This window comes from Kineococcus endophyticus, from assembly GCF_040796495.1.
In the GTDB taxonomy this organism is placed as follows: Bacteria; Actinomycetota; Actinomycetes; order Actinomycetales; family Kineococcaceae; genus Kineococcus; species Kineococcus endophyticus.
Window position 1 is genome coordinate 1 of the sequence record NZ_JBFNQN010000013.1, and the last position, 57,671, is coordinate 57,671.

Genomic DNA, 57,671 nt, shown 5'->3' on the forward strand with positions numbered 1-57,671 from the left:
GTGCGCGTGGCACCCCGGTGGCCATCCGATGATCCTCAGGGTGCACGACGGCAAGGTGGTGTGGACGTGTTCCACGGTGGGCACGGTGGCGTGTTGCCTCGGCGACCTGTGCTCGGGCAGCCCTGCGACATCGTCCTGACTTCGTCACGACTGCGAGGTCGACGGCCGCTCGAGACCGCGCACAACGCGGGATGACCGTGCGCCCGCGCGCACCGCGGGATGACCGTGCGCTCCGCGCGCACCGCGGGATCCGCGCGCACCGCGGGATGACCGTGACGTCGCCCAGAGGGCGCGATGACCGCCTCGCGGTCATCCCGCCCTGCGTAGCACCTGGCGTCGTAGAGGCCCTGACCAGATCCGGGCCATGCGCTCGTTCGCTTCGGCGCACCGTCGCGCGTAGCCAACCGGTGGATCTTCGAAGCCGTCCGGCAGCCCTTCGACCTCCCAGGCCCGCCACTGTGCGGCACCCTCACCCCACAAGTGAGCCATGCGACGGCGGCCCGGAGGTGTCCAACGCCACCACCAACGGGGTACTCCGGGACCACCGATCACCGGCTCACCAGCTCGCGACATCCCGTGATCTTCCCGCCGAAGGCGTCTGATGTCGACGCCTGCCGATCATGCGGCCATCGCCATGACCGTGAAGTCGGGCCGCCCCGGGTGGGCCGCGGCCTGGCTCCAGCCGTGCTGCTCCCGTGGCCGGGGTCCGCCCGTCGACGCGCGTACCCGGTGTGGGCCGCCGGGCGGCGCAGGGATCCACGCCGCGCGGCACCAGCTGGGGCAGCGCGGCGGGCTCCGAAGACCGAAGTGTCACCACCACGAGGTCTGGAAGTGTCACCAACGGCTTGATGCAGAAGTGTCACCGATGTCCTGGGACACGACAGTGCGATGCCGCGGCCTTGACCCGCCCTTCGAACTCGTGTTCGACTGACGACCGTGCGGTGGTCAGGTCAGCAGCTCGACGGGACGGGCGCGTCCACGCCCGCGCTACCGGGCATGGCGTCGGTGCGCGGGTTCCTGCGCACGGTCACCACCCCGGAGTTCGCCGGCGTGCGGTTCCACGAGGTCACCGCGAAGACCGTGCTGAACCGGGTGCCGGCGGACTCCGCGATGCCCTTCCGGTGGACCGTGAACCCGTACCGGGGCTGCACGCACGCATGCGTCTACTGCTACGCCCGCAACACCCACACCTACCTCGACCTGGACACCGGCGAGGGTTTCGACCGCGACGTCGTCGTCAAGGTCAACGCGGGGGAGGCGTTGCGGCGCGACCTGTCCCGGCCGTCCTGGCGCGGTGAGCACGTCGCCCTCGGCACGAACACCGACCCCTACCAGCGCGCCGAGGGCCGGTACCGCCTCATGCCGGAGATCATCGGCGCCCTCGTCGAGACGCGCACGGAGTTCAGCGTCCTGACGAAGGGGACACTGCTGCGCCGCGACCTGCCGCTGCTCGTCGACGCGGCCTCGCGGGTGCGGCTGGGGCTGGGCGTCTCCCTGGCGGTGTACGACGACGAGCTGCAGCAGGCGCTCGAACCCGGAACGCCCAGCGCGGCCGCCCGGCTGGCGCTCGTCCGGGCCGTGCGGGACGCCGACCTGCCGTGCGGGGTGATGCTCGCGCCCGTCCTGCCCTGGCTCACCGACTCCGTGCCCGCGCTCGACGACGCGCTCGCGCGGCTGGCCGCAGCCGGCGCGACCGGTGTCACGGTGCTGCCCCTGCACCTGCGTCCGGGGGCCAAGGACTGGTTCGCGCAGTGGCTGCACCGGCACCGGCCCGACCTCGTCACCCGGTACGCCGATCTCTACGGTCGCGGTGCCTACGTCCCGGCCGCCTACCGGGAGTTCCTCGCCGACCGGGTGGCGCCGCTGCTGCGCCGGCACGGGCTCGCGCCCGCCGGCAGCGGCGCCGTCGTGCGCGGTCAGGAGGGGGAGTTCCCCCTCGGGTCGCTGCCCGTCCCCGCCCCGGTGTCCCCCCTGGTGGAGCAACCCGCGCTGTTCGAGGCTTGACTTCTCCGAGGCGCTGTGGTGCAAGGGGTTCGGGGGGCGAATCACCCGTCTGGCCCGCCCCGGGACCGTTCAGGCCGACGGTGTCCGGGCCGATGCAGTAGGGGACAGCACCGGGCGGCGGATCGACCGCGGTCCGCGCCCTCACAACCGGAAGGAATGACGTGACCAACGTCGACGCCACCCTCAAGGCCTGCCTCGAGATCGACGGCGCCACCGCCGCCGCGCTGGTCGACTACGAGTCGGGCATGTCGCTCGGCCAGGCCGGTGGCGGCGCCATCGACCTCGACGTCGCCGCCGCCGGCAACACCGACGTCGTCCGCGCCAAGCTCCGCACGATGCAGCGCCTCGGCCTCAACGAGCAGATCGAGGACATCCTCATCACGCTCGGCACCCAGATCCACCTGATCCGCCTCATCCAGTCGCAGTCCGGCCAGGGCCTGTTCCTCTACCTGGTCCTCAAGAAGGACTCCTCGAACCTCGCCATGGCCCGTCGCCAGCTGACGATCCTCGAGCGCGACCTGGCCATCTGAGCCTGTCCACCCAGCACGACCCAGCTCGATCCAGCACGACCTGAACAGCACCGCCGGTCCACCCCACCCCCAGGAGTCCCGTGAGCACCCCAGTCCGCAAAGTCGTCGTCACCGGACCCTTCGGGGCGGGCAAGACGACCTTCGCCACGACCGTCACCCAGGGCCTGGGGGGCGGGACGCTGACGACCACCGAGACCGGGGTCAGCGACGAGACCGCCGCGCTGAAGTCGTCCACGACCGTCGCGCTCGACCACACGAGCTTCGTCGTGCCGCCCGGACCCGGCAGCGCCTGGGCGCCCACCCGCGTCAACCTGTTCGGAACCCCCGGGCAGGAGCGCTTCGCCTTCATGTGGGAACTGCTGGCGCAGAACATGCACGGCTACCTCGTGCTCGTCGACGCCAGCCGCTCGGTGAGCATCGCGCAGGCGGCGGACATCGTCTCCGCCTTCGCGCGGATCGCCCCGCACAGCCCGCGCCTGGTCGCGGTCAGCCGCTGGGCCGACCCCGCCGGCACCTGCACCCAGCTCGCCCACCTGCTGGGCACCACGCCCTCGGCCCTGGTCCCGTGCGACCCCCGCGACCTCGCCCAGAGCACCGCCGTCCTGCGCCTCCTGCTCGACGGAGTCCACACGCTCGAGAACCTGGGCGCCCCCGTCGTCCCCGTGGGAGCAGACGCATGATCGTGAAACAGCACGCCCTGCGCGTGAGCGGCGCCCTCAAGCGCGACATCGACGGCCTGCGGCGGGTGCTCATCGCCCGCACCGACGGCCTCGCCTTCCACGACGACGGTCCCGACTCCGACCACGAGTCGGCGGCCGCGATCGTGGCGACCGTGCTCGGGATCGCCCAGCGCGCCGCGGCGTCCAACGCGCTGGGCGCCTTCGTGCAGACCACCGTCAAGGGCACCGACGGCTGCCTCGTCGTCTACGGGATCAACGCCGGCCACGTCCTGGCCGTCGTCACCGACCCCTCCGTCAACCTCGTGCTCCTCGACCGGCTCGCGCTGCGGCTCGTCGCCGACCTCGCGGGCGCCGAGACCGGCGCGCCCGCCCGCATCGGCTGACCCGCGGCCGACCTCCCGCCGGAGCCCGGGGGAGTCCGGTCCGGGAGTCCGTAGGATCGTCCGTGCGCACCACCGCGCACTGACGATCGAGAGGACAACCCCGTGCTCCGCACCCACGAGGCCGGCAGCCTGCGCGCCGGTCACGCCGGACAGACCGTGTCGCTCACCGGATGGGTGGCACGTCGTCGGGACCACGGGGGAGTGGCCTTCCTCGACCTGCGCGACGCCTCGGGCGTCGTGCAGGTCGTCGCCCGCGACGAGATCCTCGACGCCGGCGGCGCGCACGACCTGCGCAACGAGTACTGCGTCCGCATCACCGGCGACGTCCGGCTGCGTCCGGACGGCAACGAGAACGCGGCGATCCCGACCGGCGCCGTCGAGGTCGACACCACGGCCCTCGAGGTCCTGTCCGAGGCCGCGCCGCTGCCCTTCCAGGTCGACGACCACCTCACCGTCGGTGAGGAGGCGCGCCTGAAGTACCGCTACCTCGACCTGCGCCGGAGCGGCCCGGCCCAGGCCATCCGCCTGCGCTCGGCCGCCAACCGCGCCGCGCGCGAGGTCCTCGAGCAGCACGCCTTCACCGAGGTCGAGACCCCGACCCTGACGCGCTCCACCCCCGAGGGCGCCCGCGACTTCCTCGTCCCGGCGCGCCTGGCCCCCGGCTCCTGGTACGCGCTGCCGCAGAGCCCGCAGCTGTTCAAGCAGCTGCTCATGGTCGGCGGTGTCGAGCGCTACTACCAGCTCGCCCGCTGCTACCGCGACGAGGACTTCCGCGCCGACCGCCAGCCGGAGTTCACCCAGCTCGACATCGAGATGAGCTTCGTCGAGCAGGACGACGTCATCGCCCTCGGCGAGCAGATCGTGGCGGCGCTGTGGAAGCTCGTCGGGTACGACGTGCCGCTGCCGCTGCCGCGGATGACGTACGAGGAGGCCATGCGCCGCTACGGGTCCGACAAGCCCGACCTGCGGTTCGGCGTCGAACTCGTGGAGTGCACCGAGTTCTTCGCCGACACGAGCTTCCGCGTGTTCCAGTCGCCCTACGTCGGCGCCGTCGTCATGCCGGGTGGGGCCTCCCAGCCGCGCAAGGTCCTCGACGCGTGGCAGGAGTGGGCCAAGCAGCGCGGTGCGCGGGGCCTGGCCTACATCCTCGTCGGCGAGGACGGGGAACTGTCCGGTCCCGTCGCGAAGAACCTGTCCGACACCGAGAAGGCCGGCATCGCCGCCCACGTCGGGGCGGCCCCCGGCGACTGCATCTTCTTCGCCGCCGGCGCCGTGAACTCCTCCCGCGCGCTGCTGGGCGCGGCGCGCGGTGAGATCGCCCGCCGCACCGGCGCGATCGACGAGGACGCCTGGTCTTTCCTGTGGGTCGTCGACGCGCCCATGTTCAAGTCCGCGGCCGAGGACGACGACGTGTCGATCGGCGGCGGCGCCTGGAACGCCGTGCACCACGCGTTCACGGCGCCCAAGCCGGAGGTCGTCGACACGTTCGACACCGACCCCGGCTCGGCCCTGTCCAACGCCTACGACATCGTCTGCAACGGCAACGAGATCGGCGGCGGTTCCATCCGCATCCACCGCCGGGACGTGCAGGAGCGCGTCTTCGCCGTCATGGGGATCTCGCCGCAGGACGCCCGCGAGAAGTTCGGGTTCCTGCTCGACGCGTTCTCCTTCGGCGCCCCGCCGCACGGCGGGATCGCGTTCGGCTGGGACCGGGTCGTCGCGCTGCTCGCGGGGGCCGACTCCATCCGCGAGGTCATCGCGTTCCCCAAGTCCGGCGGTGGGTACGACCCGCTGACGGCGGCGCCCGCGCCCATCACCGCGCAGCAGCGCAAGGAGGCCGGCGTCGACGCCACGCCCGAGGCGCCGAAGGCCGCCGCGGCCGGGGAGAACCCGCAGGGGTGATCCGCTTCGCGGCCCTGTGCGCCGTCGCCTTCGCGGCCCTCGCGGTGGCGGTGACGACGGGGGCGGTCCCGGGCGACGCGTCCGTGTCCGCCGCCGCCGTGGAGTCCGCGCAGGCGAGTTCGGTGACGACCCGGGTCGCCCAGGTGGTGGAGGCGGTCACCCAGCCCGTGTGGGTGTACCTCGCCGGGCTCGTGGGCGTCGTCCTGGCCCACCGCGCCGGACGGCGGCGGCAGGCGCTCGCGGCCCTCGTCGCCGGGGCCACGGCCTCGGTGGCCTCGCCCGTGCTCAAGGCCCTGCTCGACCGCGGGCGGCCCGCCCTGGAGGCGGGGCTGACGACGGCCGGCGGGGGGTCGTTCCCCTCGGGGCACGCCCTGGCGTCGGCGACGGTCGTCCTCGCGGCCGTCCTGCTGCTCGCCCCGCCCGAGCGGCGGGGCGTCGTCGCGGTGCTCGGGGCGACCGTGCTGGTCGTGGTCTCGATCGACCGCATCTGGCTCGGCGCGCACTGGCCGACCGACGTCCTGGGCTCGTGGCTGCTCGCCGGTGCCCTCGTCGGGGCGGCCGCCGGGTGGGCCCGCCGTTCACAGCAGCAGGCTCACGGTGGTCGTGCGCCGCGCGGAGCCGGTCTCCCACACGGCCGGTAGGGCCGCGGGCGAGACGACGGCCGGGACGACGGCCTGCCGGGCCCCCGTGGGCACCGTCGGCGCCTCGCTGGTCGTGGTCGGGGCTGCGGAGGCCGCGGTCGCTCCGAGCGTGCCGGCGGCGCCCAGGCCGGCGATGAGGCCCGCGGCGAGCAACCGCCCGTGCAGTCCGTGCGAGCTGCGGGGACGGGAAGGTCGTGTCGTCATGACAGCGACTGTGGCTCGGCGGACTGTCCGGTTCCGGTGCGCTCCCTGTGCGGCCGGCAGGAGCACGGGAACGGCCCCCGGCGACGTGCGGCGGGGGCCGTTCGCGGGGGGCGTCCCCTCAGGTGGTGGACGCGGTGGACGCCTCGGTCAGGCCGCCGGTGAGGTCGTACAGCGTCGTGCCGTCCACGGTCGTGGCCGTGAAGTTCTCCTCGACCCAGGCGGCGATCTGCGCGGCTGCGTCGCTGCCCCCGGTGCGTGTGGAGGCCATCGACCGGCTGGCCACGTAGTAGTGGACGTCACCGGCGGCCACGTACGCCTGGAACTGCTCCAGCGTCGGCGCCGGGTCCGTCCCGTTGAAACCCCCGACGGCCATGACGGGTTCCTGCGTGGCGAGCTGGTACCCGGCGGCGTTGTTGGATCCGGTCGTGGCCGCGACCCAGCGGTACCGCCCGGCGTCGGTCGCCAGGAGCGAGGTCAGCGCGGCGCCGGGCGTGGTGGCGCCCAGCAGACCGCCGCCTCCACCCCGACCCCCGGCGGAACCGCCCGCGGACCCGCCGGCGCGACCGGTCCGGGCCCCGCCGGTGCCGAACGGGTTCTGCGGCCCTGACGCGAACCCCGTCCCCGGTGCCGTCCCACCCCCGGGCGTGCGGCCCTGCGTGAACATCGAGGAGAACTGCCCCCCACCGGGGCCACCGCGTCCGCCGCCCATGGCGAAGGCCCCCGAGGCGCTCGGGCCGGCCGAGACGATCGCACCGGTGTGCGGGGTCGCGGCGGTCTGCACGGAGTAGGAGACCGGGCCCGCCAGGACGGCGACGGCCGCGGCGACGGCCCCGGCCCCGCGCAACCGCCGCGCGGTGGTCCCCCCGCGCACGAACGCCGCCGCGGCCAGCGCGGCCGTCCCCACGACGCCGGTGACGAGGACCACCCACCGCAGCCACGGCAGGAACTCCGCGCTGCGGCCGAGCAGGACGAACGCCCACCCCGCGGTGACCGCGACGACCACCGCGAGGACGGGCAACGCCCACCGGGAGGACCGGCGACGCCACAGGTCCGTGGTGCCGAGCGCCACGAGGGCGGCGACGGCCGGGGCCAGCGCGACCGTGTAGTACGGGTGGATGATCCCGGACATGAAGCTGAAGGCGACGAAGGTGACCACGAGCCACCCGCTCCACGCGAGGTAGGCGGCGCGGCGGGTGTCGGTGCGGGCGGACCGGCGGGTGAGGACGAACCCGACCGCGGCGAGCGCGAACGCCGCCGGCAGCAACCACGAGATGTTCCCGCCGAACTCGCTGTCGAACATCCGGGCGATGCCCGTCTCGCCCCAGCCGTTCCCGGCGCCCACGCTGCCGGTCTCGTCCCCCGTGAGCCGGCCGAACCCGTTGTAGCCGAACGTGAGGGACAGGAAGGAGTCGTCCTGCGAACCCCCGACGTAGGGCCGCCACGAGGACGGCACGAGTTCGACGACCGCGACCCACCACCCGGCAGACAGCAGCAGCGCCGCGGCGGCGCGGAGCAGGTGGAGGACCCGGCGGCCCACCGGGTGCGGGGCGGCCCACAGGTAGGTCAGCCCGAGCCCGGGCAGGACGAGGAACACCTGCAACTGCTTGGCGAGGAAACCCAGTCCGACGAACACCCCGGCCCAGACGAGGAACCGCGCCCGGCCGGTGTCGACGGCCTTCAGGACGCCCCAGGTGGCCGCCACCATGAGGAGCACCAGCAGTGCGTCGGGGTTGTTGAAGCGGAACATCAGGGTCGCGACGGGGGTGGTGGCCAGGAGGAACCCCGCGATCAGGCCGGTCGCGGGGGAGGTCCGCCGCCGGACGGTCGCGTGCAGCAGACCCACGGCCGCGACGCCCTCCAGCGCCTGCGGCACGAGGACGGACCAGGACGACAACCCGAACAGCCGGACCGACAACCCGGTGATCCACAGGGCCGCCGGTGGTTTGTCGACGGTGATGGCGTTCGAGGCGTCGGAGGAACCGAAGAACCACGCCTCCCAGGACCGGGAACCCGCCTGCGCGGCGGCCGCGTAGAACGGGTTCGCCCACCCGGAGGCGGACAGCCCGACGAGGTACAGGACGGCGGTCGCCGCGAGCAGACCGAGCAGGGTGGGCCGCACCCACCGGGGGTCCTGCTCCCGCCCGCGCCAGGTGGTGCGGGCCAGGCGCCGGACGCGGTCCGGGGTCGCGCTGCCGGTGCTGCGGGCCCAGCCGAGGGCGTCGGAGGTGGTGCTCACGCCTGCGCCTCCCCGGCGGTCGTGCCGGTGTCACCGGGGCGGTGGTGCCGGCGGGTGCGGAACACCCAGGAACGCAGCAGCAGGAACCGCACGACGGTGGCCACGAGGTTCGCCGCGGTCAGCACGCCGAGTTCGAGGGCCTGGTGGGCGTCGGGCCGGGCGGCGTGCAGGGCCAGCAGGCTCCCGGAGGTGATGCCCCAGCCGAGCAGGAACACCAGCAGACCCTGCGCCTGGTGCCGGGCCGCCCCCTGGGACCCGCGGACGCCGAACGTCAGCCGGCGGTTCAGCGCCGTGTTGCCCACGGCGGTCACGAGGAGGGCCAGGAAGTTCGCGACCTGCGCCCCCACGACGGTCTGGAACGCGAGGTACAGCAGCGCGTACGCGAGCGTGCTGGCCACTCCGACGCCGACGAACCGGGTGAGCTGGCCGGCCAGGGAGGTGGGGACCCCCGCCACCTGCGCCGGCTGCGGGCCGCGGCCCAGGCTCGCCCGGACCTCCTTCAGCGGCAACCGTCCCGAACCGATCGCGGCCGCCAGCCGGCGGATGCCGCGCAGGTCGGCCAGCGCGGTCGCGACGATGTCGACGGTGCTGTCGGGGTCGTCGACCCAGTCGACGGGGATCTCCTGGATCCGCAGGCCCGCGCGCTCGGCCAGGACGAGGACCTCGGTGTCGAAGAACCAGCCGGTGTCCTCCACCAGGGGCAGGAGCTGGGCGGCGACGTCGGCGCGGATGGCCTTGAACCCGCACTGGGCGTCGGTGAACCGGACGCGCAACGTGCCGTGCAGCAGGAGGTTGTAGCAGCGCGAGACGACCTCGCGCTTGGCGCCGCGCACGACGTGCGCACCGCGCGCCAGCCGCGAGCCGATGGCCAGGTCGGAGTGCCCGGACAGCAACCCCGCGACGAGCGGCAGCAGGGCGGCCAGGTCGGTCGACAGGTCGACGTCCATGTAGGCCAGGACCTGGGCGTCCGAGGCGGACCAGACCTGCTTGAGGGCCCGGCCGCGACCCTTCTCCTCCAGCCGCACGTGCCGGACGTCGGGCAGTTCGGCGGCCAGGGCCGCGGCGACCTGCGGGGTGGCGTCGGTGCTGGCGTTGTCGGCGACGGTGATGCGGGTGCGGAACGGGAAACCCGCCACGTGCGCGTGCAACCGGCGCACGCAGGGTTCGAGGTCGACCTGCTCGTTGTAGACCGGGACCACGACGTCCAGGACGGGGGTCGTGGTGGAGGACGTCCAGGCGTCGGCGGCCGGTCGTGGGGCCGGCGGCCGCACCGGGCTGACACCCGTGGAGCCGGAGGTGGTCGCTGTCATGGGACCACCGTCGGTGGCCGACCTCGACCGGGGGTGAGGTGGCGCTGTGGTGGCACTGTGAGACAGGGCGTGTCAGGTCGTCGGCAGGGTGACGCGGAAGGCCGTGCGCCCGGGGCGGCTGTCGACGGTCACCGTGCCGTGGTGCGAGGCCACGACCGCCTGGACGATGGCCAGCCCGAGGCCCGTGCTGCCCGCGGCGCGCGAACGGGAGGAGTCGCCCCGCGCGAAGCGCTCGAAGACGTCGGGCAGCAGGTCGGCGGGGATGCCCGGCCCGTCGTCCACGACGTCGACGTGGGTGCGCCCGCCGTCGGGCACGATCCCGACCGTCACCGTCGTGCCGGGCGGGGTGTGGGCGCGGGCGTTGGCGAGCAGGTTGGTCAGGACCTGGTGCAGCCGACCGGGGTCGCCGACGACCTCGACGGCCTCCTCGGGCAGGTCCAGGCGCCAGGTGTGGTCGCGGCCGGCGACCTGGGCGTCGCTCACGGCGTCCAGGACGGTCATCGTCAGGTCGACGGGTTCGCGGTCCAGGGGCCGGCCGGAGTCGAGACGGGCCAGGAGCAGGAGGTCCTCGACGAGGCCGGTCATGCGCACCGCCTCGGACTCCACGCGGCTCAGGGCGTGCCGGACGTCGGCCGGCACCTCGTCGCCGCTGCGGCGGGTGAGTTCGGCGTAACCCCGGATGGCGGCCAGTGGGGTGCGCAGCTCGTGCGAGGCGTCCGCGACGAACTGGCGGACGCGCTGCTCGGAGGCGTGCCGTGCCTCCAGCGCCGACCCCACGTTGTCGAGCATGCGGTTGAGCGCGGCGCCCACCTTGCCGACCTCGGTGGCCTCGTCGGTGTCCGGCACGCGCAGCGACAGGTCGACCTCGCCGCGGTCCAGCTCGAGCTCGGAGACGCGGCCGGCGGTCGTCGCGACCCGTTGCAGCGGAACGAGGTCACGACGGACGAGGAACGACCCGGCGACCGCGGCGAGGGCGACGCCACCGAGGACCGCCGCGGCCTCGACGCCGACGACCGTGAGCAGCGTGCGGTTCACGTCGGCGAGCGGGACGCCGGAGACCTGGACCTCCCCGGACCCGGTGACGCGCGCCGAGACGAGGTACTGGCCCAGACCCGGCAGGTCCCGACGGTGCGTGCCACCGGGGAACACCGTCGAGAGCTCCGCCGTCTGCGCGGTCGTGAGGGTGACGATGCACGGCGACCCGAGGTCGGACCGGCTCGCGTCGAGCACGCCCGACCGGGCCTGGAGCTGCCCGTCGAGGAAGACGGCGTTCAGCGAACCGTCCACCTGCCCCGGACCGCCGAAGTCCGAGCCGCCGCCGCAGGCGTTCGCCTCCGAACCGGGAGGGGGCCGGTACCCGTCCCCGTCCCGGTCGCCACCGGTGAAGCGTGTGCTCAACCGGCCCGTCTGGTCCAACCGGGCCTCGGCCTGGTTCATGAGCGACAGGTAGAGCGCCACCGTGGTCACGACCCCGATGACGAGGGCGACGGCGACGAGGAGGGCGCTGGTGGTCAGGACCAGCCGGCTGCGCAGCGACCGGCCGCGCAGGCGGGAGGAGGGGACCACCGGTCGTTCAGCTCCTCAGGGGTTCTCAGCTGGCCGCGGCGACGACGCCGTCGGCCGGCTTGAGGACGTAGCCCGCCCCGCGGACGGTGTGGATCATGGGGTTGCGGCCGGCGTCGATCTTGCGGCGCAGGTAGGAGATGTAGAGCTCGACGATGTTGGCCTGGCCGCCGAAGTCGTAGTTCCACACGCGGTCCAGGATCTGGGCCTTGGACAGCACGCGGCGCGGGTTGCGCATGAGGTAGCGCAGGAGTTCGAACTCCGTCGCGGTGAGGCGGATCTCCTCGCCGGCACGCGTCACCTCGTGGCTGTCCTCGTCGAGGACCAGGTCGCCGACGGACAGGACGGGTTCGGCCTTGGCGGCCGCGAGGCCGGAGCGGCGCAGCAGGCTGCGCAGCCGGGCCACGACCTCCTCGAGGCTGAACGGCTTGGTGACGTAGTCGTCCCCGCCGGCGGTCAGCCCGTTCACGCGGTCCTCGACGGCGTCCTTGGCCGTCAGGAAGAGGACGGGGACGTCGGTGGCGTCGGCGCGCAGGCGGCGCAGGACCTCGAGGCCGTCGATGTCCGGCAGCATGATGTCGAGGATCACGGCGTCGGGACGGAAGGAGCGGGCGGCGCGGACCGCGTCCAGGCCGTTGGCGGCCGTCTGCACCTCCCAGCCCTCGTAGCGCAGGGTCATGCTCAGCAGCTCGGACAGCGTCGACTCGTCGTCGACGACGAGCACGCGCAGGGCCGTGCCGTCGGGGCGGGTGAGGTCCGAGCGCCGGTTGGTGGTCGCGGTCATGACTCCATCGTCGGACCTGACCCTGCCAGATGTCCTGGGAAACCCTGAGTTCAACCTGTGTGTCCTCGCTGGAGCGGACCATCGGGCGCCCAGTGGTACCTGGTCCCTCACCAGCGCTCATAGGTGATGATGATGGCCCTGGGTGCCGAAAAGCCGGTGGGGGTCACGACGCAGTCAGCTGACCGTCGGGCAGCGGCCGCACCAGGTCCAGCACCCGCTGCACGGCGGGCCGCGCGGTCGAGGTCGAGCACGGCACCCCCGCCCGGGCGCACAGCGCCCGCAGCTCCTCCACGAAGCGCAGCGCGGTGCTGTCCAGCGCCGTCACCGCCCGCACGTCCAGGTGCGCCCGCCGCGGACCTGCCGCCAGCGTCCTCCGCACGGTCGCCAGGGCGGAGGTGAGGTCGTCGGCCAGCGCCAGGTCGACGTCCCCGGACAGGACGACCTCGAGCCGGTCGTCCCCGAGCCGGACGGTGACGCCGGCCCCGGCGGCGTGACGCTCGACCTCCTCGGGCCACGGGCAGGAGGTCCCGGGGAGCTCGGCGCCGTGCCGCTCGCGGGCCGGGGCGGCGGGGACCCGCGTGACGGTCACGGTGGGGTGCTCGGGGAACGTGGTGCGTGTCGGCTGCGTCGTGTGGTCCACGTGGTCACGGTCGGTGCCGTCCGTGGGTGCGACCGCAGACGCAGCTGTGAGGGGACTGCGGACCCGGCCGCGACACGGTGGGGGTCGTGTCGGCGGGAGCACGTACGGTGCCGTCGTGGCCGACCTGTTCACCTCCGCCGAGTCCACCGCCGACGGGCCCGGCACGGGCGACCGGCGGCCCTCCGTCCTGGCCGGTGCGCCCCTCGCCGTCCGCATGCGGCCGCGCTCGGTCGACGAGGTCGTCGGGCAGCAGCACCTGCTCGGCCCGGGCTCCCCGTTGCGGCGGCTCGCCACCGACGGCGACCTCGGCCGCGCCGGCCCGGCCTCCGTCATCCTGTGGGGCCCGCCGGGCACGGGGAAGACGACGCTGGCCACCGTCATCGCCTCCTCCGGTGGCCGGAAGTTCGCGGAGCTGTCGGCCGTGACGGCGGGGGTCAAGGACGTCCGGACGGTCGTGGAGGCCGCGCGCACCGACCGCGACCTGTACGGCCGGCAGACCGTGCTCTTCCTCGACGAGATCCACCGCTTCACCAAGGCCCAGCAGGACGCCCTCCTGCCGGGGGTGGAGAACCGCTGGGTCGTCCTCGTGGCGGCCACCACCGAGAACCCCAACTTCTCCGTCGTCACCCCGCTGCTGTCCCGCTCGCTGCTGCTGACGCTGCAACCCCTGACGGCCGACGACGTGCGCGGACTCGTGCGCCGGGCCCTGGAGGACCCGAGGGGACTCGCGGGGGAGGTCCGCGTCGAGGACGACGCCCTCGAGCACCTCGTGCGGGTCGCCGACGGGGACGCCCGCCGCGCCCTGACGGCGCTGGAGGCCGCCGCGGGGGCCGCCCTCGACGGTGCCGGTGAGGGTGCCGGCGACGGTGGCGAGGCGGTGGTGACCCTCGCGGACGCCGAACGGGCCCTGGACCGCGCAGCCGTGCGGTACGACCGGCAGGGCGACCAGCACTACGACGTGGCCAGCGCGTTCATCAAGTCCATGCGCGGCTCCGACGTCGACGCCGCCCTGCACTACCTGGCGCGCATGATCGAGGCGGGGGAGGACCCGCGCTTCATCGCGCGCCGCATCGTCATCTCCGCCAGCGAGGACGTGGGGATGGCCGACCCCTCCGCGCTGCAGACCGCCGTGGCCGCGCTGCACGCCGTCGCCCAGATCGGGATGCCGGAGGCCCGGATCGTCCTGGCCCAGGCCGTCGTCCACAACGCGACCGCGCCCAAGTCCAACGCGGCCTACAACGGCGTCAACGCCGCCATCGCCGACGTCCGCGCCGGCCTCGGTGGGCCCGTCCCGCCGCACCTCCGCGACGCCCACTACTCCGGCGCCGGCAAGCTCGGGCACGGCAAGGGGTACGTCTACACGCACGACGTGCCGGCCGGCGTCGCCGAGCAGCAGTACGCACCGGACGCGCTGGTCGGGAAGGACTACTACGTCCCCACCGACCGCGGGTTCGAGGCGGCGGTGCGGGAACGACTGGCGCGACTGCGCCGGATCACCCGAGGGCGAGGGGGGACGGCGTGAACGTCACCGGACTGCTGCGGGCGGGGTTGCGGGTGCTGGTCCGCGAGCTGGAACGTCGGAGCGCGGCCCCGCGCACCGTCCCGCCGACACCGGAGCACGCCACCGACCGTCCCCGGCCCCGCCGCGGACGCGGAGCCCGCGAGGCCCGGCCCGACCGTGTCCGGCTGGAGTACGCACCGCGGGCCGACGGCCGGCCCGACCCCGGCGAGGTCGTGTGGGCGTGGGTGCCGTTCGAGGAGGACGACGGCCGCGGCAAGGACCGTCCCGTCCTCGTCGTCGGCCGCGACGGGGACCAGCTCGTCGGCTTCATGATGACGAGCAAGGACCACGTCCACGGCGGTGGCGGTGGCGGTGGCGCCGACGGGGGGGTGTGGCTCGACGTCGGCACGGGAGCGTGGGACCGGCAGCGACGGCCCAGCGAGGTGCGCCTGGACCGCGTGCTGCGCGTGGCCCCCCGCGACGTGCGTCGCGAGGGTGCCGCCCTGGACCGCGCCCGGTTCGAGGAGGTCGCCGAGAGGGCCCGTCGCCTGCACGGTTGGTGACCCACGTCACCGGCGACGCCGCGGGCCGCGGTGCGCCGGGTGCGCCGGTGCCGGCCGGGCGGCGACGTCCGGGTCCAGGGGTGGCACGGGGAAGGTGGCCGGCTCGTCCCGGGCGAGCGTGAACTCCCGGCCGTGGTGGCGGGCGTGGACGGGACCGCCGTCCACGAGGCGGTAGGTGGCCTGTGCGCCGCGCACGGACACCTCGACGCACGAGCCCCGGTGCCGCGTGCGGAAGCGCAGCCCCCGCAGCCCGTCCGGCAGCCGCGGCGCGAAGGACAGCTCCCCACCGGCGTCGCGCATCCCGCCGTACCCGGCCACGAGCGCCAGCCAGGCCCCGCCCAGGGAGGCGATGTGCAGCCCGTCGGCGGTCTTGCCGCGCAGGTCGTGCAGGTCGACGAAGGCGGCCTCGTGCGCGTACGCGGCGGCCAGGTCCAGGTGCCCGACCTCGGCGGCCACGACGGCCTGCACGGCCGCCGACAGCGAGGAGTCCCGCACGGTGACGCCCTCGGCGTGCTCGAAGGCGTCCCGCTTCTCCTGCCACGTGAACGCCTCGGGCCTCAGGTACAGGGCCAGGACGAGGTCGGCCTGCTTCACGACCTGCCGTCGGTAGAGGCTGAAGTAGGGGAAGGAGTCGGCCAGCGGGTACTGGTCGGGCCGGGTGCCCTCGAAGTCCCACCGCTTGCGCTGGGTCGCCCCCTCGTCCTGGGCCGGCACCCCGGTCACGGGGTCGCGCGGCAGGTGGACGGCGTCGGCGAGCCGGGCGAACTGCGCCAGTTCGGCGTCGTCGACCCCGAGGGCCTCGGCCTGCGCCGGGAACTGCTTCGTCAGCTCCACCGCGGCCCGCAGGTTCGCCTGCGCCATGAGGTTCGTGTAGGCGTTGTCGTCGACCAGGGCGCTGTACTCGTCCGGGCCGGTCACCCCGTCGACGTGGAAGCGGCCCTCGGCGTCCTCGCGCCCCAGCACGACCCACGTCCTCGCCGTCTCGACGACGAGGTCGACGAGGGCCTCGCGGGCCAGCTCCTCGTCGCCGGTGGCGTGCAGGTGGCGCACGGCGGCGTCGGCGATGTCGGCCCCCAGGTGCACGGCGGCGGTCCCCGCCGGCCAGTACCCCGAGCTCTCCCGTCCGCTGATCGTCCGCCAGGGGAAGCTGGCGCCGGCCAGGCCGAGCTCCCGGGCGCGTCCGCGGGCGGCGGGCAGCATCCGGTGGCGCCACCGCAGCGCCTCGGCGGCCGCCTGCGGCCAGACGTGGTTGAGCACCGGGAGCACGAACACCTCGGTGTCCCAGAACGTGTGGCCGTCGTACCCGGTGCCCGTCAGGCCCTTGGCGGGGATGCCCCGGTCGGTGCCCTGGGCGGCCGCCTGGAAGACGTGGAAGAGCGCGAACCGCACGGCCTGCTGCAGGTCCTCGTCACCGTCCACCTCCACGTCGGCGTGGTCCCAGAACTCGTCGAGGACCGCCCGCTGCTCCCGGCACAGGCCGTCCCAGCCCACGCGGACCCCGTCGGCCAGCAGCCCGGCCAGCCGTTCGTCGAGGTCGTCCCGCTCGGACTCCGGCGCCCACCCGAGGGAGACGACCTTGCGCAGCCGCAGCATCTCCCCGGCGTCCAGCCGGGTGCGGACCACCGTCACCACCCGGTCGCTCAGGGCGTGGCTGCGCACGTCGGCCGCGGCGGGGGCCAGCACGTCGTGCTCGACGTGCGCGGCGACGGCCAGCCCGGACCCGTCGGTGCGCTGGCGCAGCCGCCCGCCGCGGTGCCCGGCCGACGCGACCGCCTCGTGCAGGTCCTCGCTGGCCAGGACGGCCGACCGCACCTCCACGTCCACCGGGGACCCGTCGGCGCGCACGCTGTACTCCAGGGCCACCAGCCCCGGACGGTCCAGCGGGACGAGCCGCTGCGAGCCCACCACGACGCCGTGCCCACCCGGGGACGTCCAGCGCAGGTGCCGGTGCAGCGTCCCGCTGCGCAGGTCCAGCACCCGCTCGTGCTCGATCAGCTCACCGGTGCGCACGTCCAGCGGCTCGCCGTCGACTAGCAGCTCGACCCGCGTCGGGTCCAGCACCGGCACGAGACGTTCCTGAACCGTCGGGTACCCGTAGCTGTACTCGGGGTAGGTGAGGGGCCACAGCTCGAAGGCTCCGCTGAGGTACGTCCCGCGGGTCCCGGCCGGGTCGCCCTCCTCGAGCGAGCCCCGCACGCCGCAGCGGCCGTTGGACAGGGCGAACAGCGACTCCACCTGGGCCAGCCGGTCCAGGTCCAGCGGACCCTCGCGGACCGCCCAGGCGTGCGGGGCCGCCAGGCCCGGTCCGGTGTCGTCGGGTCGTTCGTCCGCGGTCGGCACGGGTAGGTCCTCACTGGTCGGGGACGGGCTCCGGGAGGGGCCGGGACGGTCATCGGAACAGCCCTGGCCGGCGACCGCACCTCCGAACCCGCCCGCACGGGCCCGAGGGGCCGGACGGGTAGGGTCGAGGGCTGAACGGCACGGCACCACCCCCCACGCACCACCCAGAGCAGGAGGCATCAGGAGATGCAGACGGCAGAGATCCGTCGCCGGTGGCTCGACTTCTTCGAGCGCAAGGGCCACACCGTCGTCCCGAGCGCCTCGCTGGTCTCGACCGACCCCAGCCTCATGTTCACCGTGGCCGGGATGGTGCCCTTCATCCCCTACCTCACCGCCCAGGTGCCCGCCCCCTACAAGCGGGCCACCAGCGTGCAGAAGTGCCTGCGCACCCTCGACATCGAGGAGGTCGGCAAGACCACGCGCCACGGCACGTTCTTCCAGATGAACGGCAACTTCTCCTTCGGCGACTACTTCAAGCGCGAGGCCATCACCTTCGCCTGGGAGCTGCTGACGACGCCCGAGGCCGACGGCGGCCTCGGGTTCGACCCCGAGCGCCTGTGGACGACCGTCTACCTCGACGACGACGAGGCCTTCCAGCTCTGGCGCGAGATCGGCATGCCCGCCGAGCGCATCCAGCGCCGCGGCAAGAAGGACAACTACTGGAACACCGGTCAGCCCGGACCCGGTGGCCCCTGCTCGGAGATCTACTTCGACCGCGGCCCCGAGTACGGCGCCGAGGGTGGCCCGGAGGCCGACGAGGACCGCTACATCGAGATCTGGAACCTCGTCTTCATGCAGTACCAGCTCTCCGCGGTGCGCTCGAAGACGGACTTCGACGTCGCCGGTGAGCTGCCCGCCAAGAACATCGACACCGGCATGGGTCTGGAGCGCGTCGCGTTCCTCAAGCAGGGCGTCGACAACATGTACGAGATCGACGAGGTCCGGCCCGTGCTGGACTACGCGGCGCTCGCGGCCGAGAAGGACTACGGCGCGAACCACGACGACGACGTCCGCATGCGCGTCGTGGCCGACCACGTCCGCAGCGCGCTCATGCTCATCGGCGACGGCGTCACCCCGGGCAACGAGGGCGCCGGGTACGTCCTGCGCCGCCTCATCCGCCGCGCCGTCCGCGCGATGCGCCTGCTCGGCTTCGAGGACGAGGCGCTGCCGATCCTGCTGCCCGCCTCGATGGAGGTCATGAGCGCCTCCTACCCCGAGCTGCGCACCGACTTCGACCGCATCGCGAAGGTCGCCTACGCCGAGGAGCAGGCGTTCCGCCGCACCCTCGTCTCGGGCACCGCGATCTTCGAGACCGCTGTGGCGCAGACGAAGTCGGCCGGTGGCGCGACCCTGTCGGGTGAGCGCGCGTTCGCGCTGCACGACACGTACGGGTTCCCGATCGACCTCACCCTGGAGATGGCGGCCGAGGCCGGCGTCTCCGTCGACGAGGCCGGGTTCCGCACGCTGATGGCCGAGCAGGTGGGCCGCGCGAAGGCGGACGCGAAGGCCAAGAAGACCGGCGGGATCGACCTGACGGTCTACCGCTCGACGCTGGAGAGCCTGCCCGCGCCCGTCACGTTCACCGGGTACGAGGTGGCCTCCGGCGAGGCGCGCGTCGCCGTCGTCCTGCAGGGCGGGGTGAGCACGCCGTCCGCCCCGGTCGGCACCGACGTCGAGGTCGTCCTGGACCGCACGCCGTTCTACGCCGAGGGCGGTGGGCAGCTCGCCGACCACGGCACCCTGACCACCTCCGGCGGCGCCGTCGTCACGGTGACCGACGTGCAGCAGCCCGTCCGCGGGCTGTACGTGCACAAGGGGTCGGTGACGAGCGGCGAGCTCGTCGCGGGCGACGCCGTGCACGCCGTCGTGGACGCCGCGCGCCGGCGCTCCATCAGCCGCGCCCACACCGCGACGCACCTGGTGCACCAGGTCCTGCGCGAGCACCTCGGCGACACCGCCACCCAGGCCGGGTCGCAGAACGCCCCGGGCCGGCTGCGGTTCGACTACTCCTCGACGACCCAGGTCGCCGGGCAGGTCGTCCGCGACATCGAGGGCGTCGTCAACGAGCGCATCCACGACGACCTGCCCGTGGCGGCCGAGGTCATGGACCGCGAGGCGGCCCTGAACTCCGGCGCGATGGCGCTGTTCGGGGAGAAGTACGGCGACCGCGTGCGCGTCGTCTCCATCGGCGAGGACTGGTCCAAGGAGCTGTGCGGGGGCACGCACACGCTGACGTCCCAGCAGGTCGGGCTCGTCTCGATCCTGTCGGAGAGCTCCATCGGCTCCGGCGCCCGCCGCATCGAGGCGCTCGTGGGCGCGGACGCGTTCGACTTCCTGACGCGCGAGCACCTGCTCGTCAACCAGCTCACCGACGTCGTCAAGGCGCGCCCGGAGGAGCTGCCCGACCGGATCGGCTCCCTCCTGACCCGTCTGTCGGACGCCGAGAAGGAGATCGCCAAGCTGCGCGGGGGGCAGGTCCTCGCCCTCGCACCGACGATCGCCGCGAACCCGACCGACAAGTTCGGCGTCCAGGTCGTGACCCACGACGCCGGCGCCGCGGCGGCCGACGACGTGCGCACGCTCGTGCTCGACGTCCGCTCGCGCCTCGGTGACGAGAAGCCCGTCGTCGTCGCCATCACCGGCGTGGCCAAGGACCGGCCCGTGGTCGTCGTGGCCACCAACGCCGAGGCGCGCCGCTGGGGCGTCAAGGCCGGTGAACTGGTCCGCACGGCGGCCCAGACGCTCGGCGGGGGCGGCGGCGGCAAGGACGACCTCGCCCAGGGCGGCGGCCAGGACGTCTCCAAGGTCGGCGAGGCCCTCGCCGCGATCAGCGACTTCGTCGGCGCCCGGGTCACGGGATCGGTGTGAGGGCTGCCGTCTCGTGTGACCACCGGGTGGTGACCTCGCGGTGAGACCGGGCGTACGACTCGCCGTCGACGTCGGCAGCGTCCGCGTCGGCCTGGCGGCGTGCGACCCTGCAGGCGTGATCGCCTCACCGCTGCGGACGCTCGTCCGCGACGCCGAGCACGACGCCGACGTGGCCGAGGTCGCCGCCGAGGCGCGCGCGCGCGGTGCCGTGGAGGTCGTCGTCGGGTGGCCGCTGTCCCTCGACGGATCCGAGGGCCCGGCAGCCTTGCGCGCGGTGGAGTACGCCGACAAGATCAGGCGGTCCGTCCCCGGCGTCACCGTCCGGCTCGTCGACGAGCGGCTCAGCACCGTCGACGCGCACCGGGCGCTGCACGCGGCCGGGAAGAAGGAGAGGCAGTTCCGGGCGGTCGTCGACCAGGCGGCCGCCGTGGTCCTGCTGCAGGCAGCGCTCGACGCCGAGCGTGCAGGACACACGCCCGGACGGGTGGTGGAGGGACCGAAGGCACGCCGCAAACCGCGGCACCGCGGGCAGGGTGGGGCACGGACGCCGGACCCCGGCGCCACGGAGGACGAGGGCTGATGATGGACCTGATGGATCTTCCCGGCACGCACAACGGGGAGCCGGGCCGGCGGCGCGGTCTGCGCCGTCGTCGTGCGCTCGTCGCCATCGTGGCCGCGCTCGCCGTCATCGGCGGTGGCACGTGGGCGGCCTGGGGCACGCTGGGGCCCGTGGTCGCCCGGTTCACCGAGAGCGACGACTACGAGGGGACCGGGACGGGGGCGGTCGACGTCCGCATCGCCTCCGGCGACAGCGGCCGGACGATCGGGGCCAACCTGGCCGAGGCCGGCGTGGTCAAGTCCAGCAGCGCCTTCGTCGCCGCGTCCAGGGCGCAGCCGAAGATGGCCGGCATCCAGCCCGGCACGTACCGCCTCAAGGAGCACATGTCGGCCGCCGCCGCGGTCTCGCTCCTCCTGGACCCCGCCGCGAAGGTCACCACCCGGCTCACCGTGCCCGAGGGCCTCACCGTCAAGCAGGTCCTCGCGCTCGTGGAGAAGACCGTCGGGCTCCCCGCGGCCGACCTGGAGAAGGCGCTGGCCGACCCGGTCGCCCTCGGGCTGCCCGCCGCGGCGAACGGCAACGCCGAGGGCTACCTCTTCCCGGCCACCTACTCCGTGAACCCCGGCGAGAGCGCCGCGGACGTCCTCAAGGCGATGGTCACGCAGGCGAACGCGGAGCTGACGAACCTCGGCGTGCCGCCCGAGCGGATGCACGACGTGGTCGTCGAGGCGAGCATCGCCCAGAAGGAGGCGCGCAGCGCCGAGGACATGGCGAAGGTGACGCGCGTCCTGGACAACCGGATCGCGATCGGGATGCCCCTGCAGCTGGACTCGACGGTCAGCTACGCCGTCGGCGCGACGGGGAAGGTCACGACGACGGCCGCCCAGCGGGCGACCGACTCGCCGTACAACACCTACCTGCACCCGGGCCTGCCGGCCGGTCCCATCAGCAACCCCGGCGCGGACGCGCTGCGTGCTGCGCTCAGCCCCGCCGACGGCACGTGGCTGTACTTCGTCACGGTGGACCTGCAGACGGGGGAGACGCGCTTCGCCACGACCATCGCGGAGCACAACGCCAACGTGGCGCTCTTCCAGCAGTACCTGAAGGACCACCCGGAGCAGTGAGGGCAGCGGTCTGCGGGTCGCCCATCGCGCACTCGCTCTCCCCGGCGCTGCACCGCGCCGCGTACGAGGCGCTCGGGCTGACCGGCTGGAGCTACGACCTCCTGGAGGTCGACGAGGAGCGGCTGCCGGCCGTCATCGGGTCGCTCGACGCCTCCTGGGCCGGGCTGAGCCTGACGATGCCGCTCAAGCAGGCCGTCGTCCCGCTCGTCGACGAGGTCAGCGACTTCGCGCGCGCCGTCGGGTCGGTCAACACCGTCGTCGTCACCCCGCGGCAGGACCGGCGGAACACGCCGGGGCGGCGCGGGGTGCGGTTGCGCGCCGAGAACACCGACGTGATGGGGCTCGTCACCGCCCTGGCCGAGGCCGGGGCTGAGCGGGTCACCCGCGGGGTCGTGCTGGGCGGGGGAGCGACGGCGAGGTCGGCCGTCGTCGCCCTGCTCCAGGCCGGCTGCCCCCGGCCCGTCGCCGTCGTCCGGTCCCCGGACCGAGCCGCCGAACTGCGCGGGGTCGCCGCGCGCCTCGGTGGGGAGGTCGAGATCCGCGACTGGTCCGAGCTCGCGGTGGCGCTGACGGCCGAGGTGGTCGTGTCCACCGTGCCCATCGGCGGGTCGCAGGCCATGACCGACGGGTTGCTGGACGCGTTCCGGCCGGTGTGGTGGCCGCTGCTGCTCGACGTCGTCTACGCGCCGTGGCCGACGCCGCTGGCCCAGCGCTGGGGCGGGCCCGTCGTGGGCGGCTTCGAGATGCTCCTGCACCAGGCCGTCGCCCAGGTCGAGCTCATGACCGGGCGCGAGGGTCCCGTCGAGGCCATGCGGGCGGCCGGGCTCGCCGCGCTGGCCGACCGCGCCCGGGCCTGATCAGCCCTCAGCCCGCGGTGAAGGCGGCCTTCGCGAGGTCCAGGGTGAACGTGACGTCCGGGGTGTCGTCGACCGTGCCGTAGTCGCTGTCGTCGGACGGGCGGGTCACCTGCGCGGTGATCTTCGCCGGTCCGGCCCCGAAGGCGCTGTCGCGGGGGAAGGCCTCCCAGTCCTCGACCGTCCCGCCCGGCCGGACCTCCTGCGCGCTCGGCTGGTCGCGCGTGCAGTGGGCGCTGCTGGCTCCCGCGCCGGCGCCGGAGAGGCGCATGGAGGCGCTCTGCCACTTCGTCAGGTCCACCGGCCCCGGGCACGCCCACGTCACCGTCTGGCGGGAAAGGTTGGTCCAGGTGAGGTGGACCCGGACCTCGTCCTGACCGACCTCGGCCCGCGTCGCGGTCAGGGACCACTGCTCGGACGGTTCCTGCGTGAGCTGCGCCGCGGGGGCGCTCCCGTCCAGCTGGTACGTGCCCACGGCCGGGAGGTTCTTGGACGCGGCGTCGATCGCGCGCGCGTCCTTGGCCGAGCCGACGAGGAGGGTCGCGATGTAGACGAGGACGCCCACGGCGCCGATCCCCACGACCGCGGCCACCCAGCCGAGCCAGCTGCCGGGGGTGCGGGAGGGGGAGGTGGGGGTCAGCAGGTCCTGGTCGGTCACGGGCCCAGTGTCCGTCGTCCCCCTGGGAGATCACCCGCGGGGCCCGCGACGGCGCACCACCCGATCGGGTCAAGGCCGTGATCGCCCGCCTCAAGCGCCCCCGGGGCCCGGCCGATGAGCACTGGAGAGCGTCGGCAGACGGCTGTTCGCTCTGTCGTGCTCGAGGTCGGGCTGTGGGGAGCGAGATGGACAACGCTGGACAGGGCGGGCAGCCCGTGGAGCCGTACGTCCCGACGAACATGCGGGCCGCGGGGGCCGACGGCGTGCCGTCGGCGCGCCCGAACATCAGCGCGCTGCTGAAGCAGCTGGAGAGCGACCAGGCCGTCATCGCGGCCCCCGCCCAGCCCGAGGGCTTCGCGCTCGCCCCCGCCGTCGACGAGCGTCCGCGGCACTCCTCCGCTCCCGCCGCTGCCCACGTCCCGGTGCAGGCCGCGCCGGTCGAGCCCGTGGCGGCCCAGCTGGCGCCCGCGGTGGACGAGTACGAGGTCTCCCCGCTCGTGACGAGCGGCGGCGAGGACCTCGACGTGCCCGTCCGCGTCAACGACGTCCTCATCAGCGCCCTCGAGATGGGCGCGTCCGACGTCCACCTGACCTCCGGAGCCCACCCCACCGTGCGTCTGTCCGGTGAGATGACGGCGATGGACGAGTACCCGAAGATGACCTCGAAGAAGCTGCAGGAGGCGGTCTACGCCATCCTCACGCAGAAGCAGCGGGAGGTCTTCGAGTCCAACCTGGAACTCGACTTCGCCTACCAGGTGCCCGGGCACTCCCGGTTCCGCGTGAACGTCTACCGCCAGCGCGAGTCCGTGGGTGTCGCCTTCCGGCGCATCCCCTTCGAGATCAAGCCCCTCGAGGACCTCGGCGTCCCGCCCGTCGTCGGGTCGTTCGCCGGCCTGCAGCGCGGTTTCGTCCTCGTGACCGGGCCGACCGGATCGGGGAAGTCGACGACGCTCGCCTCGATCGTCGACCTCGCGAACCGGACCCGCAAGGACCACATCATGACGGTCGAGGACCCCATCGAGTTCCTCCACCGCCACAAGAGCTGCATCGTCAACCAGCGCGAGGTGGGGGAGGACACCAAGTCCTTCGCCAACGCCCTCAAGCACGTGCTGCGCCAGGACCCCGACATCATCCTCGTCGGCGAGATGCGCGACCTCGAGACCATCTCGGTCGCCCTCACCGCCGCCGAGACCGGTCACCTGGTCTTCGGCACGCTGCACACCTCGAGCGCCGCGTCGACCATCGACCGCGTCATCGACGTGTTCCCGCCGCACCAGCAGACCCAGATCCGCACCCAGCTCGCCGGGGCCATCCAGGGCGTCGTCTGCCAGACCCTGTGCAAGCGCGCCGACGGCCGCGGCCGCGTCGTCGCCACCGAGGTCATGGTCGCCACCCCCGCCATCCGGAACCTCATCCGCGAGGGCAAGACCCACCAGATCGGCTCGGCCATGCAGGCCGGTGCGCAGTTCGGCATGCACACGCTCGACCAGCACCTGGCCGAACTCGTGCGCACCCGTCAGATCACGTTCGAACACGGCCTGGAGAAGTGCTCCGCCGCCGACGAGTTCCGTCGCCTGACCGGGCGCTGAGGAAGGACGAGACATGGCCACGATGACCAAGGCGCCGGCGCGGACGGGGCAGAAGACGTTCGACTACTCGGTGCGTGACCGCTCCGGCAAGCTCATCACGGGGCAACTCGAGGCGTCGGACGTGCAGGCGGTCGTCAGCCGCCTGAAGAGCCAGGGCATGGCCCCGGTGTCGGTGAAGGAGTCCAGCGCCGGCAAGGGCATGCAGATGGAGATCAGCCTGCCCGGCGGAAACCGGGTCAAGCTGAAGGACCTCGCCCTGATGTCGCGGCAGTTCGCCACCATGGTGAGCTCGGGACTGACTCTGCTGAAGGCGCTGTCGATCCTGGCCGACCAGACCGAGAGCACGAAGCTCGCGGCCGTTCTCCAGGAGTGCCGCGCGGACGTGGAGTCCGGGACCGCCCTGTCGACGACCTTCGCCAAGCACCGGGACGTCTTCCCACCGCTCATGATCAACATGGTGCGCGCCGGCGAGGTCGGCGGATTCCTCGACCAGGTCCTCCTTCAGTTGGCGGAGAACTTCGAGAGCGAGGTCGCGCTGCGGGCCAAGGTGAAGTCCGCGATGACCTACCCCGTCGTGGTGTTCGTCATCGCCATCATCGCGGTCGTGGCGATGCTGTTGTTCGTCGTGCCCGTCTTCGCCAAGATGTTCTCGGACATGGGTGGTGTCCTGCCGCTTCCGACGCAGATCCTTGTGTGGATGTCCCACGGGATGACGTATGCCGCGCCGGTGGGTGTCGTCCTGGTGATCCTCTTCCCGGTCCTGTGGAAGAAGGTCAAGGACCGCCGCAAGGTGCGCGAGTTCGTCGATCCCCTCAAGCTCAAGGTGCCGGTCTTCGGGATGCTTGCCCAGAAGATCGCCTTGTCCCGGTTCACCCGCAACCTCGGCACGATGCTCAAGTCCGGGGTACCGATCCTGCAGTCGTTGGAGATCGTCGGTGATGCGAGCGGCAACGTCGTCATCGAACGGGCGGCCAAGGACGTCATGGAGAGCGTCCGGTCCGGCCGGCCCCTGGCTGCACCCCTCGCGGAGCACGCCGTCTTCCCGGCCATGGTGGTGCAGATGATGAGCGTCGGTGAGGACACCGGTGCGCTCGACGCCATGCTGTACAAGATCTCTGAGTTCTACGACCAGGAGGTCGAGGCGACGACCGAGGCTCTGACAAGCCTCATCGAGCCCATCATGATCGCCTTCCTGGGGGGCATCGTCGGCGCGATGATCGTGGCCATGTACCTGCCCATCTTCAAGGTCATGGACCTCGTCCAGGGCTGACCACGACCCCTTCCCGACGGCCCGTGAGCTCCGTGCTCACGGGCCGTCGTCGTTCCCCCGCAAAGGCATTCACCCAGTCGTGTGATCGGGCGTCCGGTCGCTCAAGGTCTCGCGGGCCTGGCCGATGACATAGGTACAAGAGCCGATGCGCACCCGCGAGCGGCTCCGGAACTCACTGAAGGGGAGCATTCGAATGCTCGCTCGCATCCGCAAGGCCATGGACGAGAAGGACCAGGGCTTCACCCTGATCGAGCTGCTCGTCGTCATGATCATCATCGGGATCCTGGCCGCGATCGCCATCCCGACGTTCCTGAACCAGCGCAACAAGGGCTACGACACGCAGGCGAAGAGCGACATCCGCGCCGCCCAGACGGAGATCGAGACCGCGTTCACCGACACCCAGGCTTACCCGGCCACCGGCAAGGTCACCTACACTGGTACCGGCGCCAAGCCGGCGGACGCAATCTGGATCAAGAAGTCCGCGAGCACGGACGGGGACATCGTCTACAAGCTGACTGGCAGCGACTACTGCGCTGCGGTCAAGTCCAAGTCGGGGTCCTTCTTCAAGGTGACCAACACCGACTCCGGTGTTGTCAAGGTCGACCAGGCCACCAACCCCTGCGCCTGACGACAGGCCAGTCAAGCGGCGCCCGGGAAACCGGGCGCCGTTTGATGTTTCCGGAGGAGGAGACGTGTTTTCTCGCGAGGACAGTGCGGACTCGGAAGGGTTCACGCTCATCGAGCTGCTCGTCGTCATGATCATCATCGGAGTACTGGCAGCGATTGCGGTGCCCACATTCCTCGCCCAACGGACAAAAGCGTTCGACTCACAGGCCCGCGCCGACGTCCGGGCAGCCCAGAACGAGATTGAGACCTACCGCGCGGGCTCGCAAACGCTCCCGGACTCGGTGACGTGGGCGACATCCTCTCCGGCGGGAGCAACAACCGTCACCGTCAAGCGGTCCAAGGACGTCCCGGCCGACGCGTCTTCCCTGCTCTACCTGTCCAGCGGTGACTCCTACTGCGTCTCCGTGCACTCGCGCTCCGGCAACTGGCTCGCCATCGCGAGCGACCGGGCTGGGGTCAACGTCCAGACCGCAGCCTGCAGTTCGGCGACGGGCTGAGGTTGACCCGAACGAGGGCTAGCGTGACTGCCCGCTCAAGGCGCGCACGGGGCTTTCCGATCACCAATGCACGACCCACGCGCAGCTGCACGGCGGCGCGTCCCACCTCGACACCCAGGAGTCGACCATGCCGCGTCTGCGCCCCGCGGACGACCGCGACGCCGGCTTCTCGCTCGTCGAGGTCGTCGTCGCTCTACTCCTCCTCTCGCTCGTCGCGGCCAGCAGCGCGGCCTTCTTCCTGCGCAGCTCCATCGCGTCCAGCGAGCAGCAGCGCAACCAGGCCGCCTCGGCTCTCGCGACGCAGGCTATGGAGACGGCACGGTCCGTGCGACCCGCGTACCTGGTGCAGGGCCGGAACACGGCGCTGGTCCAGGCCCAGTGGACCGCCTCAAGCAGCCCGCAGAAGTCGGACACGTTCCCGACTTCTGACGCCGCCGCGAATGCATCCGCGACGCCGATGCTGCCGATGACCACTTCGACGACCGTGTCGGGCGAGACCTACTCCGTCTCGACGTTGGTCGGGGTCTGCTTCCGCCTCCGCGCCGTGAGCTCGGACACGTGCACCAAGGCCGGTGCCGGGAACGCCAACACGACCCCGTCGGGCTACGTGAGGATGTACCGCGTCATGGTGGACGTGTCCTGGTCCACCGGCAACGCGAACCGCTGCAGCAGTGGGACGTGCACGTTCCGGACCTCGAGCCTGGTGGACCCCACCGCCGAACTGCGCTGGAGTGTGACGCCGGCGCCGGTCATTGAGCCCAGCACTCAGGGGACGACCGCGCAGACGACCTCGTCTGCCATCACGCTGGACACGCTCGTCAACGCCGGCAACACGGACCAGAACTCCCGTCTGGTGGTCAGCTCCGTGAACGACGGAGGAGGCGTCTTCAAGATCGATGGCGTCCCCTACAGCTCCCCCACTAAGGTCGTGGGCAGCACGCTGACCTTCACACCGCCTCTCAACACGGTGGGGACGTACAGCGTGCGCTGGTTCGTGCGCAACGCAGACGGGCAGGCGTCCAAGACGGTCGCCATCACCATTCCCGTCGCCCCGGTCGCGAGCGCGGACTCGATCACCGTCTCCAGGACCCTCTTGGCCGGCACCACCATCGATCCGTTGGCCAACGACAAGCCGAACTCGGGCACGTCCGTCCTGGTGACCACGCCCGTGCGCACAGGAGGGTCTTGCGTGTTGACGCGCATCGGCACTAGCAACAAGTTCTCCGTCTCGACCCCGAAGGTCACGGACAGCTGCAGTTTCACGTACACGGTGCAGGGCGCCGGAACGAACAGTGCCCTCGTCACGACCGCGACCGCCCTCACGATCAACGTGATCGCGTGAGCGCGATAGCGCGCCGGCTGCGCGACGACCAGGGCATCACTCTGGTCGAGACGCTCGTGGCGATGATGATCTTCACGGCGTGCTTCGCGGTGTTCATCAGCGGTCTCATGGTCATGGTGCGGGACACCTCGCGCACCCAGAACGTGACGGATGCGGCGAACCAGATGCGCAAGGCCTTCAGCACCATGGACACGCAGGCGCGGTACGCGGAGTCCGTCAACCAACCCGGCGTCGTCGGCACCTCCTGGTACGTCGAGTTCAGAGATCCGGTGGTCAACGCCGAAAACCCTGAGTGCACGCAGTGGCGCTACGACGTCAGTGCCGGCACTTTGTCCACGCGGAGCTGGGACTCCACCGTCGTCGTGGCCACCCCCTGGACCGTCCTCGCTCGGGGACTGTCCACCGACCCGGGGTTGCTCACCGACAGCACCCGCCAGCCGTTCACGACAACCTTCGCTGCCTACTCCCAGGCGGACAACGCCGATCAGACGAGGCAGCGGATCACCGTGCGGCTGTCGTCCCCCCGACCGGTGGGCGACGGATCGTCGCGGACCACTGCGGAGCAGCTCACGACGACCTTCACGGCCCTCAACAGCGACACCGACTCCGACAGCAACAAGGGGTCCGCGGTGTGCGCACCCACCACCAGCAGGACAGGAGCATGACGATGCGGATCATCGTGCGCGCCGCGCGCCGTCGCTTCGCGACGTCGCAGGCGCACTCCGAGGAGGGGGCGGCACTGCTCCTGGTCATGACCTCGATCCTCGTCACGACTGCCCTGAGCATCCTCATCCTCGGCCTCGTCATGAGCCAGATGCTGCCAACGCAGTTCCAGGCGAAGCGGGTCCAGACGATCGCCACTGCCCAGGCCGGCATCGACGCGGCGACGTCACAGATCCGGACGGCGATCGGCTCGACGAACAACGGGACGTCCTTCGGTGGCAAGAACCTCCTGCCCTGTCACCTCGCCGGGTCGTCGAACGGTCAGACCTACGACGTCACCATCACGTACTACGACAGCGATCCGACGGAACTGCCGGTCGCCGAGCAGGCGGTCCACAGCATCTCCTGCACACCCGGGTCGGGAACGCAGTTCGTACCCTCGCACGCCCTCCTGCTCTCCAAGGCTGTCGGCGCTTCGATCCGCGGTACGACGCTGGGGAACCGCTCCCTCCAGAGCATCTACTCCTTCGAGCTGGACAACGGCAACATCCCGGGTGGTCTCATGTGGACCGCGCCCGCCAAGTCGTACTGCCTGAAGGCGGACTCTGCCACGGCTGGGGCCCAGGTGAAGTACATCTCCGCCGCGGACTGCGTCTTCAACGACCCACTCCAGATGTTCGTCTACAACACCGACTACACGCTGGTCCTCGCAAGCACGCTGAAGACGACGCCCCTGTGCATCCAGGGCAGCACCACGGGCAATGTGACCGTCGCTCTGCAGGTCTGCAACGGTGGGACGCCCTCCCAGTTGTGGAGCTACGAAGGTGGCGCGCACTTCCGCGGTCAGAACAGCGGCAACACGAACTACGGCAGCTACTGCTTGAGTGCCGGGTCCAACATGAGCAACCTCGTCGGCAAGCCGTTGATGAACACGACGCAGTGTCCGGGGGACTCGGAGTGGGGGTCGTTCGCTCCCGACCCGTCCGTCGGCGCCGGGGCGGCCAGCTACAACACCAAGCAGATCGTGAACTACTACGAGTTCGGTCGATGCATGGACGTCACCAACGAGACCATCAGCTACAACCTGATGATCGTCTACCCGTGCAAGCAGGACCCCTCAGGGGGGACGAAGTTGAAGTGGAACCACAAGTGGTACTACCAGGAGAAGCTGACCAGTCCTCAGACGATCACCGTGCTCGTCAACAACGACACGTCTCAGACGTACTGCTTGACCGCGGCCTCTGCATCCACTCCTGACACCTCGGCGTACGTCACGTTCAAGGCCTGCTCCGGTGCGGCCAACCAGCAGTTCGTGCGCGCGTACAAGACGCCCGACTACTCGGACAGCTACACCTTCACCGACTTCTCCGGGCGGTGCCTGGCGATCGGGCCCAAGTGGAACAACGGCAACTACTCGACGATCGTGTCCGCGACGTGCAACGGTGGCTCGGCACAGAAGTGGAATGCGCCTCAGCTCATCAGTGACCCGGGTGTGAGCGGGACGCGGGAGATCGTGGGGTCGACCCCGTGAGCATCGTCGTCGGTGGGTGTGCCCTGTTGGGTCTCCTCATCGGGTCGTTCCTCAACGTCGTGGTCCACCGGGTTCCGCTCGGTCAGTCGGTCGTCCGGCCGGCGAGCTCGTGCCCGGGGTGCGGAGCTGCCATCCGGCGGCGTGACAACGTCCCCGTGCTGTCGTGGCTGCTGCTTCGAGGTCGGTGCCGAGACTGTCGGACTCGCATCAATGTCCGCTACCCCCTCGTGGAGCTGCTCACCGGCGCGCTCTTCGCGGCCGTCGCGGCACTGGTCGGCCCGACGTGGGCGCTGCCCGCCTACCTCTACCTGGCGGCGGTCGCCGTCGCTCTGGCCCTCATCGACCTCGACGTGCGCCGACTCCCCGACGTCATCGTGCTGCCGTCCTACGGCGTGGCGCTAGCGCTGCTGGCGATGGCCAGCGCTGGGACCGGCGACTGGTGGGCGTTCCTGCGGGCTCTCATCGGGGGTGCGTCGCTGTTCGCCTTCTACGTCCTCATCGTGGTCGTCAAACCCGGCGGAATGGGCTTGGGCGACGTCAAGCTGGCCGGCGTGCTCGGTCTGTACCTGGCCTGGTGGGGCTGGGACGCCCTCGCCGTGGGGGCGTTCCTGGCCTTCCTGATCGGCGGTCTGGTGGCCATCCCCCTCGTGCTCTTCGGTGGCGCCGGTCGGCGTTCCAAGATGCCTTTCGGGCCGGCCATGTTGGCGGGGGCCTTGGTGGCCCTGTTCGTCGCCGAACCCGTCGTCACCTGGTACACGGGCCTGTTCGGGCTCGGCCAGGCCTGAAACGACCAGCAATACCCCGCGCAGAGGGTCTCAAGGGCCCTTTCGCGACACCCGATAGATCACCTGAGGTTCCCCGACGGAACCCGACTGAACCCACGAAGGAGGCGTCGTGCCCGCTAGGAACGCGGTCGGTCTCGACATCGGTACCTCGAGCGTGCGCGCCGCTGAGCTGTCCTACGGACGCGACGGCATCACGCTCGAGAAGTTCGGGCAGGTCGCCCTCCCCCCGGGCGCCGTGGTGGACGGCGAGGTCGTCGACCGCGACGCCGTCCGCACCGCCCTGAAGTCCCTCTGGAAGGGCAGCGGCTTCACGGCCAAGCGCGTCGCCCTCGGGGTCGCGAACCAGCGGGTCGTCGTCCGGCAGATCGACCTGCCGTGGATGACCCGTTCCGAGCTCAAGGAGTCGCTGGCCCTGCAGGTCCAGGACTACCTCCCCATGGCGGTGGAGGACTCGGTGCTGGACTTCCACGTCACCGAGGAGCTCAACGGACCCGAGGGCCGGCAGCTGCGCGGACTCCTCGTCGCCGCAGCACGCGAAACGGTCATGTCGAACGTGGCGGCTGTCCAGGACGCCGATCTGCGTGTGACCTCGGTCGACCTGACGTCCTTCGCGGTGCTGCGCAGCGCAGGTCGCCAGCACAGCGAGGTCGCCACGGAGGCCCTCCTCGACATCGGATCGCGCGTCTCCAACCTCGTCATCCACTCCGGAGGGACCCCGCGGTTCGTCCGCATCCTCCTGTCCGGCGGGCAGGACGTCACGGACGCCGTCGCCGAGCGGCTGGGTGTTCCCGCAGCCTTGGCGGAGGCCATCAAGCGGGGGACGGCCGGTGACCTCAACCCCCAGGAGGCGGAACTCGCCGCCTCCGCGGTGCAGTTGATGACCGAAGTCTTCGTCGACGAGATCCGCAGCTCGCTGGACTACTACGGCGCGTCCAACGCGCAGTTCCCGGTCGAGCGCATCCTCCTGTCCGGTGGCGGGTCCCTCCTGCCTGGTCTGGCCTCGCACCTGGAGCAGGTCACCCGTCGCTCCGTCCACGTCGCCGACGTCCTCGGCGGTGTCCGCGTCGGCCGCACCGGTCTCGACGACGACCAGCTCGCCGCGATCCACCCGCTGGCGGCCGTGCCCGTCGGCCTGGCCCTCGGAGTCATCTCATGAGCCTGCAGATGCAGACCACGGGCACGCAGTTCAGCGTGGCCCGCGTCAACCTGCTGCCGGCGGAAGTCGACGCCGCACGTGGCGGCCGCACGCTGAAGGTGGGACTGGCCGCCGGGCTCGCGGTCGTCGGTGCCTTCATCGCGGCCGGGTGCGTCGTGACCGCCGGGCACGTGACCCAGGCGCAGGACGCTCTGGACGCAGAACAGGCCAAGACCACGCAGCTCCAGCGTGCGCAGGCGGCCTACGCGGAGGTGCCCGAGGTCCTCGGGCAGCTCCGGACAGCGCAGGCGGTCGACGCCGTCGTGTCGGGTTCGGGTCTGGACAGCTACGCGCTCCTCGACCGCGTCGCGGCGACGACCCCGGACGGGGTCCAGTTCACGAGCATCGCCCTGAAGTCGCAGGCAACGGCCTCCACCACGACTGCCGCCGGCGCGACGGCCGCGGCAACAGCGGCTGCGGGGGCCGACCCCCTGGCGGTGTCCGGTCGAGGAACCCTCTCGGTCACGGGGCAGACGACGGACCAGGCGCTCGTCGTCGCGTGGATGAGCCAGACGGACGCGACAGACGAGTTCGCCGACGTCCGCCTCGCCAGTTCGACGCTCGACCCCACCACCAAGCTGATCACCTTCACCGCCACCGCAACCGTGACCGTGGACGAGACCACGGCGGCCGCTTCCACCGGAGGTGCCACCTCATGAGCACGCCCGTCTCGGACACCCGTCCGCGCACCGCACTCTGGATCGGTGGCGCCGGTGCCCTCGCGCTCCTGGCCATCATCGCCAGTTATTTCCTGTTCATCGGGCCGCAGCGAGCGCAGGCGTCCGACCTCGCGACCGAACGCGTCGCGGCACAGGAGAAGAACGCTCAGATCGTCGCGGAGACCGACCGTCTGAAGACGCAGTTCGCCACGCTCGGAGAGCGCAAGGCCGAGCTCGCCGCACTGCTGGCCAAGTTCCCGGCCGAAGCGGACGTGCCCGCGCTGATGACCCAGCTCTCCGCCTACAGCAGCGCGTCCGGGGTCACCATCACCGAGCTGACGACGGGCACGCCCGCCCTTCACGCCGGCACGTCCGGCGCGGAGCAGGCCTCGGGCCTGACGATCGTCGACGTCCCGGTCACGCTGACGATCGCCGGCTCCTTCAGCGGCACCGAGCTCTTCCTCAAGAACGTGCAAGCCGACATGCAGCGCTACTTCACGGTGACCTCGGTCACCGCCACGACCGGCTCCGAGATCGCCGGCGGCTCCGTGAGCACGCAGGTCGAGGGCGTCGTCTACGTCGTGCGCGATCCCGCGGCGACGACCACCACCGCGTCGACCGGAGGGACCACCTCGTGAGCGGCCTGTTCTCGTCCGGACCCGACGACCAGGGGGAGACCCTCCCGGCCTTCGACGACACCGAGACCCCGCGCGGGTCCAAGCGGGCCCTCCTGGCGGGAGTGGCCGCGCTGGCCGTGCTCGCGGGCGGGGGTGGAGGCCTCTTCTGGCTGGCTGGGAGCCCGGTCGCCGACGCGTCGGCCGTGACGCAGCCGAGGGGATCCGCGGCTGCGGACACGCCCTCGCCGACGTCCGGGGAGGCCACGTCGCCGTCCATCGCGCTGAGCGGTCGGGAGATCGTGGCCGCCCCTGCCGACGACAGCGGCGTCTCCGCCGAGGACCCGACCGCTGCCCCGACGTCGGCGGCCTCTTCGTCCACCACCACCACCACGACCTCGTCGTCGGCAGCGCCGAGCGCCCGTCCGGCGACGGGGAGCGGTGGGCGGACCCAGGTGACCCCAGCCCCGGCTCAGACCACGAAGCCGACGACCAAGCCGGTGCCGGCGCCGTCCACGGCCGCCCCGTGGCAGCCCGGTCAGGCCCGCTTCGAAGAGATCCCGGAGGGCAGCACCGACGGGACCGGGCGGTTCACGCTGGCCGTGGACAGCCGCAACCCCGTGACCGGCACCCTGGCTGCCGGGGGGCGTGTCCCCTCCACGTCCACCGTGTACCAGCCGCACGGCACGACGAGTCGTCGGGACATGACCGAGGCAGAGAAGGCGGCGTGCCAGGACCAGGTGCGCACGGCGGCGACCAGTGAGGCCGCCGCAGCCGTCAACCGGGCGTCCGACAACTGCACCACGACCGTGGCGTACGTCTGGCGGTCCGTGTTCGTCCCCTCCAGCCAGGCCGCTCTGGCCGCGAAGGGGCAGGAACGCACGGGGTGGCTCGTCGCGGCCGGTACGACCCTCCCGGACGCCGTCATGGGCAAGGTCACCGGAACCGTCCGTCTTCTTGCTCAGCGCGACAAGCTGTTCCTCGTGCAGGTCAACCGCGACCAGGCCGTCTGGATCGCGGCGGGGGCTGCAGTGCCGGGCACCCCGCTCGTCCTCACCGGCGTCGGTCTCTCGGAGATCGAACGTGGCGATGTGGCGGTCTTCACCAACGGCGGAACCAAGTACTTCACAGCTGTCGGCGGCGGCGAAGACGTCGGCGTCTCCTTCTGACACCAGTCCCTCGACACGTCCTCCGGAGTTCACCATGATTCGCAAGCCCCGCGCCGCCGCGTTGCGCGCAGCGGCCGTGCTCGCCCTCGCCGGCCTCGTCGGCGGCGCGGTGGCGACGTCGGCCGGAGCCTCGCCCATCTCCTTCGCCGGTTCCTTCGGGACCGACCGCTACATGACGTCCGCGTTCGCGGACGGCGATCCGACGGCGACGGCCTACCTCGTGTCCGGGGAGTCCTTCCCCGACGGCCTCGCCGCCGGCGCGGTCGCCGGGCAGACCGCTGGGAACGTCTACCTCACGCAGCGGAACGTCATCCCGGCCTCGGTGCGCGAACGCCTCGTCTACGCCACGAAGATCGTCGTCGTGGGTGGTGAGAACGCAGTCGGTCCGGATGTCGTGACCTGGTTGCAGCAGAACACTCGCGCATCGCTGTCCCGCGTCAGCGGTCCGGACCGCTACGACACGGCCGCGGCCCTGTCCGCGAGTTCCTTCGCCACGCCGGCCGCCGGTTCCGCGGGCGTCGCCAACGTCCTGGTGGCGACCGGCTCGGACTGGCCGGACGCGCTGTCCGGCAGCGCCGCCGCGGCACAGGCGAAGTCGCCGCTGCTGCTCGTGCCGGGTACCTCGATCCCGGCCTCCGTGGTCGCGGAGCTCCAGCGCCTCAAGCCGGCGGCGATCACCGTCGTCGGCGGCTCCGGGCGCGTCTCCGACGGGGTCCTGCAGCAACTCAAGTCCTTCACGCCTGGCCCGGTCACCCGCGTCGCCGGCGGCGACCGCTACGACACGGCGGTCAAGCTCAGCGCCAGCTTCTTCCCGACCGCCGAGCACGTGATCGTGTCCTCCGGTGACACCTTCGCCGACGCGCTGGCGGCAGGCGCGCGGGCCGGTCGCGCCGAGGGCCCCCTCCTGCTGGTCGGACGCACGTGTGTCACCGAGGGGACCAACCTCGAGATCGAGCGTCTGCAGCGCAACGTCCCCGAGGACGACGCCGTGCTGGAGTCCTTCGGCGGGCCGGACCGCATCGACGCAGAAGCCCTCAAGCGCACGAATTGCCAGCCGGCTGGAACTGCGGCCAAGACCTACCTCGATTCGCTCCCGTACGTCGAGGGAAGCGCGCGCACCCGCGGCGACCACGCCACCATCGGGGGACACTTCTTCCCGCGCTCCACGGCGTTCGACACCGACCCGCGGAACTCGGACTACGCCAGCTGGACGCTCGGTGGGAAGTACGGGCGCTTCACCGCCACGGTGGGCGTCGCCGACGGAAACGCCAGCGGCCTCGCGTCCACCATCCAGGTGTTCGGGGACGAGAAGCTTCTCGCGACCGCACCCGTCACGGCGGGACAGCCGGCGAACCTGTCGGTGGACGTCCGCGGAGTCACCCGTCTGAAGCTCGTCACGACCACGCCCAACGCGGCGAAGGCCCCCGTCGACCCGGCAGCGAACCTCCTGTACTTCGGGGACGGCGCCGTCAGCTGACCCACCCACGACGATGGCCCGCACCCCCCACCCGGGGGTGCGGGCCGTCGTCGTCCCCGGCCCTAGGATCGAGGCGCCCCCCGCCCCCGTCCCTCCAGGAGTCCGAACGTGATCGTCCTCGTCGGCTTCATGGGCGCGGGCAAGACCACCGTCGGCCGGCTGCTGGCCGACCGCCTCGGCCTCCCGTTCGTCGACACCGACCTGGTGATCGAGGACCGCGAGCGCCGGACCATCCCGCAGATCTTCGAGGCCGACGGCGAGAGCGCCTTCCGCGACGTCGAGCAGGCCGTCGTCGCCGACGTCCTGTCCGGGCCCGAGGCCGTCGTCTCGCTCGGTGGGGGCGCGTGCGGCCGCGAGGGGACCCGCGAGGTGCTGCGCGACCACACGGTCGTCCACCTCGACGTCTCGTTCGAGCAGGCGAAGCGGCGCACGGCGGGGGACACGTACCGGCCGATGCTGCGCCGGCCGGACCTCGCCGACCTGCACGCCACCCGCCGCGAGGTGTTCCGGTCCCTCGCCGACGTCGACGTCGCCACGGACGGCCGCCGCGCCGAGGTCATCGCGCTCGAGGTCCTGGACGGCGTGACCGGCCAGGAGGGTGTGCTCGTGGCGCCTCCGGGCGGGACGTACCGCGTCCAGGTCCGGCGCGGTCTGCTGGCCGAGGCCGGGGCCCACCTGCCTCCGGCCCGCTCGACGTTCGTGGTCGCCCGAGCGGACGACCCCGCCCTGGAGTCGTTGCGCGGCAGCCTGTCCGGAACCGTCCACGTCGTGGAACTGCCCGCCGGGCCGGTCAAGACACTCGCCGCCTACGAGCAGTTGGCGCTGCAGGCCGCCGACGCCGCCTTGCACCCCGACGACCTCGTGCTGGCGGTGGGAGACGAGGGCGTCGTCGACGTCGCGGGGTTCCTGGCCGCCACCTACAACCGGGGGACCCGCTGGGCCGTCGTCCCGCGTTCGCTGGAGGCCCTGGTCGACTCCTCCGTCGGTGGGAAGGTCGCCCTCGACCTGCCGCAGGCCCGCAACCTCCTGGGCGCGGTGCACCAGCCGGTGGCTGTGCTGAGCGACCCGGACGGCGTCACGCCCGCGACGGACCCGCGCTTCGGGGCCGGAGTCGCCGAGGCGGTCAAGACGGCCCTCGTCGCCGACCCCTCCGACCTGGGCCTGCTGCTCGAGCAAGCTCCGTTGGTCCTGGCCGGCGACGTCGAGGCGGTGGCGGCCCTCGTCCGTCGCGCGGTCGCGACGAAGGCGCGGATCGTCACGGCGGACGAGCGCGAAGCGGCAGGCCGGCTGCACCTCAACTACGGCCACACGTTCTCGCACGCCTTCGAACAGCTCGGCGTGGACCGGGACGCGCTCCCGCTGGGTCTCATGGCCGCGGCGCACCTGGCCCGGCGCCTCGGGTTCCTCGACGACGCCGGCGTCGCGCTGCACCGCACCGCCCTCCACGCGTTCGGCCTGCCGACAGCGCACCGGTTCGACCTGGCCGACCTGAAGCCGTTGTGGTTGCGGGACAAGAAGTTCAAGGACGGTGTCCGGTTCGTGCTGCTGCACGCCCCGGGCCGGCCCGAGGCGGGAGTTCCCGCCACCGACGACGCACTCACCGGTGCGCTCGACGACCTCGCGGAGGACAGATGACCAGCACCGACACCGTCCGTATCACCGTCGAGGGAGACACCCCCTACGACGTCCTCATCGGCCGCGGCCTCCTCGGGGAACTGCGGGACCTGCTCGGCCCCAAGGTCGCCAAGGTCCTCGTCGTCCACCCGCGGGCCCTGCGCTCGACGGGTGAGGCCGTCCGCGACGACCTCGTCTCCCAGGGGCTCGAGGCCGTGCTCGCCGAGGTGCCGGACGGGGAGGAGGCCAAGTCGGCCGAGGTGGCCGCGTTCTGCTGGACGGTCCTGGGGCAGTCGGACTTCACACGCAGCGACGCCGTCGTCGGCGTCGGCGGGGGCGCGGTGACCGACCTCGCGGGTTTCGTCGCCGCCACCTGGCTACGGGGTGTCCGCGTCGTGCAGGTGCCGACGACGCTGCTGGCCATGGTCGACGCGGCCGTGGGCGGCAAGACGGGGATCAACACGGCCGAGGGGAAGAACCTCGTCGGTTCGTTCCACCCGCCGGCCGGCGTCCTGTGCGACCTCGACGCCCTCGACACCCTGCCGCCGCACGACCTGCGCGCGGGTCTGGCCGAGGTCGTGAAGTGCGGGTTCATCGCCGACCCGCGCATCCTCGAGCTCGTCGAGCAGGACGTCGCGGCGGCCACCGACCCGCACTCGCCCGTCCTGGCCGAGCTCGTCGAGCGTGCGGTGCGGGTGAAGGCGCGGGTCGTCTCGGAGGACCTCAAGGAGTCCGACCTGCGGGAGATCCTCAACTACGGCCACACGTTCGCCCACGCCGTGGAACTCGTCGAGCGCTACCAGTGGCGGCACGGTGCGGCCGTCAGCGTCGGGCTCGTCTACGTGGCCGAACTGGCCCGGATGGCCGGTCGCCTGTCGGCCGCGGACGCCGACCGGCACCGTTCGGTCCTGCAGTCGCTCGGTCTGCCGACGACCTACCGGGGTGACCGGTGGCCGCAGCTGCTGGACGCGATGAAGCGGGACAAGAAGTCGCGCGGCTCCCTGCTGCGGTTCGTCGTGCTCGACGGGATCGGGCGTCCCTCGCGGCTCGAGGGGCCCGACCCGGCGATGCTGCAGGCGGCCTACGCGGAGGTCAGCGCCGACTGACCGCCCGTGGTCACGCGCACGGCGTGCTGCTCTGCCCACCCGCGGGGGTGAACCACACCTGCGGGCCGACGACGGGGGCACCGCGCAGGCAGAACGTCTTGTCGTCCGCGCTGACGACCTGCACGTCGTCGACGCCGGACGACAGGGAGAGGGCGCTGAGGTCCACGGTGTAGCGGCCGTAGAGCTGCCGGTACTGCCCCTGAGCGGCGGCGACGTCGGAGACGTCCTCCGTGACGCGTCCCTCGGCCCAGTCGACGGCCTTCGCGTGGACGGTCGGGTACGCCTGCCAGCCGCCGAGGCCCAGGGCGGCCAGGACGCCCAGGGCGACGAGGCGACCGGCGCCGGAGCGGCGGCGGCGGCTCGTGACCACCGACTGGCTCGAACCGGAGCGGCGGGAGTGGGACGCGTACTGGGCGGCCGTCTGTCCACCGGGGTTGTAGACCGGCGCGCGCGACCGGCTCACGGTGAACGGGTCCATGGGGGCCGGCGACGTGCGGGGTCGCGGTCCCGGGGAGGCGGGTGCGGCCGTCGGCACCGGAACGGCGGGTGCGGCGTCGGGGGTCACGTCCGGAGCGGTCGGCCCGACCGCGGGGGCGGTGGCCTCGGCGTCCTCTGGGTTGTGCGGGACGGCTTCGCGGACGTAGTCCAGTTGCTCGCCCGGCGTCCGCTTGTAACGGCGACGTTCCAGGTGGCGCGGTGCCCGTGCGGGGGCCTCGACGTCCTGCGGCTCTGCGGTCATGGTGCCCTCCTCTCCTGATCTCCCATCGGTTGCGGACGGCACTGCCTCGAGGTGTCCGGCCGAGCCCTCACCCGTTCGGTCGTCCCGGGACGCTCAGCCGCACGGGTGGGTGCTCCAGGAGTCGTCCGACGAGTAGAACAACGCGGTGCGCGTCGACTCGTCGTACGCCCCGGCGCAGAAGGCGTCGGCGCCCGCGCTGACGATGGCGACGTCCGTGCGCGCCGTGGGCACCGCGAGGTCGTGCAGGGACGTCGAGTAGGTGCCGTGCTCGTCCTTCCACGCGGCCTGTGCCGTCGCGACCCGCTGCAGGTCGGCGTGCAGGTCCTGCGCGGCACTGGAACGGCGGCCGTCGACGACGATGGGCAGGGCGACGGCGACGGCCAGTCCGAGGGCCGTCACGCCCCCCACGGCCACGACGACGGCCCGGCGGGGTCCCTGAGGGGTCGGCGCGGTGCGACTCACAGCGGGCCCCTCTCCTCGGACGACTGACGAAGGTGTCCACGAGTGATCGGGCGCACCGCGGCGTGCGCTGAGCCGCCCCGGCGGGGTCCACTCGTGTGCGCGGTGGGGCTCCTCCGTCCGGCGCAACGACGGCCGGGGCGCGGTGAGCGGACCGTGACGGGCACCCCGTCCGGTCGCCACGCCTGTGCGCGGGGACCGCTGTGCGGCCTCGGTAGGATGCCCCAGGCCCACCCGCGCCCGGACCCGGGCAGCGGGAGTGAAGACTGAGAGACGGACTGAGAGACGACGTGGCATCGACGAACGACCTGAAGAACGGCACCGTGCTGAACCTCGACGGCAACCTCTGGTCGGTGGTCGAGTTCCAGCACGTGAAGCCCGGCAAGGGCGGTGCCTTCGTCCGGACGAAGCTCAAGAACGTCCTGTCCGGCAAGGTCGTCGACCGCACCTTCAACGCGGGCAGCAAGGTCGACACCGCGACGGTCGACAAGCGCGACATGCAGTACCTGTACAAGGACGGCGAGGACTTCGTCTTCATGGACTCCGCCACCTACGACCAGCTGCACGTCAGCGCGGCGACCGTCGGTGACGCGGCCAACTACATGCTCGAGAGCACCGAGGCGATCGTCGCCACGCACGACGGCACCCCGCTCTACGTCGAGCTCCCGACCTCGGTCGTCCTCGAGATCACGTACACCGAGCCGGGCCTGCAGGGCGACCGCTCCACCGGTGGCACCAAGCCGGCGACCGTCGAGACCGGGTACGAGATCCAGGTCCCGTTGTTCCTCGAGACCGGCACGAAGGTCAAGGTCGACACCCGCACGGGCGACTACCTCGGCCGCGTCAACGACTGATGGCCGCTCGCCGCAAGGCGCGCAAGCGCGCGCTGGAGGTCCTCTTCGAGGCCGACCAGCGCCGCCTCGCCCCCCTCGACGTCCTGCGGGACAAGATCCAGCGGGCCGACCCGCCCGTCGGTGAGTACGCCGTCACCCTCGTCGAAGGGGTCGTCTCGCAGCAGGCCCGCATCGACGAGGTCCTCTCGACGTACTCGATGGGCTGGACCCTCGACCGGATGCCGGCCGTCGACCGCGCCCTCCTGCGCCTGGGCGTCTGGGAGATCCTGCACGCCCCCGACGTCCCCGACCACGTCGCGGTCAGCGAGGCCGTCGAGATCGCGCAGGAGTTGTCGACCGACGAGTCACCGAAGTTCGTCAACGGCCTGCTCGCGCGGATCGCGGAGCTGAAGGAGACGCTCTCCGCCTGACCCGCGAGCGCCACCCCTACGGGGTCGGTGGTGGGCTCGTTGCCTCCTCGAGGTCCTTGCGTTCGTCCTCGTTGCCTCCTCGAGGCCGATCATCGACTTCGGGGAGGCAACGAGGGCTCACCTCATCGACCGCTCAGCGGTCTCCAGGGTGGACGCGAGCTGCCGCAAGAACGCGCCCGGGTCCTCGAGGAAGTCGGCGGGCGCGATCGACAGGAGCAGTACTCCAGCGGCGGAGTAGCGGCGTTGCTTCGCCTGCGTCCGGCGGAGGTCCGCCGGGGTGGAGTGCCAGCGAACGCCATCGATCTCCAGCGCGACCCGGTGCCTGGGCCAGTACGCATCGGCCTCACCGATCAGTTCGCTCGCGATGACGACTGCCTCGTTCCACAGCGGTTGAGGAAGCCCGGAACCCACGATCAGCTCGCGGGCCTTCCCCTCCGCCGAGCTGCGGACCCCGGCCGAGACCTCCGTCAGCACTCGCCGTGCCGTCGCGCTGCGCTGGGTCGGGCCGTTGAACACCTCGTCGCGCAAGTGCGCCAGGCTGCAACGCCTCTGGTGGAGTGTGGCGCCGAAGATCTCCCGCACTCGATCGAGGTCAGCGCCGTGCCTGGCCGCGTCCGCCGCCGCCCGGGCCGGGTCGACGACGGGAAGGCCGCGTCGGTGGAGGACCCGAGGCTCCCGTTGGCTGCGCTCGATGGTCACGAAACCGGACGACAGTCGCTTCTGCGTCCAAGGGATGAGGACGAGCACCTGGTCGTCCACGGCGATGCGGTCACCGGTGATGCCGAGGAGGTCCAGCGCGTGCAGACCGCTGAGCGCTGCGCCTGCCCCTGCGTAGGCGAGGGCGGCTCGACGCAACTGACCCTGCGCGACGGGCCCGCGATGGCCCGCCACGACGCCTGGCAGCACGCTCTGCCACGGTCCTGCGTGAGCCCAGCGGGTGATCGTCCGCAGAGGCATCCCCACGGCTCTGAGCTCGGCGTGCGTCGCGATGCCGTCGTTGCGTCGAAGAAGGGCGTCGACGTCGGCTGCGTCGAAAGAACGTCGTCGGGGCATGGACCTGATGCTGTCCGCCGGCGCCGTTCCCGCTGCCGAGTGAGGAGCAGCCTGTGGACGAAACGGGGCGCTGAAGAGCTGTGGACACCGGTGTGACCCGTGCCGGGGGCGCCTCGTTGCCTCAACGAGGTCAGTCATCGTCCTCGGGGAGGCAGCGCGCGCAACGGATGTCCTCGGGGAGGCAGCGCGCGCACCGGATGTCCTCGGGGAGGCAACGCGCTGCCGAGGGCGGGGGAACGCAGAACGGCCCAGCCCACGAGGGGCCGGGCCGGTCGGGCGGTCGGAGGGTCAGCCGTGCTCGACGGCGCGGCGGGCGTCGGCGTTCAGCACGCCCCAGGCGATGAACTCGTCGCACAGCGTCGTCGCGGGGACGTCGTAGATGACGGCGAGGGTGCGCAGGTCGTCGGCGCGGATCGACAGGACCCGGCCGTTGTAGTCGCCGCGCTGGGACTGGATGGTCTTCGCGTAGCGGTCCAGGGGGCCGGCCTTCTCGGCGGGGACCTCCTGGAGGCGCTCGAGGTCGAGCACGAGCCGCGGCGGCGGCTCGGAGCTGCCCTGCGGGGCGCCTTCGGGGAGCAGGGCGGAGACGGGGACCCCGTAGAAGTCCGCCAGTTCAGCCAGTCGCTGGACGGTCACCGCACGGTCGCCGCGTTCGTAGGAGCCCACGACGACGGCCTTCCACCGTCCCTCGGACTTCTCTTCGACGCCGTGCAGGGACAGCCCCTGTTGGGTACGGATGGCGCGAAGACGCGATCCGAGTGCGCGGGAGTAGTCCGATGCCATACGAGAATCGTCACGGAGCGTGAACGCCTTCGTCAAGCTGACCTGCCGTTTCGCACCCGGTTTCAGGGAATCACCACCCTCTCGGCACCAAAACCGTTACTCCTTGTGAGCGTTTGATCTCACAACGACAACGCGGTGGGTGAGGTCCAGCGGCGCGTTGCCCCCGGACGTGTCGTCCAGCGTGCTCCTGTAGGGTCGCCGGTGACCACCGCGCCACGCGCACGCTCCGTGCAGGGCCGGTGAAGACGTCCTTTAAGGATCCGTCCCGTGAGGCGGGGAAGGAGGTCAGCAGTGAACGCTGTCCCCGAACGGCCGGACGCCCGGGTGCTCCTGGAGGCTCCGGACATCGCCCGTGCCGTGACGCGCATCGCGCACGAGCTGCTCGAGACCAACAAGGGCCCGGACGACCTCGTCCTGCTCGGCATCCCGACGAGGGGAGTGCCGCTGGCCCGCCGGCTCGCGGCCCGCCTCGCCGAGGTCGAGGGGACGACCGTCCCGACGGGCTCGCTCGACGTGACCATGTACCGCGACGACCTGCGTCGGCACCCCACCCGCGCGCTGCTCCCGACGGAGCTGCCGGCCGGGGGCATCGACGACAAGGTCGTGGTCCTCGTCGACGACGTCCTGTACTCCGGGCGCACCATCCGCTCCGCGCTCGACGCGCTCAACGACCTGGGCCGGCCGCGCGCGGTGCGCCTCGCGGTCCTCGTCGACCGCGGCCACCGCGAGCTGCCGATCCGCGCCGACCACGTCGGCAAGAACCTGCCGACGTCGTCGTCCGAGCGGGTCAGCGTCCTGCTCACCGAGCTCGACGGCCGCGACGCCGTCCTCATCACCGGTGGGGGGAACTGATGCGCCACCTGCTGTCCGCGGCCGACCTGGACCGCGACGCCGCCGTGCACGTCCTGGACGTCGCCGAGGAGATGGCGGCCACCCAGCGCCGCGTCGTCAAGAAGCTGCCGACGCTGCGCGGGCGAACGGTCGTCAACCTCTTCTTCGAGGACTCCACCCGCACGAGGACGTCCTTCGAGGCCGCCGCCAAGCGGCTGAGCGCCGACGTCATCAACTTCTCGGCCAAGGGCTCGAGCGTCTCCAAGGGCGAGAGCCTGAAGGACACGGCGCTGACGCTGGAGGCCATGGGCGCCGACGCGGTCGTCGTCCGGCACGGCTCCTCCGGTGCGCCGCACCGCCTCGCGCACGCGGGCTGGACGCGCGGGGCCGTCGTCAACGCCGGGGACGGCACGCACGAGCACCCCACCCAGGCCCTGCTCGACGCGTACACGATGCGCCGCCACCTGCGCGGCGGCACCGGGGACCTCGCGGGCGCGAAGGTCGTCGTCGTGGGCGACGTGCTGCACTCGCGGGTCGCACGTTCCAACGTCCTCCTGCTGCACACCCTCGGCGCGCACGTCACGCTCGTCGCGCCGCCGACGCTGCTGCCCGTCGGCGTCGAAGCGTGGCCGTGCGAGACCTCGCACGACCTCGACGCGACGCTGCTGCGGGGCGAACCGGACGCGGTGATGATGCTGCGCGTGCAGGCCGAGCGGATGGACGCGTCGAAGGGGTCGTTCTTCCCCTCCGCGCGGGAGTACAGCCGCCGGTACGGCCTCGGGCGCGAGCGGCTCGGCATGCTCCCCGACGACACGATCGTCATGCACCCCGGCCCGATGAACCGCGGGCTGGAGATCTCCGCCGAGGCGGCCGACTCGGTGCGCTCCACCATCGTCGAGCAGGTCGGCAACGGCGTCGCCGTGCGGATGGCCGTCCTCTACCTGTTGCTGGCCGGCGAGCTCCCGGGAGGGGACGCGTGAAGACCCTGATCCAGAACGTCACGGTCGGGGGCGGGCAGACCGACCTCCTGCTCGCCGACGGGGTGGTGGCCGCCGTCGGACCGGGCCTGTCCGCCGACGACGCGACCGTCCTCGACGCGACGGGTCTGCGGGCCCTGCCCGGCCTCGTCGACCTGCACACCCACCTGCGCGAACCGGGCCGCGAGGACGCCGAGACCGTCGAGTCCGGCACCCGCAGCGCCGCCCGCGGCGGCTACACGTCGGTGTTCGCCATGGCCAACACCCTCCCCGTCGCCGACACCGCGGGTGTCGTCGAGCAGGTGCAGCGCCTGGGCGAGGAGGCCGGCTGGGTCGACGTCCGCCCGGTCGGGGCCGTCACGGTGGGCCTGGCCGGGCAGCAGCTCGCCGAGCTCGGCGCCATGGCCGACTCGCGCGCCGCCGTCCGCGTCTTCTCCGACGACGGGCACTGCGTCTCCGACGCCGTCCTCATGCGGCGCGCGCTGGAGTACGTCAAGGCCTTCGACGGCGTCATCGCCCAGCACGCCGAGGAACCTCGGCTGACCGAGGGTGCGCAGATGAACGAGGGCACGGTCTCTGCCGTCCTCGGCCTGCGCGGCTGGCCGAGCGTCGCGGAAGAGGCGGTCATCGCCCGCGACGTGCTGCTCGCCGACCACGTCGGCTCCCGGCTGCACGTCTGCCACCTGTCCACCCGGGGCTCGGTGGAGATCGTCCGCTGGGCCAAGCAGCGCGGTGTTCAGGTCACGGCCGAGGTCACGCCGCACCACCTGCTGCTCACCGACGAGCTGGTCCGCGGCTACGACCCGGTCTACAAGGTGAACCCGCCGCTGCGGACGCAGGCCGACGTCGAGGCTGTCCGCGAGGGGCTCGCCGACGGGACGATCGACATCGTCGCCACCGACCACGCCCCGCACCCGGTCGAGGCCAAGGACTGCGAGTGGTCCGCGGCGGCGATGGGGATGACCGGGCTGGAGACCGCGCTGAGCGTCGTGCAGCACACGATGGTCGACACCGGGCTGATGGGCTGGGACACGCTGGTGGACCGGATGTCGAGCGCCCCGGCGCGCATCGGCCGCCTGGCCGGGCACGGGCTGCCGCTGGAGGTCGGGAACCCCGCGAACCTGGTGCTCGTCGACCCCGCCGCGCGCTGGACGGTCGACCCCGCGGCGATGGCCACGGCCGGGCGGAACTCCCCGTTCCGCGGGATGGAACTGCCCGGGAAGGTCGTCGCGACGTTCCTGCGCGGCCGGCCCACGGTGCTCGACTCCGAGCTGGTGACGCCGTGAAGTGGATCGCGACGATCCTGCTGATCCTGGCCCTGCTCCTGTTGTGGCGCATGATGTTCATGGGCTACCGGGGTCGGGCGCTGCAGCAGAAGAAGGAGTTCCCGCGGCCCCTGGGCAGCCGGGACTGGAAGGGTCTGCGCGACGCCGTCGACGGCGTCTACGTCTCCACGACGGACGCCGAGAACGCCCTCGACCGCATCGCGGCGCACGGGCTCGGCACGCGCAGCGCGGTCTCGATGGGTTTCGTCGCCGAGGGCGTGGGCCTGCTGCGGCAGGGCGCCCGCTCGTTCGTGATACCGACCGCCGACATCGTCGGCGTGGGGCACGGCCCGGGCATGGTCGGCAAGTGGATGGGACGGGAGAAGGGTCTCGTCGTGCTGCGCTGGAAGCTGGGCGAGCGCGTCGTGGACACAGGGATCAAACCGCGGCACCCCGCCGAGGGCGCCAGGTTCGCGGAGCAGGTGGAGGAACTCGTGCGCACGAAGGACCAGCAGAAGCCCACGGACGGTTCGGGAGGAGCCCAGTGACCACCACGACGCGCAGGACCCCCGCCGTCCTGGTCCTCGAAGACGGCCGCACCTTCACCGGCGAGGCGTACGGCCGCGTCGGCACCACGGTGGGCGAGGCCGTGTTCTCCACCGGCATGACCGGGTACCAGGAGACCCTCACCGACCCCAGCTACCACCGCCAGGTCGTCGTCATGACGGCCCCGCACGTCGGCAACACCGGCTACAACGACGAGGACCAGGAGTCGGCGCGCATCTGGGTCGCCGGGTACGTCGTGCGCGACCCCGCGCGGGTCCCGTCGAACTGGCGGTCGCGCCGGGGCCTCGGCGAGGAACTCGACGCGCAGGGCGTCGTCGGCATCTCCGGGGTCGACACCCGCGCCCTCACCCGGCACCTGCGCGAGCGCGGTGCGATGAAGGTCGGCGTGTTCTCCGGCGAGGCCGCCACCCGGCCGGCCGCCGACCTCCTCGATGAGGTTCGCAACGCCCCCGACATGGAGGGCACCGACCTCGCCTCCCTCGTCAGCACGGACGAGCAGTACGTCGTCCCGGCGGTGGGGGAGCGCCGGTTCTCCGTCACCGCCGTCGACCTCGGCATCAAGTCGATGACCCCGCAGCGCCTCGCCGAGCGCGGCATCGAAGTCACCGTCGTGCCCTCGACCGCCACGCTGGAGGACGTCCTCACCTCCGGCCCCGACGGCGGCGCCCCCGACGGCGTGTTCTTCTCCAACGGCCCGGGCGACCCGGCCGCGGCGACCCACGAGATCGAGGTCCTGCAGGGCGTGCTCGAACGCCGCATCCCGTTCTTCGGGATCTGCTACGGCAACCAGCTGCTCGGCCGCGCCCTCGGTTACGGCACCTACAAGCTCAAGTACGGCCACCGCGGGATCAACCAGCCCGTCATGGACCTGACGACCCGCAAGGTCGAGGTCACCGCCCACAACCACGGGTTCGCCGTCGACGGCGCCGCGGGGGAGGTCCGCGACACCCCCTACGGCCGCGCCGAGGTCAGCCACGTCGGGCTCAACGACGGCGTCGTGGAGGGGCTGCGCTGCCTCGACGTGCCGGCGTTCTCCGTGCAGTACCACCCCGAGGCGGCGGCCGGTCCGCACGACGCCTCGTACCTGTTCGACCGGTTCGTCGACCTCATGCAGGGCACGCCCGCCGCGCAGCTCGTCGACGACCAGGGCGCGACCGACACGACTGAGCCGACCGTAGAGAAGGACGCCTGATGCCCCGCCGTTCCGACCTCTCCTCGGTCCTCGTCATCGGGTCCGGCCCGATCGTCATCGGCCAGGCCGCCGAGTTCGACTACTCCGGCACCCAGGCCTGCCGCGTCCTGAAGTCCGAGGGTCTGCGCGTCATCCTCGTGAACTCCAACCCGGCCACGATCATGACCGACCCGGAGATGGCCGACGCGACCTACGTCGAACCCATCACCCCCGCCACGGTCGAGGCCATCATCGCCAAGGAGCGCCCCGACGCGGTCCTGGCGACCCTCGGCGGCCAGACCGCCCTGAACACCGCGATCGCGTTGTACGAGAACGGCGCCCTGGAGAAGTACGGCGCCGAGCTCATCGGCGCCGACGTCGACGCCATCAAGCTCGGCGAGGACCGACTGCTGTTCAAGGGCGTGGTCGAGCGCTGCGGCGCCGAGTCGGCCCGTTCGCACCTGTGCCACTCCATGGACGAGGTCCTCACCGCGGCCGGGGACCTGGGCTACCCGGTCGTCGTGCGCCCCAGCTTCACCATGGGCGGCCTCGGTTCCGGGTTCGCCTACGACGAGGAGGACCTGCGCCGCATCGCCGGCCAGGGCCTGCACCACTCCCCGGTCACCGAGGTGCTCCTGGAGGAGTCGATCCTCGGCTGGAAGGAGTACGAGCTCGAGCTCATGCGCGACCGCGCCGACAACGTCGTGGTCGTCTGCTCGATCGAGAACTTCGACCCGGTCGGGGTGCACACGGGCGACTCGATCACCGTCGCGCCCGCGATGACCCTCACCGACCGCGAGTTCCAGCGCATGCGGGACATCGGCATCGCCGTCATCCGCGAGGTCGGCGTCGACACCGGCGGCTGCAACATCCAGTTCGCCGTGAACCCCGTCGACGGCCGCATCATCGTCATCGAGATGAACCCGCGCGTCTCGCGGTCCTCGGCCCTGGCGTCGAAGGCGACGGGTTTCCCCATCGCCAAGATCGCGGCCCGGCTCGCCGTCGGCTACACCCTCGACGAGATCCCCAACGACATCACCTCGGTGACGCCGGCGAGCTTCGAGCCCACGCTCGACTACGTCGTCGTCAAGGTGCCGCGGTTCGCGTTCGAGAAGTTCCCGGCCGCCGACCCCACCCTCACCACGACGATGAAGAGCGTCGGGGAGGCCATGGCCCTGGGCCGCAACTTCACCGAGGCGCTGCAGAAGGCGTTGCGCAGCACCGAGAAGCGCGGTGCGGCGTTCAGCTGGGCCGGCCCCGTCGGGGACCGCGCGGACCTGCTGCGCCGCGTGGAGCAGCCGACCGACGAACGCATCGGCCTGCTCATGCAGGCCATCCGCGCCGGCGCGACGCCGGAGGAGCTGTTCGCGGCCACCAAGATCGACCCGTGGTACCTCGACCAGCTGTTCCTGCTCGACGAGATCGCCGTCGAGGTCCGCGAGAGCGACGAGCTGACGCCCGAGCTGCTGCGCCACGCCAAGCGGCACGGGTTCTCCGACGCGCAGATCGGCGAGCTGCGCCACCTGCACGAGGACGTCGTCCGCGGCGTCCGGCACGCGCTCGGCATCCGGCCCGTCTTCAAGACGGTCGACACGTGCGCGGCGGAGTTCGCGGCCAGCACGCCGTACCACTACTCCTCCTACGACACCGAGGACGAGACGCAGCCGCGCGAGAAGCCGGCGATCGTCATCCTCGGCTCCGGGCCGAACCGCATCGGGCAGGGCGTCGAGTTCGACTACTCCTGCGTCCACGCCAGCTTCGCCCTCTCCGAGGCCGGCTACGAGACCGTCATGGTCAACTGCAACCCTGAGACGGTCTCGACCGACTACGACACCTCCGACCGCCTGTACTTCGAGCCGCTGACGCTCGAGGACGTCCTGGAGGTCGTGCACGCCGAGATGCGCTGCGGCCCGGTCGCCGGCGTCGTCGTCCAGCTCGGCGGGCAGACGCCGCTGGGGCTGGCGGCCAAGCTGGAGCAGGCGGGCGTCCCGATCATCGGGACCTCGCCGGCCGCCATCGACCTCGCCGAGGAGCGCGGAGCGTTCGGCCGGGTGCTGGAGAAGGCGGGCCTCGTCGCCCCCAAGCACGGGACGGCCTCGAGCTTCCCGCAGGCCAAGGCGATCGCGGCGGAGATCGGGTACCCCGTGCTCGTCCGCCCGAGCTACGTCCTCGGCGGCCGTGGCATGCAGATCGTCTACGACGAGGCCTCCCTCGAGCAGTACATGGCGACGGCGACCGAGGTCTCCGCCGAGCGCCCGGTGCTCGTGGACCGGTTCCTGGACAACGGCGTCGAGATCGACGTCGACGCCCTGTTCGACGGCGAGGAGATGTACCTCGGCGGGATCATGGAGCACATCGAGGAGGCCGGGATCCACTCCGGGGACTCCGCGTGCGTCATCCCGCCGGTGACGCTCGGCGCCTCCGAGCTCGAACGCGTCCGCACGGCCACCGAGGCCATCGCCCGCGGCGTCGGGGTGCGGGGCCTGCTCAACGTCCAGTTCGCCCTGGCGGCCGACATCCTCTACGTCCTGGAGGCGAACCCGCGGGCCTCGCGGACCGTGCCGTTCGTGTCCAAGGCGACGGGCGTCCCGCTGGCCAAGGCCGCGGCGCGGCTCATGGCGGGCACCCCGATCCGTGAGCTGCGGGCGCAGGGGCTGCTGCCCGCGCACGGCGACGGCGGGCTGCTGCCCGCGGAGTCGCCCGTCTCCGTCAAGGAGGCGGTCCTGCCCTTCGCACGGTTCCGCACCGCGCAGGGCGTGGTCGTCGACTCGCTGCTGGGGCCGGAGATGCGGTCCACCGGTGAGGTCATGGGCATCGACGTCGACTTCCCGACGGCGTTCGGCAAGTCGCAGACCGCGGCGTACGGCGGTCTGCCCACCGGCGGCACGGCGTTCATCTCCGTCGCCGACCGCGACAAGCGCGCCATGATCTTCCCGATCAAGCGCCTGGCCGACCTCGGGTTCACGCTGGTGGCCACCGAAGGCACCGCGCAGGTGCTGCGGCGCAACGGCATCGCCAGCACCGTCGTGCGCAAGCTGTCCGAGGGCACCAGCGAGGACGGCGAGCTGACGATCGTCGGCCGCATCGCCGCCGGCGAGATCGCGATGGTCGTCAACACCCCCTCGGGCGACCAGGCCCGCGCGGACGGGTACGAGATCCGGGCGGCGGCGACGTCGGTCGGGTCCCCGATCATCACCACGATCCAGGAGCTCTCGGCGGCCGTGCAGGCGATCGAGGCCACCCTGGACGCCGAACGCCACGGCGAGGGGTTGCGGGTGGCGTCGCTGCAGGAGCACACCGCCCGGCTCGTGGGGGCCTGGGAGGGTTTCCGGGCATGAGCGGCGGCGAGGGTCCTCAGCGGTTCGGGGCGCGGCTCGCGGAGGCGGTCACCGCGCACGGTCCGCTGTGCGCGGGGATCGACCCGCACACGCCGTTGCTCGCGGCGTGGGGCCTGACCGACGACGCGGACGGTGTGGAGCGGTTCGGCCGCATCGTCGTCGAGGCCCTCGCCGAGCACGTCGCCTGCGTCAAACCGCAGGCGGCGTTCTTCGAGCGGCACGGCTCGCGTGGGGTCGCCGCGCTCGAGCGGGTCGTCGCCGACGCCCGCGCCGCGGGGCTGCTGACCATCGTCGACGCCAAGCGCGGCGACATCGGCTCGACCATGGCGGGGTACGCCGACGCCTTCGTCGGCGACTCCCCACTCGCGGGGGACGCCGTGACCGTCTCGCCGTACCTCGGGTTCGGTTCGCTGCGTCCGCTGCTCGACCTCGCCGCGCAGCACGGGCGGGGCGTCTTCGTCCTCGCACTGACGTCGAACCCCGAGGGGGCCGCCGTCCAGCACGCCGTGGGCGCCGACGGACGCCCGGTGGCCCGTGCCGTCGCCGAGGCGGCCGCCGCCGAGAACGCGGGCGCGACCCCCTACGGGGACGTCGGGCTCGTCGTCGGGGCGACCGTGGGGTCCGCGGTCAGCGACCTCGGGATCGACCTGGCCGCCGTCAACGGGCCGCTGCTCGCGCCGGGGGTCGGTGCCCAGGGGGGCACCGCGGAGGACCTGCGGCAGGTCTTCGGCGACGCCCGCCGGCTCGTGCTCGCCGCCAGCTCACGGGAGGTGCTCGCCGCCGGTCCCTCGACGACGGCTCTGCGCGACGCCGCCCGTCGTTCGGCGGACGCGCTCACCGCAGCGCTCGCGGGGTGACCTGCCGGGCGCTCACCGGGTGGTGTGCGGCGCCGGTGCCTACGATGGCCGACGTGCTGCTGCCCCACGCCCCGACGTCGGCCCGGACCACCGGACCGGTCCGCTGATGCCGTCGCGCATGATCGCCCGCGGCCTGGCCGCGCTGACCGTCACGGCCGTCGAGGTGGGGCACGACGAGCTCGAGGCGCGTCGCCAGGTGGGGGCCTTCCTGCAGAACCTCGCCCTCGACCCCGTCGTGGTGCTGCACGAGGCGGTCGCGGCGGTCGCTGAACTCGCGCCCGCCGAGATGCAGGAGGCGAGCGGTGAACGGCAGCTCCTCGCCGCGCTCGAGGCGCGGTCCTGGCTGGAGCGCATGACCGTCGACAGCGCGCGCGGCGTCCCGCTCTGAGGTTCGTCCCGGTTCGGATCGTTGGGTCCTCGCTGCCGATGAATGGGAGCGAGGGGCCAACGATCGGACCCTCGGGGGGCGGCGCAACGGCCAGGTGTTCACCCTGAGGTTCCCAGTTGGTTGCTGAGCGTGGCTAGGGTGCCCCGGTCCGTGTGATCGACCGGAAGGCACCCGCCATGCACCGCCCGACGACCCGTCCGTCCCGCCGCCGGCTGCTGACCGGGGGAGCGCTGTCGCTCCTGCTCGCCGGGCCCCTCACCACCCTCCCCGCCTCGGCCGCGACGTGCCCGGCGCCCACCCGCACGATCGGTGCCGTCCAGGGCGCCGGGGACACCACGCCGCTGGCCGGTCAGCAGGTCACCGTCGCCGGCACCGTCGTCGGCGACACCCCCGGCCTGGGCGGCTTCCACCTCCAGGACGGCGGGGACCGCGACCCACGGACGTCCGACGGCGTCTTCGTGTACGCCCCGGGCGCCCAGGTCGACCTGGGGGACACCGTCGCGGTGACGGGCACCGCCGGCGAGTTCGGCGGGCAGACCCAGGTCTCGGCCGCCGGCACCGCGGGGGTCACCGTCTGCCGCGACGGGTCGGCGAAGGACCTGCCGCGTGCCGCGCGCCTCGCGCTGCCCGCCGACGACGCAGCCCGCGAACGCCTCGAGGGGATGCTCGTCGCCCCCGCCGACCGCCTCACCGTCAGCGAGGTGTACGGCCTCACCAGCTACGGGGAACTCACCCTGTCCGCAGACGGCCTCCTAGTGCAGCCCACCGAGCTCGCCCGCCCCGGCACCCCGGCCGCGCAACGCATCGCCGCGCGCAACACCGAGCGCAGCATCGTCCTCGACGATGCCCGCACCGCCCGCACCAGCACCACCGCCCGGCCCTACCTCAGCCCGACCACGCCCGTCCGCGTCGGCGACACCGCCCGCCTGCGCGAACCCGTCGTCCTCGGGTACGGGTTCGACGCCTGGCGCCTGCAGCCGGCCGACGGGACCGCCGACGGTCTGCTCGCCCCCCAGGACACCCGCCGCGACCGTCCCGACCGCGTCGGTGGGGACGTGCGCGTCGGTGCGTTCAACGTCCTGAACTACTTCCTGACCTTCACCGGCCCGAACGCCCGCGGCGCCGACGACCAGGCCGGGCTCGACCGCCAGGCCGGCAAGATCGTCCCCGCCGTCCAGGCGCTGGGGGCGGACGTCGTCACCCTCATGGAGATCGAGGACACCGACTCCACGGGCCTCACCCCCGGCGACGCCGACACGGCGCTCGCGGACCTCGTGCGTCGGCTCAACGCGAGCGGCGGGGCCGGGCACTGGTCCTACGTGCCGATGCCGAAGGAGCTGTACGGCACCGACCGGGACGTCATCCGCAACGCGATCGTCTACCGGGACGACGTGGTGGCCCCGGTCGGCGCCCCGGTCGGTCTCGTCGACGAGACGGTGTGGGACAACGCCCGCGAACCCCAGGCGCAGACCTTCGAGCGCACCGGCCGGAGCGCGGACCGTCGGGGGAAGGACCGCTTCACGGTGGTGGCCAACCACTTCAAGTCCAAGGGCTCCGGCGACGCCGCGACCGGGGACAACGCCGACACGGGCGACGGGCAGGGGGCCTGGAACGGGGACCGGGTCCGGCAGGCCGCCTCCCTGGCGGGCTTCGTCGACGCCCTGCGCCGCACCACGGGCGACCCGGACGTCCTCGTCCTCGGCGACCTCAACTCCTACACGCAGGAGGATCCGGTGGAGGAGCTGCGGCGCAACGGGTTGACCGACCTCGGCAGCCGGTTCGACCGGGGCCGGTACAGCTACGTCTTCGACGCCCTGTCCGGGTCGCTGGACCACGCCCTGGCCACGCGCGAACTCACCCGCAAGGTGACCGGCGCGGCGCACTGGAACGTGAACTCGGTCGAGTCCGGTGCCTACCAGTACGACGGCGACCCGGCCCTGTACGCGGCGGACCCCTTCCGCTCCAGCGACCACGACCCGGTCGTCGTGGGGCTCGACCTGCGCGACTGAACGGCACCTGCCCCCGACGGCCCCGGACACGAGCGTCCGGGGCCGTCCTGCGTTCCCGGCAAACTGCTCACCCGCGCCGCCTCTGGTGAGGCAATCCTCAACTCCGTCTCGGACATGTAACAACTGTGTGACGAGGGTGGGGCGGATTTGGTGAGCACTCAGGCATGTCCTAGCGTCTGCCCTCGCACGCCCGAGCAGGACCTTCCAGGACCGTACGCCGGAACGAGGACGTAGATGTCGCCGATGACGCAGCCCGCAGTGCCCCAGGACGACCCCGCACGGGAACCCGCGCAGGACCGGTCCCTCCGTCCCACCCGGCGGACCTTCGCCCTCGCCTCCGTGGCGACGGCGGGTCTGGCCACGCTCTCGGCGTGCGCCGAGAGCCAGCGCGACGAGGGGGGTTCGGGCGGTTCCAGCAGCGGCAGCGGGCGGGACACGTTCGTCTTCGGCGGCTCCGCCGACCCCGACTCCCTCGACCCCGTGTTCGCCTCCGACGGCGAGACGTTCCGCGTCACCCGGCAGATCTTCGAGGGGCTCGTCTCCACCAAGCCGGGCACGACCGACCTCGCGCCCTCGCTGGCCACGAAGTGGGAGACGTCGGACGACGGGAAGTCCTACACCTTCACCCTCCAGGAGGGCGTGAAGTTCTCCAACGGCAAGCCGTTCGACGCCGCGGCCGTCGTCGCGAACTTCGAGCGCTGGTACAACCTGCGCGGCGTGGCGCAGGGCGAGGACCTGGCCTACTACTACCGCTCGATCTTCCGCGGGTTCAAGACGAACGACGACCCCGCGCTGGGCACGTCCCTCTACGCCGGTGCGACCGCGAACTCCGACGGCACCGTGACCGTGAACCTCACCAGCCCGTTCGCCGGGTTCCTCGCCTCCCTCACCCTGCCCGCGTTCGCGATGCAGGAGACGGAGGCGGCCGAGGCCGGCGGTGGGAACGGCGCGAACGGCGCCGACCCGCGGCAGAGCGACTACGCCACCAAGGGCCCGGTCGGCACCGGCCCCTTCACGTTCAGCGCGTGGGAACGGGGCCAGCAGGTCACCCTCAAGCGCAACGAGGAGTACTGGGGCGACAAGGCCAAGGTCGCGACGGCCGTCGTCCGCGTCATCGGTGACGGCACGGCCCGCCGGCAGGCCCTCCAGAACGGCGACATCGACGGGTACGACCTCGTCGCGCCCGCCGACGTCGAGACGCTGAAGTCGGCCGACTTCCAGATCCAGAACCGGCCGGCGTTCAACATCCTCTACCTCGGCATCAACCAGGCCTACGCCCCGCTCGGCGACCTCAAGGTCCGGCAGGCGATCGCGCACGCCATCGACAAGGAGGCCGTCATCAAGAACGCCCTCCCCGAGGGCACCAAGCCGGCCACGCAGTTCATGCCGGACAACGTCATCGGCTGGAACGAGTCCGTGACGACGTACGAGTACGACGTCGCCAAGGCCAAGCAGTTGTTGGCCGAGGCCGGGCAGAGCGCGATCAACATCCCCTTCAACTACCCGACGGGCGTCTCCCGGCCCTACATGCCGAACCCCGAGACCATCTACAACGCCATCAACCAGCAGCTGACCGCGGCCGGCATCACCACGACGCCGGTGGCCGAGCAGTGGACGCCGAACTACCTCGGCACCGTCCAGGGCGGGACGCAGCACGGTCTGCACCTGCTGGGGTGGACGGGTGACTACAACGACCCGGACAACTTCATCGGCGTGTTCTTCGGCGCGCAGACGAACGAGTGGGGCTTCAACGACCCCGGCCTGTTCGAGGCGCTCGCCAAGGCCCGCACCGTGACGACCGAGTCCGAGCAGGAATCGGCCTACCAGGACATCAACGAGCAGATCATGACGCTGCTGCCGGGCATCCCGATGGCCAGCCCCGTGCCCTCGCTCGCGTTCGCGCCGGGCGTGGACGGGTACACCGCCAGCCCGGTCCAGGACGAGGTGTGGAACACCGTCTCGGTCTCCGGCTCCTGATGGGCGCAGCCGCACCGCAGGGGGCGGCGTGCTGACGCTCGTCGTGCGCCGCCTCGGCCTGCTCGTGGTCGTCCTGTTCGGGTTGTCGCTGCTGCTGTTCGCCTGGGTCCGGGCCCTCCCGGGGGACCCGGCCCGGGCGCTGCTGGGGGAGAAGGCGACCCCGGCCGGCATCGCGGCGGTCAACGAGCGCTACGGGTTCGACCAGCCCGTCTGGCAGCAGTACGTCACCTACCTGGGACGGTTGCTGCGCGGGGACTTCGGGGCCTCCATCAACACCGGCGAACCCGTCGTCCAGACGTTCACCGAGCGGTTTCCCGCGACGATCGAACTGTCGGTGGCGGCGCTGCTGCTGGCGATCGTCGTGGGCATCCCGCTGGGGTACCTCGCGGCACGCCGTCGCGGTGGCTGGCTCGACAACCTCGTCGTCGGCGGTTCGCTGCTCGGGGTCGTCGTCCCCGTGTTCTTCCTCGCCGTCATCCTCAAGTACGTCCTGGCCATCGAGCTCGGCTGG

Annotated in this window: 52 protein-coding genes and 1 pseudogene (1 of these 53 running past the window's edge); 41 read left to right on the forward strand and 12 right to left on the reverse strand. The window is 72.2% G+C overall.

The window, feature by feature from the left end:
- The first annotated feature begins 936 nt into the window (after positions 1–936).
- The 6 genes from AB1207_RS18015 (at position 937) to AB1207_RS18040 (ending at position 6,140) form a co-directional block, all read left to right on the forward strand.
- Positions 937–2,004 (forward strand): Rv2578c family radical SAM protein, encoded by a 1,068-nt coding sequence (locus AB1207_RS18015; RefSeq protein ID WP_367639794.1) that lies wholly within the window; start codon positions 937–939, stop codon positions 2,002–2,004.
- A gap of 161 nt (positions 2,005–2,165) precedes the next feature.
- Entirely contained in the window at positions 2,166–2,534 is a 369-nt protein-coding gene (locus AB1207_RS18020) for a hypothetical protein (RefSeq protein ID WP_367639795.1), read from the forward strand.
- An 80-nt stretch (positions 2,535–2,614) separates the two neighbouring features.
- Entirely contained in the window at positions 2,615–3,214 is a 600-nt protein-coding gene (locus AB1207_RS18025) for a GTP-binding protein (protein ID WP_367639796.1), read from the forward strand.
- On the forward strand, positions 3,211–3,597 hold the full coding sequence (locus AB1207_RS18030; RefSeq protein WP_367639797.1) for a roadblock/LC7 domain-containing protein: 387 nt from the start codon (positions 3,211–3,213) through the stop codon (positions 3,595–3,597). Before AB1207_RS18025 ends, AB1207_RS18030 begins: the two co-directional genes overlap by 4 nt.
- Before the next feature lie 102 nt (positions 3,598–3,699).
- Positions 3,700–5,499, forward strand: a complete 1,800-nt coding sequence (aspS, locus tag AB1207_RS18035; RefSeq protein ID WP_367639798.1) for an aspartate--tRNA ligase — start codon at positions 3,700–3,702, stop codon at positions 5,497–5,499.
- Positions 5,496–6,140, forward strand: coding sequence for a phosphatase PAP2 family protein (locus tag AB1207_RS18040; RefSeq protein WP_367639799.1), 645 nt, complete (start codon positions 5,496–5,498; stop codon positions 6,138–6,140). The genes aspS and AB1207_RS18040 overlap by 4 nt, the downstream gene beginning before the upstream one ends.
- On the opposite strand, the gene AB1207_RS18045 is transcribed toward AB1207_RS18040, so the two are convergent.
- From AB1207_RS18045 to AB1207_RS18070, 6 genes are all read right to left on the reverse strand, one after another.
- Complete coding sequence (locus AB1207_RS18045; protein ID WP_367639800.1) at positions 6,078–6,344, reverse strand: hypothetical protein; 267 nt, start codon at positions 6,342–6,344, stop codon at positions 6,078–6,080. The genes AB1207_RS18040 and AB1207_RS18045 overlap by 63 nt on opposite strands.
- Before the next feature lie 118 nt (positions 6,345–6,462).
- On the reverse strand, positions 6,463–8,580 hold the full coding sequence (locus AB1207_RS18050; RefSeq protein WP_367639801.1) for an ArnT family glycosyltransferase: 2,118 nt from the start codon (positions 8,578–8,580) through the stop codon (positions 6,463–6,465).
- Positions 8,577–9,890 carry a bifunctional glycosyltransferase family 2/GtrA family protein gene (locus tag AB1207_RS18055; protein ID WP_367639802.1) on the reverse strand — a complete coding sequence of 438 codons (1,314 nt, stop codon included), beginning with the start codon at positions 9,888–9,890 and terminating at the stop codon, positions 8,577–8,579. Before AB1207_RS18055 ends, AB1207_RS18050 begins: the two co-directional genes overlap by 4 nt.
- 72 nt (positions 9,891–9,962) lie before the next feature.
- Positions 9,963–11,456: a sensor histidine kinase gene (locus AB1207_RS18060; RefSeq protein ID WP_367639803.1), complete on the reverse strand. Its 1,494-nt coding sequence runs from the start codon at positions 11,454–11,456 to the stop codon at positions 9,963–9,965.
- Positions 11,457–11,481: 25 nt separating this feature from the next.
- Positions 11,482–12,237 carry a response regulator transcription factor gene (locus AB1207_RS18065; RefSeq protein WP_367639804.1) on the reverse strand — a complete coding sequence of 252 codons (756 nt, stop codon included), beginning with the start codon at positions 12,235–12,237 and terminating at the stop codon, positions 11,482–11,484.
- A 163-nt stretch (positions 12,238–12,400) separates the two neighbouring features.
- Positions 12,401–12,877, reverse strand: coding sequence for an STAS domain-containing protein (locus tag AB1207_RS18070; protein ID WP_367639805.1), 477 nt, complete (start codon positions 12,875–12,877; stop codon positions 12,401–12,403).
- A 115-nt stretch (positions 12,878–12,992) separates the two neighbouring features.
- Here AB1207_RS18070 and AB1207_RS18075 point away from each other — a divergent pair, with 115 nt between their 5' ends.
- Together AB1207_RS18075 and AB1207_RS18080 are read left to right on the forward strand one after the other, a co-directional pair.
- A complete protein-coding gene (locus tag AB1207_RS18075) occupies positions 12,993–14,399 on the forward strand; it encodes a replication-associated recombination protein A (RefSeq protein WP_437178975.1) in 1,407 nt (468 codons plus the stop codon).
- On the forward strand, positions 14,396–14,941 hold the full coding sequence (locus AB1207_RS18080) for a type II toxin-antitoxin system PemK/MazF family toxin (protein ID WP_367639806.1): 546 nt from the start codon (positions 14,396–14,398) through the stop codon (positions 14,939–14,941). The genes AB1207_RS18075 and AB1207_RS18080 overlap by 4 nt, the downstream gene beginning before the upstream one ends.
- 6 nt (positions 14,942–14,947) lie before the next feature.
- Here AB1207_RS18080 and AB1207_RS18085 read toward each other — a convergent pair whose 3' ends face one another.
- Positions 14,948–17,281: a glycoside hydrolase family 65 protein gene (locus AB1207_RS18085; RefSeq protein WP_367639807.1), complete on the reverse strand. Its 2,334-nt coding sequence runs from the start codon at positions 17,279–17,281 to the stop codon at positions 14,948–14,950.
- A 186-nt stretch (positions 17,282–17,467) separates the two neighbouring features.
- On the opposite strand from AB1207_RS18085, the gene alaS reads away from it, so the two are divergent.
- Genes alaS through AB1207_RS18105 form a run of 4 tightly spaced genes read left to right on the forward strand, consistent with a single transcriptional unit; the run spans position 17,468 to position 22,689 of the window.
- Complete coding sequence (gene alaS, locus AB1207_RS18090; RefSeq protein ID WP_367639808.1) at positions 17,468–20,149, forward strand: alanine--tRNA ligase; 2,682 nt, start codon at positions 17,468–17,470, stop codon at positions 20,147–20,149.
- Between the two features lie 40 nt (positions 20,150–20,189).
- The gene (ruvX, locus tag AB1207_RS18095) at positions 20,190–20,729 is read left to right on the forward strand and encodes a Holliday junction resolvase RuvX (protein WP_367639810.1); all 540 of its coding nucleotides are present in this window, start codon (positions 20,190–20,192) and stop codon (positions 20,727–20,729) included.
- Positions 20,730–20,740: 11 nt separating this feature from the next.
- Complete coding sequence (mltG, locus tag AB1207_RS18100; protein WP_367639811.1) at positions 20,741–21,832, forward strand: endolytic transglycosylase MltG; 1,092 nt, start codon at positions 20,741–20,743, stop codon at positions 21,830–21,832.
- A complete protein-coding gene (locus AB1207_RS18105; RefSeq protein WP_367639812.1) occupies positions 21,829–22,689 on the forward strand; it encodes a shikimate dehydrogenase in 861 nt (286 codons plus the stop codon). The genes mltG and AB1207_RS18105 overlap by 4 nt, the downstream gene beginning before the upstream one ends.
- 7 nt (positions 22,690–22,696) lie before the next feature.
- Here the strand turns inward: AB1207_RS18105 and AB1207_RS18110 are convergent, their stop codons facing one another.
- Positions 22,697–23,344: a hypothetical protein gene (locus AB1207_RS18110; protein WP_367639813.1), complete on the reverse strand. Its 648-nt coding sequence runs from the start codon at positions 23,342–23,344 to the stop codon at positions 22,697–22,699.
- Positions 23,345–23,529: 185 nt separating this feature from the next.
- Between AB1207_RS18110 and AB1207_RS18115 the strand changes: the two genes are divergently transcribed.
- From AB1207_RS18115 to aroB, 16 genes and pseudogenes are all read left to right on the forward strand, one after another.
- Positions 23,530–24,933: a type IV pilus twitching motility protein PilT gene (locus AB1207_RS18115; RefSeq protein WP_367639814.1), complete on the forward strand. Its 1,404-nt coding sequence runs from the start codon at positions 23,530–23,532 to the stop codon at positions 24,931–24,933.
- A 13-nt stretch (positions 24,934–24,946) separates the two neighbouring features.
- Entirely contained in the window at positions 24,947–26,203 is a 1,257-nt protein-coding gene (locus tag AB1207_RS18120; protein WP_367639815.1) for a type II secretion system F family protein, read from the forward strand.
- A 193-nt stretch (positions 26,204–26,396) separates the two neighbouring features.
- Positions 26,397–26,831, forward strand: coding sequence for a type IV pilin protein (locus AB1207_RS18125; RefSeq protein WP_367639940.1), 435 nt, complete (start codon positions 26,397–26,399; stop codon positions 26,829–26,831).
- A gap of 64 nt (positions 26,832–26,895) precedes the next feature.
- On the forward strand, positions 26,896–27,327 hold the full coding sequence (locus AB1207_RS18130; protein ID WP_367639816.1) for a type II secretion system protein: 432 nt from the start codon (positions 26,896–26,898) through the stop codon (positions 27,325–27,327).
- Between the two features lie 127 nt (positions 27,328–27,454).
- Positions 27,455–27,544, forward strand: a pseudogene (locus AB1207_RS18135) (prepilin-type N-terminal cleavage/methylation domain-containing protein); the annotation flags it as partial.
- A gap of 108 nt (positions 27,545–27,652) precedes the next feature.
- Positions 27,653–28,669 carry a hypothetical protein gene (locus AB1207_RS18140; RefSeq protein ID WP_367639954.1) on the forward strand — a complete coding sequence of 339 codons (1,017 nt, stop codon included), beginning with the start codon at positions 27,653–27,655 and terminating at the stop codon, positions 28,667–28,669.
- Positions 28,666–29,334 (forward strand): PulJ/GspJ family protein, encoded by a 669-nt coding sequence (locus AB1207_RS18145; protein WP_367639817.1) that lies wholly within the window; start codon positions 28,666–28,668, stop codon positions 29,332–29,334. Before AB1207_RS18140 ends, AB1207_RS18145 begins: the two co-directional genes overlap by 4 nt.
- Positions 29,331–30,863, forward strand: a complete 1,533-nt coding sequence (locus AB1207_RS18150; protein WP_367639818.1) for an RICIN domain-containing protein — start codon at positions 29,331–29,333, stop codon at positions 30,861–30,863. The genes AB1207_RS18145 and AB1207_RS18150 overlap by 4 nt, the downstream gene beginning before the upstream one ends.
- Positions 30,860–31,648, forward strand: coding sequence for a prepilin peptidase (locus tag AB1207_RS18155; RefSeq protein WP_367639819.1), 789 nt, complete (start codon positions 30,860–30,862; stop codon positions 31,646–31,648). Before AB1207_RS18150 ends, AB1207_RS18155 begins: the two co-directional genes overlap by 4 nt.
- Positions 31,649–31,757: 109 nt before the next feature.
- The gene (gene pilM, locus AB1207_RS18160; protein ID WP_367639820.1) at positions 31,758–32,804 is read left to right on the forward strand and encodes a type IV pilus assembly protein PilM; all 1,047 of its coding nucleotides are present in this window, start codon (positions 31,758–31,760) and stop codon (positions 32,802–32,804) included.
- On the forward strand, positions 32,801–33,502 hold the full coding sequence (locus tag AB1207_RS18165) for a PilN domain-containing protein (protein WP_367639821.1): 702 nt from the start codon (positions 32,801–32,803) through the stop codon (positions 33,500–33,502). Before pilM ends, AB1207_RS18165 begins: the two co-directional genes overlap by 4 nt.
- Positions 33,499–34,140 carry a type 4a pilus biogenesis protein PilO gene (locus AB1207_RS18170; RefSeq protein WP_367639822.1) on the forward strand — a complete coding sequence of 214 codons (642 nt, stop codon included), beginning with the start codon at positions 33,499–33,501 and terminating at the stop codon, positions 34,138–34,140. The genes AB1207_RS18165 and AB1207_RS18170 overlap by 4 nt, the downstream gene beginning before the upstream one ends.
- The gene (locus tag AB1207_RS18175) at positions 34,137–35,285 is read left to right on the forward strand and encodes a hypothetical protein (protein WP_367639823.1); all 1,149 of its coding nucleotides are present in this window, start codon (positions 34,137–34,139) and stop codon (positions 35,283–35,285) included. The genes AB1207_RS18170 and AB1207_RS18175 overlap by 4 nt, the downstream gene beginning before the upstream one ends.
- 34 nt (positions 35,286–35,319) lie before the next feature.
- Positions 35,320–36,762, forward strand: a complete 1,443-nt coding sequence (locus AB1207_RS18180) for a cell wall-binding repeat-containing protein (RefSeq protein ID WP_367639824.1) — start codon at positions 35,320–35,322, stop codon at positions 36,760–36,762.
- A 108-nt stretch (positions 36,763–36,870) separates the two neighbouring features.
- On the forward strand, positions 36,871–38,397 hold the full coding sequence (locus tag AB1207_RS18185; protein WP_367639825.1) for a shikimate kinase: 1,527 nt from the start codon (positions 36,871–36,873) through the stop codon (positions 38,395–38,397).
- Positions 38,394–39,482, forward strand: a complete 1,089-nt coding sequence (gene aroB / locus AB1207_RS18190; protein ID WP_367639826.1) for a 3-dehydroquinate synthase — start codon at positions 38,394–38,396, stop codon at positions 39,480–39,482. The genes AB1207_RS18185 and aroB overlap by 4 nt, the downstream gene beginning before the upstream one ends.
- 10 nt (positions 39,483–39,492) lie before the next feature.
- Here the strand turns inward: aroB and AB1207_RS18195 are convergent, their stop codons facing one another.
- Positions 39,493–40,221 (reverse strand): hypothetical protein, encoded by a 729-nt coding sequence (locus tag AB1207_RS18195; RefSeq protein ID WP_367639827.1) that lies wholly within the window; start codon positions 40,219–40,221, stop codon positions 39,493–39,495.
- A gap of 93 nt (positions 40,222–40,314) precedes the next feature.
- Positions 40,315–40,683, reverse strand: coding sequence for a hypothetical protein (locus AB1207_RS18200; protein WP_367639828.1), 369 nt, complete (start codon positions 40,681–40,683; stop codon positions 40,315–40,317).
- A 287-nt stretch (positions 40,684–40,970) separates the two neighbouring features.
- Between AB1207_RS18200 and efp the strand changes: the two genes are divergently transcribed.
- Complete coding sequence (gene efp / locus AB1207_RS18205) at positions 40,971–41,534, forward strand: elongation factor P (protein WP_367639829.1); 564 nt, start codon at positions 40,971–40,973, stop codon at positions 41,532–41,534.
- On the forward strand, positions 41,534–41,944 hold the full coding sequence (nusB, locus tag AB1207_RS18210) for a transcription antitermination factor NusB (RefSeq protein WP_367639830.1): 411 nt from the start codon (positions 41,534–41,536) through the stop codon (positions 41,942–41,944). The genes efp and nusB overlap by 1 nt, the downstream gene beginning before the upstream one ends.
- Positions 41,945–42,061: 117 nt before the next feature.
- Here the strand turns inward: nusB and AB1207_RS18215 are convergent, their stop codons facing one another.
- Together AB1207_RS18215 and bldD are read right to left on the reverse strand one after the other, a co-directional pair.
- The gene (locus tag AB1207_RS18215) at positions 42,062–42,997 is read right to left on the reverse strand and encodes a hypothetical protein (protein ID WP_367639831.1); all 936 of its coding nucleotides are present in this window, start codon (positions 42,995–42,997) and stop codon (positions 42,062–42,064) included.
- Positions 42,998–43,285: 288 nt separating this feature from the next.
- The gene (gene bldD / locus AB1207_RS18220) at positions 43,286–43,780 is read right to left on the reverse strand and encodes a transcriptional regulator BldD (RefSeq protein ID WP_106206055.1); all 495 of its coding nucleotides are present in this window, start codon (positions 43,778–43,780) and stop codon (positions 43,286–43,288) included.
- 291 nt (positions 43,781–44,071) lie between these two features.
- On the opposite strand from bldD, the gene pyrR reads away from it, so the two are divergent.
- The 11 genes from pyrR to AB1207_RS18275 all read left to right on the forward strand — a co-directional run.
- On the forward strand, positions 44,072–44,632 hold the full coding sequence (gene pyrR / locus AB1207_RS18225) for a bifunctional pyr operon transcriptional regulator/uracil phosphoribosyltransferase PyrR (protein WP_367639832.1): 561 nt from the start codon (positions 44,072–44,074) through the stop codon (positions 44,630–44,632).
- The gene (locus tag AB1207_RS18230) at positions 44,632–45,591 is read left to right on the forward strand and encodes an aspartate carbamoyltransferase catalytic subunit (RefSeq protein WP_367639833.1); all 960 of its coding nucleotides are present in this window, start codon (positions 44,632–44,634) and stop codon (positions 45,589–45,591) included. The genes pyrR and AB1207_RS18230 overlap by 1 nt, the downstream gene beginning before the upstream one ends.
- Complete coding sequence (locus tag AB1207_RS18235; protein WP_367639834.1) at positions 45,588–46,874, forward strand: dihydroorotase; 1,287 nt, start codon at positions 45,588–45,590, stop codon at positions 46,872–46,874. Before AB1207_RS18230 ends, AB1207_RS18235 begins: the two co-directional genes overlap by 4 nt.
- Complete coding sequence (locus tag AB1207_RS18240; RefSeq protein WP_367639835.1) at positions 46,871–47,401, forward strand: PH-like domain-containing protein; 531 nt, start codon at positions 46,871–46,873, stop codon at positions 47,399–47,401. The genes AB1207_RS18235 and AB1207_RS18240 overlap by 4 nt, the downstream gene beginning before the upstream one ends.
- On the forward strand, positions 47,398–48,612 hold the full coding sequence (carA, locus tag AB1207_RS18245; RefSeq protein WP_367639836.1) for a glutamine-hydrolyzing carbamoyl-phosphate synthase small subunit: 1,215 nt from the start codon (positions 47,398–47,400) through the stop codon (positions 48,610–48,612). The genes AB1207_RS18240 and carA overlap by 4 nt, the downstream gene beginning before the upstream one ends.
- Positions 48,612–51,929, forward strand: coding sequence for a carbamoyl-phosphate synthase large subunit (gene carB / locus AB1207_RS18250; RefSeq protein ID WP_367639837.1), 3,318 nt, complete (start codon positions 48,612–48,614; stop codon positions 51,927–51,929). The genes carA and carB overlap by 1 nt, the downstream gene beginning before the upstream one ends.
- Positions 51,926–52,786, forward strand: a complete 861-nt coding sequence (pyrF, locus tag AB1207_RS18255) for an orotidine-5'-phosphate decarboxylase (RefSeq protein WP_367639838.1) — start codon at positions 51,926–51,928, stop codon at positions 52,784–52,786. The genes carB and pyrF overlap by 4 nt, the downstream gene beginning before the upstream one ends.
- A 106-nt stretch (positions 52,787–52,892) precedes the next feature.
- Positions 52,893–53,174, forward strand: coding sequence for a hypothetical protein (locus AB1207_RS18260; protein ID WP_367639839.1), 282 nt, complete (start codon positions 52,893–52,895; stop codon positions 53,172–53,174).
- A gap of 176 nt (positions 53,175–53,350) precedes the next feature.
- A complete protein-coding gene (locus AB1207_RS18265; protein WP_367639840.1) occupies positions 53,351–55,183 on the forward strand; it encodes an ExeM/NucH family extracellular endonuclease in 1,833 nt (610 codons plus the stop codon).
- 243 nt (positions 55,184–55,426) lie between these two features.
- Positions 55,427–57,160: an ABC transporter substrate-binding protein gene (locus AB1207_RS18270; protein ID WP_367639841.1), complete on the forward strand. Its 1,734-nt coding sequence runs from the start codon at positions 55,427–55,429 to the stop codon at positions 57,158–57,160.
- 28 nt (positions 57,161–57,188) lie between these two features.
- On the forward strand, positions 57,189–57,671 hold the start of the coding sequence (locus tag AB1207_RS18275) for an ABC transporter permease (RefSeq protein ID WP_367639842.1). It continues 522 nt past the right edge of the window; only the first 483 of its 1,005 coding nucleotides appear in the window; it begins with the start codon at positions 57,189–57,191; its stop codon lies beyond the right edge, outside the window.

What these genes read in the sequence shown, in the direction of transcription:
- AB1207_RS18045 (WP_367639800.1), bottom strand. Translation starts at nt 6,344, where the DNA reads ATGACGACACGACCTTCCCGTCCCCGCAGCTCGCACGGACTGCACGGG.
- alaS (WP_367639808.1), top strand. Translation starts at nt 17,468, where the DNA reads ATGCAGACGGCAGAGATCCGTCGCCGGTGGCTCGACTTCTTCGAGCGC.
- AB1207_RS18120 (WP_367639815.1), top strand. Translation starts at nt 24,947, where the DNA reads ATGGCCACGATGACCAAGGCGCCGGCGCGGACGGGGCAGAAGACGTTC.
- AB1207_RS18270 (WP_367639841.1), top strand. Translation starts at nt 55,427, where the DNA reads ATGACGCAGCCCGCAGTGCCCCAGGACGACCCCGCACGGGAACCCGCG.
- AB1207_RS18265 (WP_367639840.1), top strand. Translation starts at nt 53,351, where the DNA reads ATGCACCGCCCGACGACCCGTCCGTCCCGCCGCCGGCTGCTGACCGGG.
- AB1207_RS18065 (WP_367639804.1), bottom strand. Translation starts at nt 12,237, where the DNA reads ATGACCGCGACCACCAACCGGCGCTCGGACCTCACCCGCCCCGACGGC.
- AB1207_RS18055 (WP_367639802.1), bottom strand. Translation starts at nt 9,890, where the DNA reads ATGACAGCGACCACCTCCGGCTCCACGGGTGTCAGCCCGGTGCGGCCG.
- mltG (WP_367639811.1), top strand. Translation starts at nt 20,741, where the DNA reads ATGGATCTTCCCGGCACGCACAACGGGGAGCCGGGCCGGCGGCGCGGT.
- AB1207_RS18165 (WP_367639821.1), top strand. Translation starts at nt 32,801, where the DNA reads ATGAGCCTGCAGATGCAGACCACGGGCACGCAGTTCAGCGTGGCCCGC.
- AB1207_RS18215 (WP_367639831.1), bottom strand. Translation starts at nt 42,997, where the DNA reads ATGCCCCGACGACGTTCTTTCGACGCAGCCGACGTCGACGCCCTTCTT.
- AB1207_RS18180 (WP_367639824.1), top strand. Translation starts at nt 35,320, where the DNA reads ATGATTCGCAAGCCCCGCGCCGCCGCGTTGCGCGCAGCGGCCGTGCTC.
- AB1207_RS18170 (WP_367639822.1), top strand. Translation starts at nt 33,499, where the DNA reads ATGAGCACGCCCGTCTCGGACACCCGTCCGCGCACCGCACTCTGGATC.
- pyrF (WP_367639838.1), top strand. Translation starts at nt 51,926, where the DNA reads ATGAGCGGCGGCGAGGGTCCTCAGCGGTTCGGGGCGCGGCTCGCGGAG.
- AB1207_RS18030 (WP_367639797.1), top strand. Translation starts at nt 3,211, where the DNA reads ATGATCGTGAAACAGCACGCCCTGCGCGTGAGCGGCGCCCTCAAGCGC.
- aroB (WP_367639826.1), top strand. Translation starts at nt 38,394, where the DNA reads ATGACCAGCACCGACACCGTCCGTATCACCGTCGAGGGAGACACCCCC.
- AB1207_RS18195 (WP_367639827.1), bottom strand. Translation starts at nt 40,221, where the DNA reads ATGACCGCAGAGCCGCAGGACGTCGAGGCCCCCGCACGGGCACCGCGC.
- AB1207_RS18260 (WP_367639839.1), top strand. Translation starts at nt 52,893, where the DNA reads ATGCCGTCGCGCATGATCGCCCGCGGCCTGGCCGCGCTGACCGTCACG.
- bldD (WP_106206055.1), bottom strand. Translation starts at nt 43,780, where the DNA reads ATGGCATCGGACTACTCCCGCGCACTCGGATCGCGTCTTCGCGCCATC.
- AB1207_RS18125 (WP_367639940.1), top strand. Translation starts at nt 26,397, where the DNA reads ATGCTCGCTCGCATCCGCAAGGCCATGGACGAGAAGGACCAGGGCTTC.
- nusB (WP_367639830.1), top strand. Translation starts at nt 41,534, where the DNA reads ATGGCCGCTCGCCGCAAGGCGCGCAAGCGCGCGCTGGAGGTCCTCTTC.
- AB1207_RS18230 (WP_367639833.1), top strand. Translation starts at nt 44,632, where the DNA reads ATGCGCCACCTGCTGTCCGCGGCCGACCTGGACCGCGACGCCGCCGTG.
- carB (WP_367639837.1), top strand. Translation starts at nt 48,612, where the DNA reads ATGCCCCGCCGTTCCGACCTCTCCTCGGTCCTCGTCATCGGGTCCGGC.
- AB1207_RS18150 (WP_367639818.1), top strand. Translation starts at nt 29,331, where the DNA reads ATGACGATGCGGATCATCGTGCGCGCCGCGCGCCGTCGCTTCGCGACG.
- AB1207_RS18115 (WP_367639814.1), top strand. Translation starts at nt 23,530, where the DNA reads ATGGACAACGCTGGACAGGGCGGGCAGCCCGTGGAGCCGTACGTCCCG.